The sequence below is a fragment of the Prevotella sp. khp7 genome, assembly GCF_900109055.1.
In the GTDB taxonomy this organism is placed as follows: Bacteria; Bacteroidota; Bacteroidia; order Bacteroidales; family Bacteroidaceae; genus Prevotella.
In genome coordinates this window covers 57,672-115,342 of record NZ_FOIV01000003.1, presented here as the reverse complement: position 1 = coordinate 115,342, position 57,671 = coordinate 57,672, and the positions used below count along the sequence as shown (strand labels likewise).

Annotated in this window: 45 protein-coding genes and 4 tRNA genes (2 of these 49 cut by a window edge); 26 read left to right on the top strand and 23 right to left on the bottom strand. The window is 47.9% G+C overall.

The window, feature by feature from the left end; all coding sequences use genetic code 11:
- Window positions 1–3,336, bottom strand: partial view of a DNA polymerase III subunit alpha gene (gene dnaE, locus BMX82_RS07390; protein ID WP_091767471.1) — the 5' portion only. Its footprint begins 387 nt before the window's first position; the window shows 3,336 of its 3,723 coding nt (coding positions 1–3,336); its start codon is at window positions 3,334–3,336; the stop codon falls past the left edge of the window.
- A 143-nt stretch (window positions 3,337–3,479) separates the two neighbouring features.
- Here dnaE and BMX82_RS07385 point away from each other — a divergent pair, with 143 nt between their 5' ends.
- From BMX82_RS07385 to BMX82_RS07375, 3 genes are read left to right on the top strand one after another with little or no spacing between them, the layout of a single operon-like run.
- A complete protein-coding gene (locus BMX82_RS07385; protein ID WP_036910215.1) occupies window positions 3,480–4,169 on the top strand; it encodes a phosphatidylserine decarboxylase family protein in 690 nt (229 codons plus the stop codon).
- A complete protein-coding gene (gene pssA, locus BMX82_RS07380; RefSeq protein ID WP_036910214.1) occupies window positions 4,170–4,856 on the top strand; it encodes a CDP-diacylglycerol--serine O-phosphatidyltransferase in 687 nt (228 codons plus the stop codon).
- 15 nt (window positions 4,857–4,871) lie between these two features.
- On the top strand, window positions 4,872–5,246 hold the full coding sequence (locus BMX82_RS07375; protein ID WP_036910213.1) for a DUF4834 family protein: 375 nt from the start codon (window positions 4,872–4,874) through the stop codon (window positions 5,244–5,246).
- On the opposite strand, the gene pyrH is transcribed toward BMX82_RS07375, so the two are convergent.
- Entirely contained in the window at window positions 5,243–5,953 is a 711-nt protein-coding gene (pyrH, locus tag BMX82_RS07370) for a UMP kinase (RefSeq protein WP_036910212.1), read from the bottom strand. The two genes, BMX82_RS07375 and pyrH, sit on opposite strands and share 4 nt — an antisense overlap.
- 13 nt (window positions 5,954–5,966) lie before the next feature.
- Window positions 5,967–6,671 (bottom strand): biotin--[acetyl-CoA-carboxylase] ligase, encoded by a 705-nt coding sequence (locus BMX82_RS07365; protein WP_091767468.1) that lies wholly within the window; start codon window positions 6,669–6,671, stop codon window positions 5,967–5,969.
- 43 nt (window positions 6,672–6,714) lie between these two features.
- Here BMX82_RS07365 and BMX82_RS07360 point away from each other — a divergent pair, with 43 nt between their 5' ends.
- Window positions 6,715–7,167: a nucleoside deaminase gene (locus BMX82_RS07360; protein ID WP_091767465.1), complete on the top strand. Its 453-nt coding sequence runs from the start codon at window positions 6,715–6,717 to the stop codon at window positions 7,165–7,167.
- Between the two features lie 16 nt (window positions 7,168–7,183).
- Window positions 7,184–9,313: a M6 family metalloprotease domain-containing protein gene (locus tag BMX82_RS07355; RefSeq protein WP_091767462.1), complete on the top strand. Its 2,130-nt coding sequence runs from the start codon at window positions 7,184–7,186 to the stop codon at window positions 9,311–9,313.
- Window positions 9,314–9,342: 29 nt separating this feature from the next.
- Here the strand turns inward: BMX82_RS07355 and BMX82_RS07350 are convergent, their stop codons facing one another.
- The 6 genes from BMX82_RS07350 to rsmI all read right to left on the bottom strand — a co-directional run bounded on the left by BMX82_RS07350 (window position 9,343) and on the right by rsmI (window position 18,688).
- Window positions 9,343–11,040 carry a C10 family peptidase gene (locus BMX82_RS07350; RefSeq protein ID WP_091767459.1) on the bottom strand — a complete coding sequence of 566 codons (1,698 nt, stop codon included), beginning with the start codon at window positions 11,038–11,040 and terminating at the stop codon, window positions 9,343–9,345.
- Window positions 11,040–11,849 (bottom strand): hypothetical protein, encoded by an 810-nt coding sequence (locus tag BMX82_RS07345; protein ID WP_051949662.1) that lies wholly within the window; start codon window positions 11,847–11,849, stop codon window positions 11,040–11,042. The genes BMX82_RS07350 and BMX82_RS07345 overlap by 1 nt, the downstream gene beginning before the upstream one ends.
- Before the next feature lie 31 nt (window positions 11,850–11,880).
- The gene (locus BMX82_RS07340; protein ID WP_036910207.1) at window positions 11,881–13,512 is read right to left on the bottom strand and encodes a RagB/SusD family nutrient uptake outer membrane protein; all 1,632 of its coding nucleotides are present in this window, start codon (window positions 13,510–13,512) and stop codon (window positions 11,881–11,883) included.
- 37 nt (window positions 13,513–13,549) lie between these two features.
- The gene (locus BMX82_RS07335) at window positions 13,550–16,780 is read right to left on the bottom strand and encodes a SusC/RagA family TonB-linked outer membrane protein (protein WP_091767455.1); all 3,231 of its coding nucleotides are present in this window, start codon (window positions 16,778–16,780) and stop codon (window positions 13,550–13,552) included.
- Window positions 16,781–17,134: 354 nt separating this feature from the next.
- Window positions 17,135–17,983, bottom strand: a complete 849-nt coding sequence (locus BMX82_RS07330; protein WP_091767452.1) for a Cbp1 family collagen-binding glycoprotein adhesin — start codon at window positions 17,981–17,983, stop codon at window positions 17,135–17,137.
- Between the two features lie 30 nt (window positions 17,984–18,013).
- Entirely contained in the window at window positions 18,014–18,688 is a 675-nt protein-coding gene (rsmI, locus tag BMX82_RS07325) for a 16S rRNA (cytidine(1402)-2'-O)-methyltransferase (RefSeq protein WP_036910204.1), read from the bottom strand.
- 171 nt (window positions 18,689–18,859) lie between these two features.
- Here rsmI and BMX82_RS07320 point away from each other — a divergent pair, with 171 nt between their 5' ends.
- The 8 genes from BMX82_RS07320 to BMX82_RS07285 all read left to right on the top strand — a co-directional run bounded on the left by BMX82_RS07320 (window position 18,860) and on the right by BMX82_RS07285 (window position 26,775).
- Window positions 18,860–19,462, top strand: a complete 603-nt coding sequence (locus BMX82_RS07320; RefSeq protein ID WP_036910203.1) for a thymidine kinase — start codon at window positions 18,860–18,862, stop codon at window positions 19,460–19,462.
- Entirely contained in the window at window positions 19,437–20,537 is a 1,101-nt protein-coding gene (locus BMX82_RS07315; protein WP_091767449.1) for an AI-2E family transporter, read from the top strand. The genes BMX82_RS07320 and BMX82_RS07315 overlap by 26 nt, the downstream gene beginning before the upstream one ends.
- 99 nt (window positions 20,538–20,636) lie before the next feature.
- Window positions 20,637–20,709: transfer RNA gene (locus BMX82_RS07310), tRNA-Lys, on the top strand.
- A 326-nt stretch (window positions 20,710–21,035) separates the two neighbouring features.
- Window positions 21,036–22,118, top strand: a complete 1,083-nt coding sequence (locus BMX82_RS07305) for a nucleotidyltransferase domain-containing protein (RefSeq protein ID WP_091767446.1) — start codon at window positions 21,036–21,038, stop codon at window positions 22,116–22,118.
- A gap of 253 nt (window positions 22,119–22,371) precedes the next feature.
- Entirely contained in the window at window positions 22,372–22,689 is a 318-nt protein-coding gene (locus BMX82_RS07300; RefSeq protein WP_091767443.1) for a DUF3467 domain-containing protein, read from the top strand.
- Between the two features lie 46 nt (window positions 22,690–22,735).
- Window positions 22,736–24,613: a hypothetical protein gene (locus BMX82_RS07295; protein WP_177172045.1), complete on the top strand. Its 1,878-nt coding sequence runs from the start codon at window positions 22,736–22,738 to the stop codon at window positions 24,611–24,613.
- A gap of 15 nt (window positions 24,614–24,628) precedes the next feature.
- Window positions 24,629–26,026 carry an MATE family efflux transporter gene (locus tag BMX82_RS07290; protein WP_036910199.1) on the top strand — a complete coding sequence of 466 codons (1,398 nt, stop codon included), beginning with the start codon at window positions 24,629–24,631 and terminating at the stop codon, window positions 26,024–26,026.
- A complete protein-coding gene (locus tag BMX82_RS07285; protein WP_091767437.1) occupies window positions 26,023–26,775 on the top strand; it encodes a peptidylprolyl isomerase in 753 nt (250 codons plus the stop codon). The genes BMX82_RS07290 and BMX82_RS07285 overlap by 4 nt, the downstream gene beginning before the upstream one ends.
- Before the next feature lie 412 nt (window positions 26,776–27,187).
- Here the strand turns inward: BMX82_RS07285 and rsmA are convergent, their stop codons facing one another.
- Window positions 27,188–27,994, bottom strand: a complete 807-nt coding sequence (gene rsmA / locus BMX82_RS07280) for a 16S rRNA (adenine(1518)-N(6)/adenine(1519)-N(6))-dimethyltransferase RsmA (protein WP_091767433.1) — start codon at window positions 27,992–27,994, stop codon at window positions 27,188–27,190.
- Window positions 27,995–28,438: 444 nt separating this feature from the next.
- Here rsmA and BMX82_RS07275 point away from each other — a divergent pair, with 444 nt between their 5' ends.
- The 8 genes from BMX82_RS07275 (at window position 28,439) to BMX82_RS07240 (ending at window position 37,601) form a co-directional block, all read left to right on the top strand.
- Window positions 28,439–29,434 (top strand): lysylphosphatidylglycerol synthase transmembrane domain-containing protein, encoded by a 996-nt coding sequence (locus BMX82_RS07275; protein ID WP_410524407.1) that lies wholly within the window; start codon window positions 28,439–28,441, stop codon window positions 29,432–29,434.
- Window positions 29,435–29,436: 2 nt separating this feature from the next.
- Complete coding sequence (locus tag BMX82_RS07270) at window positions 29,437–30,894, top strand: aminoacyl-histidine dipeptidase (protein ID WP_091767427.1); 1,458 nt, start codon at window positions 29,437–29,439, stop codon at window positions 30,892–30,894.
- Between the two features lie 198 nt (window positions 30,895–31,092).
- Window positions 31,093–32,019, top strand: coding sequence for a magnesium transporter CorA family protein (locus BMX82_RS07265; protein ID WP_036910195.1), 927 nt, complete (start codon window positions 31,093–31,095; stop codon window positions 32,017–32,019).
- A 183-nt stretch (window positions 32,020–32,202) separates the two neighbouring features.
- Window positions 32,203–34,011 carry a DUF349 domain-containing protein gene (locus tag BMX82_RS07260; RefSeq protein ID WP_036910441.1) on the top strand — a complete coding sequence of 603 codons (1,809 nt, stop codon included), beginning with the start codon at window positions 32,203–32,205 and terminating at the stop codon, window positions 34,009–34,011.
- A gap of 126 nt (window positions 34,012–34,137) precedes the next feature.
- A tRNA-Gln gene (locus BMX82_RS07255) sits at window positions 34,138–34,208 on the top strand.
- Between the two features lie 129 nt (window positions 34,209–34,337).
- The gene (gene rsfS / locus BMX82_RS07250; RefSeq protein WP_036910194.1) at window positions 34,338–34,688 is read left to right on the top strand and encodes a ribosome silencing factor; all 351 of its coding nucleotides are present in this window, start codon (window positions 34,338–34,340) and stop codon (window positions 34,686–34,688) included.
- Between the two features lie 13 nt (window positions 34,689–34,701).
- The gene (gene ftsH / locus BMX82_RS07245; protein WP_091767424.1) at window positions 34,702–36,747 is read left to right on the top strand and encodes an ATP-dependent zinc metalloprotease FtsH; all 2,046 of its coding nucleotides are present in this window, start codon (window positions 34,702–34,704) and stop codon (window positions 36,745–36,747) included.
- Between the two features lie 2 nt (window positions 36,748–36,749).
- A complete protein-coding gene (locus BMX82_RS07240) occupies window positions 36,750–37,601 on the top strand; it encodes a phosphatidate cytidylyltransferase (RefSeq protein ID WP_036910192.1) in 852 nt (283 codons plus the stop codon).
- 443 nt (window positions 37,602–38,044) lie between these two features.
- Here BMX82_RS07240 and BMX82_RS07235 read toward each other — a convergent pair whose 3' ends face one another.
- On the bottom strand, window positions 38,045–38,515 hold the full coding sequence (locus BMX82_RS07235) for a hypothetical protein (protein ID WP_036910191.1): 471 nt from the start codon (window positions 38,513–38,515) through the stop codon (window positions 38,045–38,047).
- Between the two features lie 148 nt (window positions 38,516–38,663).
- Here BMX82_RS07235 and BMX82_RS07230 point away from each other — a divergent pair, with 148 nt between their 5' ends.
- A complete protein-coding gene (locus tag BMX82_RS07230) occupies window positions 38,664–40,721 on the top strand; it encodes a TonB-dependent receptor plug domain-containing protein (protein ID WP_091767421.1) in 2,058 nt (685 codons plus the stop codon).
- A gap of 4 nt (window positions 40,722–40,725) precedes the next feature.
- Window positions 40,726–41,517: a DUF4249 domain-containing protein gene (locus BMX82_RS07225; RefSeq protein ID WP_036910189.1), complete on the top strand. Its 792-nt coding sequence runs from the start codon at window positions 40,726–40,728 to the stop codon at window positions 41,515–41,517.
- On the opposite strand, the gene BMX82_RS07220 is transcribed toward BMX82_RS07225, so the two are convergent.
- Together BMX82_RS07220 and BMX82_RS07215 are read right to left on the bottom strand one after the other, a co-directional pair.
- Window positions 41,487–41,972 carry a lipocalin-like domain-containing protein gene (locus BMX82_RS07220; RefSeq protein WP_036910188.1) on the bottom strand — a complete coding sequence of 162 codons (486 nt, stop codon included), beginning with the start codon at window positions 41,970–41,972 and terminating at the stop codon, window positions 41,487–41,489. The genes BMX82_RS07225 and BMX82_RS07220 overlap by 31 nt on opposite strands.
- On the bottom strand, window positions 41,962–42,975 hold the full coding sequence (locus BMX82_RS07215) for an aspartate-semialdehyde dehydrogenase (RefSeq protein WP_036910187.1): 1,014 nt from the start codon (window positions 42,973–42,975) through the stop codon (window positions 41,962–41,964). Before BMX82_RS07215 ends, BMX82_RS07220 begins: the two co-directional genes overlap by 11 nt.
- A 103-nt stretch (window positions 42,976–43,078) precedes the next feature.
- On the opposite strand from BMX82_RS07215, the gene BMX82_RS07210 reads away from it, so the two are divergent.
- Genes BMX82_RS07210 through BMX82_RS07200 form a run of 3 tightly spaced genes read left to right on the top strand, consistent with a single transcriptional unit; the run spans window position 43,079 to window position 46,740 of the window.
- Window positions 43,079–45,217: a cation:proton antiporter gene (locus BMX82_RS07210; RefSeq protein ID WP_091767418.1), complete on the top strand. Its 2,139-nt coding sequence runs from the start codon at window positions 43,079–43,081 to the stop codon at window positions 45,215–45,217.
- 6 nt (window positions 45,218–45,223) lie between these two features.
- On the top strand, window positions 45,224–45,931 hold the full coding sequence (locus tag BMX82_RS07205; protein ID WP_036910185.1) for an ABC transporter ATP-binding protein: 708 nt from the start codon (window positions 45,224–45,226) through the stop codon (window positions 45,929–45,931).
- Window positions 45,895–46,740: a CvfB family protein gene (locus BMX82_RS07200; protein WP_091767415.1), complete on the top strand. Its 846-nt coding sequence runs from the start codon at window positions 45,895–45,897 to the stop codon at window positions 46,738–46,740. Before BMX82_RS07205 ends, BMX82_RS07200 begins: the two co-directional genes overlap by 37 nt.
- Before the next feature lie 34 nt (window positions 46,741–46,774).
- Here BMX82_RS07200 and asnS read toward each other — a convergent pair whose 3' ends face one another.
- The 10 genes from asnS to BMX82_RS07150 all read right to left on the bottom strand — a co-directional run.
- Window positions 46,775–48,214 carry an asparagine--tRNA ligase gene (asnS, locus tag BMX82_RS07195; RefSeq protein WP_036910183.1) on the bottom strand — a complete coding sequence of 480 codons (1,440 nt, stop codon included), beginning with the start codon at window positions 48,212–48,214 and terminating at the stop codon, window positions 46,775–46,777.
- Between the two features lie 11 nt (window positions 48,215–48,225).
- Entirely contained in the window at window positions 48,226–49,617 is a 1,392-nt protein-coding gene (locus BMX82_RS07190) for a pseudouridine synthase (protein WP_091767412.1), read from the bottom strand.
- A 51-nt stretch (window positions 49,618–49,668) separates the two neighbouring features.
- On the bottom strand, window positions 49,669–51,015 hold the full coding sequence (purB, locus tag BMX82_RS07185; RefSeq protein WP_036909450.1) for an adenylosuccinate lyase: 1,347 nt from the start codon (window positions 51,013–51,015) through the stop codon (window positions 49,669–49,671).
- A 107-nt stretch (window positions 51,016–51,122) separates the two neighbouring features.
- Window positions 51,123–51,197: transfer RNA gene (locus BMX82_RS07180), tRNA-Val, on the bottom strand.
- Window positions 51,198–51,283: 86 nt separating this feature from the next.
- The gene (locus BMX82_RS07175; RefSeq protein ID WP_036909448.1) at window positions 51,284–51,709 is read right to left on the bottom strand and encodes an ACT domain-containing protein; all 426 of its coding nucleotides are present in this window, start codon (window positions 51,707–51,709) and stop codon (window positions 51,284–51,286) included.
- Between the two features lie 37 nt (window positions 51,710–51,746).
- The gene (locus BMX82_RS07170) at window positions 51,747–53,054 is read right to left on the bottom strand and encodes a phenylacetate--CoA ligase family protein (protein ID WP_091767410.1); all 1,308 of its coding nucleotides are present in this window, start codon (window positions 53,052–53,054) and stop codon (window positions 51,747–51,749) included.
- 265 nt (window positions 53,055–53,319) lie between these two features.
- Window positions 53,320–53,394: transfer RNA gene (locus BMX82_RS07165), tRNA-Val, on the bottom strand.
- A 94-nt stretch (window positions 53,395–53,488) separates the two neighbouring features.
- Entirely contained in the window at window positions 53,489–55,348 is a 1,860-nt protein-coding gene (gene mutL / locus BMX82_RS07160) for a DNA mismatch repair endonuclease MutL (protein WP_091767407.1), read from the bottom strand.
- The gene (locus tag BMX82_RS07155; protein WP_231622159.1) at window positions 55,345–56,919 is read right to left on the bottom strand and encodes an OstA-like protein; all 1,575 of its coding nucleotides are present in this window, start codon (window positions 56,917–56,919) and stop codon (window positions 55,345–55,347) included. Before BMX82_RS07155 ends, mutL begins: the two co-directional genes overlap by 4 nt.
- A protein-coding gene (locus tag BMX82_RS07150) for a peptidylprolyl isomerase (protein ID WP_255396591.1) crosses the window boundary here: on the bottom strand, window positions 56,919–57,671 show its 3' portion. 600 nt of this gene lie beyond the right edge of the window; the window shows 753 of its 1,353 coding nt (coding positions 601–1,353); the start codon falls outside the window, past its right edge — the gene reads right to left on this strand; its stop codon occupies window positions 56,919–56,921. The genes BMX82_RS07155 and BMX82_RS07150 overlap by 1 nt, the downstream gene beginning before the upstream one ends.

The window sequence follows — 57,671 nt, the reverse complement described above, 5'->3', positions numbered from 1 at the left end:
CAGAGCGATCTCACCACTTCCCTCAAAGTCTTCCAATGTAATGAAACCGCACGGGTTACCATTCTTAGTAAACTTCTGGCGCACGGCCGTCACAATGCCACCGATAATAACATCCTCACGGTCTGTCAGTTGTGAGACATCTGCCAAATCGGCACACCTTGTATTACACAGATTATCGAGAATAATCTTATATTCATCGAGCGGATGAGCCGATAGATAGATGCCCACGAGATCGCGTTCTTTGTTCAGTCGTTCAATGTCACTCCATCTCACATCGGTCTTCGGCAGAGGCGGTGTGGCAATCTCCAAATCGTCGAACCCTCCGAAGAGAGAGTTCTGAGCCTGAGCTTTCTCTGCCTGATACAACTGGCCATAACGTACCAAAGTATCAAGCCACTGCTCGCCTTTGGCATTTTCTGCAAAAAACTCCTCGCGGCGGATACCGAAGCTGTCGAAGCCACCACTCAGAGCAAGCGACTCGAAAGCCTTACGGTTCACATTACTCATATTGACACGCTGGGCAAAATCGAATATCGACTTATAAGGGCCATTCTTATCACGTTCGGCAATAATAGCCTGGGCAGCCGATTCACCCATACCCTTGATAGCCCCAAGCCCGAAACGAATCTCACCATGCTGGTTCACACCAAACTTCTCATACGACTCGTTCACATCAGGTCCCAAGGTATTAATGCCCATCTGCTTACACTCATCCATCAACTTTGTGATTTCAGTAATCTGGTCCCTTCGTCGGCTCATAATAGCCGCCATGAACTCTGCTGGATAATTTGCTTTCAGATAAGCAGTCTGGAAAGCGACCCAAGAGTAGCAGGCCGCATGCGACTTATTGAACGCATAAGAGGCGAATGCCTCCCAATCGCTCCAAATCTTCTCAAGCACTTTCGGGTCATGGCCGTTCTTCTTACCGCCTTCGATGAATTTAGGTTTCATCGCATCAACGATATCTTTTTTCTTCTTACCCATGGCCTTTCGCAGGGCATCGCTCTCGCCTCTGGTAAAGTCGGCCAACAAACGCGAGAGTAGCATCACCTGTTCCTGATACACCGTAATACCATAGGTATCCTTGAGATACTTCTCCATCACAGGTATATCATAGGTGATAGGTTCCTCACCATGCTTACGACGGATGAACTGTGGAATATACCCCATAGGACCTGGGCGATAAAGAGCGTTCATCGCAATCAAGTCTTCAAAGACGGTGGGCTTCAGTTCGCGCAGATATTTCTGCATACCTGCCGACTCAAACTGGAAGGTACCGATGGTGCGCCCCTGCTGATAAAGTTCGTAAGTTTTAGGGTCGTCTATAGGAATAGTATCCAGATCCACATCGATGCCTCTTGTTCGCTTAATATTTGCGCAAGCCTCCTTCAACTCCGACAACGTCTTCAGTCCAAGGAAGTCCATCTTAATCAGTCCTGTTGATTCAATCACATGACCGTCGTACTGGGTACAATTGGTTTTCACACCCTTGAAATCCGGGTCATCAGCCGTCGACACGGGCACATGGTCACTAATCGGATCGCGACAGATAATGAAGCCACAGGCATGGATACCCGTACCACGCACCGTACCCTCCAGCATCTTGGCATATTTGATGGTGTTAGCCAAATGCGGGTCACTGGAAGCCTCAGCCTCCTGTAATTCTGGCACAGCCTTGATGGCATTAGGGAGGTTCATCTTGGGCGTCTTACCATCCACATCGGGCAAACGATCTGGAATGGCTTTACAGAGCGCATTGGATATCGCAATGGGTACCTTCTCTACACGAGCCACATCCTTGATAGAGTTCTTCGTGGCCATGGTGGCATAGGTGATGATATGAGCACAGTTCTCGTGCCCGTACTTATCTTCTACCCACTTCAACACCTTACCTCGACCATCGTCATCGAAGTCGGTATCGATATCAGGCAGAGAGATACGGTCAGGATTCAGGAAACGTTCAAACAGCAGGTCGTACTTCAGCGGGTCGATCTTCGTGATTCCTAAGCAGTAAGCCACCACACTTCCCGCCGCAGAGCCACGACCAGGCCCCACCATCACACCAAGCTCGTCGCGAGCAGAATTGATGAAGTCCTGCACAATCAGGAAGTAACCAGGGAAACCCATCGTCTTCATAATGTGGAGTTCAAACTTCACACGGTCGGCCACATCTTGGGGTATCGGATCACCATAACGTTTCTTCGCTCCCGTATAAGCCAGTTCTGCCAGATAGTCAGCCTCGAACTTGATACGGTATATCTTATCATAGCCTCCCAGCTTTTTGATTTTCTTTTCGCCATCTTCAGGTGACAACTGATTCTCGCCATTTTCATCGCTGGTAAACTCATCGTAGAGTTGCTGTTCCGTGAACTTCTGTCGCCACTCATCTTCCGTTCCGAATGATTCTGGAATCGGAAAGAAGGGCATAATCGGGTCTGCATCCAGACTATAGGTTTCTACCTTGTCCAATATCTCTACCGTGTTCGCCATGGCCTCGGGCACATCGCTGAAGATATCGTTCATCTCCTGACGGGTCTTGAACCACTCCTGTTTCGAGTAGAGCATACGATCGGGATCATCAAGGTCCTTACCTGTAGCCAGACACAGCAGATGGTCATGAGCCTCGGCATTCTCACGATCCACAAAATGAGCATCGTTCGTACAGACAAGCTTCACGCCATACTCCTTAGCCAGTTCTATAAGCACCTTGTTAGCCTGCTGCTGCAAAGGGAACGTCTCACGATTGGCGCGGATATTCGGATCAGTCACTTCGTGGCGCTGAAGCTCCAGATAGTAGTCATCACCCCACAAACGTTTATGCCACTCTATAGCTTCGCGTGCACCGGCAATATCACCCTTTAATATCTTCGCCGGCACTTCGCCAGCAATACAGGCAGAACAAACGATCAAATCTTCATGATACTTCTCCAGTTCCATGCGGTCCGTACGCGGACGGTTGTAGAATCCGTCAACCCACGAATTGCTCACAAGTTTAATCAGATTCCTATAGCCATTATAGTTCTTGGCCAGCACGATGAGGTGATAACCACCCAAGTCTTCTCTGGTTTCCCTTAAGCTCTTATCACCACGACGAGCTACATACATCTCACAACCGAAGATGGGTTTAAAGGGTTCCAGACCATCTTTCTTGCGCTGTTTGTTCACGCCAATGCAGATGTCGTGAAATTCCTTAATGCCGAACATGTCGCCATGGTCGGTTATCGCCATGCCTTTCATGCCATCTCCGATAGCTTTATCCACAAGCTTCTTGATACTCGACTGACCATCAAGTATAGAGTAGTAGGTATGTACATGTAAATGTACGAAATCTTCCATTCTTTATCTAAAAATCTTTCTGTTTTGAGCCTCAAAGATACGTTGAAATCCTGAGATTACCAAAAGAAAAACAAGAAAAGTTTGTATCTTTAGTGAAATTTGTGTACCTTTGCAGCCAATTAAAGAACAATTGAATATTACTAATGGGAGAAAGAATTAAGAAACTTAAAAAGATAAGAATCCACCGTGAAGGAACCAACGAATTGACCATCAGCGCCTTAGCCATTATAGGCATTGGCGCTCTCATTTGGTATGGCCTCCACATAAATATACTCTTCTGGACCTTTATGATCATCTTCGGTGCCGCCTGGCTCATGGCTCTCAACTTCTACCGCTGTCCTATCCGCTATTTCAATGGCGATACCGACAAACTGGTCGTTGCTCCTGCCGATGGCAAGATCGTTGTGATTGAAGAGGTTGAAGAAACTGAATATTTCCACGATAAGCGACTGATGATCTCTATCTTCATGAGTCCGCTGAATGTACATGCCAACTGGTTTCCCGTTGACGGTAAGGTAAAATTCGTTCACCATCAGAACGGTAATTATCATAAGGCATGGCTTCCCAAAGCCAGTGAGGAGAATGAGCATGCCGACATCATGATTACCACCCCCGAAGGACAGGACGTACTGGTTCGTCAGATTGCAGGTGCCATGGCCCGCCGTATCGTAACCTATGCCAAGCCTGAAGAGGAGTGCTACATCGATGAGCACCTGGGATTCATTAAGTTGGGATCTCGTGTGGATGTGTATCTGCCCATTGGAACCGAGATACGTTGTCGTATGGATCAGCCAACCACAGGCGACCAGACCGTGATTGCAAAACTGAAGTAAATGAATATCAAGAAGCATATCCCTAACACCATCACCTGCTGCAACCTTGTCTCAGGCTGCATCGCCACCTATTTTGCTTTTCAGGGTGACTTTGGCATGGCTCTGCTCTTTATCATTATCGGTGCCGTGTTCGACTTCTTCGATGGCATGAGTGCCCGTCTGCTGAACGTTAGTTCTCCTATTGGTAAAGAACTAGACTCCCTAGCCGATGACATCACCTTCGGCTTTGCCCCATCAGCTATCATCTTCAGCTACCTGTGCACATTCCATATCCATCTGGTATACGTACCATTCCTGGCATTCGTAATGGCAGCATTCTCTGCCCTCCGACTAGCCAAGTTCAACCTAGACGAGCGTCAGGCTTTAGGCTTCATAGGTCTGCCTACACCAGCCAACGCACTCTTTTGGGGTTCGCTCATCGTCGGTTTGCAAGAACATGATATTGCCTTCAGTGGCATCGAGTGGATTATTCTGGCAGGCACCTTTATCAGCTGCTATCTTCTGATTGCAGAGATTCCCATGTTCGCCCTCAAGTTCAAGCACTGGGGGTGGAAGGGTAATGAGATAAAATATATCTTCGTTCTCTCTTGCATCCCCCTGTTGCTCCTTCTCGGAGTCAGCGGCTTTGCCGCTATCATCGCCTGGTATGTGGCGTTGTCGGTGGTTGCAAGCAAGAAGAACGACTAAAAACCGTTTTTGGGCATGAAGATTTTTTTTGCTATTGTCATCTTTGGCCTCATTGGCATAACCATCATTGTCATGATAGTTATCAACTTCATGTATCACAACATCAAGAAGCTCAGAGAGGAAGTAGAGGATCGCTATTATCGCAACCTGAAACGTAAGGAACAAAAAGAGAAGAACCCCTTTGGCGACGACTACTTCAAAAGCAGCAATAAGAAGCAGAGTGCGCGCGCCCAAAGACAATACGCCCAAAGAGAGCAGAAAGCAAACAGTAACACCACCACTCGCAGAACAACTACGAGCGATGGTGTCACTATTATCGACGATCGCAACGAGGAGAAGAAAATCTTCAACCAAGGCGACGGCGAATACGTTGAGTTCGAAGAGGTTTAGCTGTGCACAAGCGTACCGATCTGCTCGCCATCCATCACCTTTTTCAGATTACCCACAATATCCATGTTGAAGACATAGATAGGTAGATGGTTGTCGTTACACATACAGATGGCCGTCAGGTCCATCACCTTTAATCCACGTTCCAACACCTCCTGATACGTAATATCCTCAAACTTCGTAGCCGTAGGATCTTTTTCCGGGTCGGCTGTGTATACACCATCTACACGGGTGCCCTTCAGCATCACGTCGGCCTCAATCTCAATACCACGCAGACTTGAGCCCGTGTCGGTAGTGAAGTATGGCGAGCCAGTACCTGCAGAGAAGATACACACATCCCCCTGCTCCATTGCCTCAATGGCCTTCCACTTTGTGTAGAATTCACCGATAGGTTCCATGCGGATGGCCGTCATCACGCGGTTCTTCACTCCGATAGCGCCTAAGGCACTGCTCAAAGCCAGTGAGTTGATGACTGTGGCGCACATACCCATCTGATCGCCCTTCACACGGTCAAAGCCCTTCTGCGAACCTGAAAGACCACGAAAAATGTTACCACCGCCAATCACAATACCAATCTGAACACCCATCTCGCTAACCTCTTTTATCTGTTTAGCATAGTCGCTCAGACGTTCAGGGTCGATGCCGTAGCCCTGCTTTCCCATCAGACTCTCGCCCGAGAGTTTCAGTAGGATTCTCTTAAATCTTGCCATATACCTTATTATATTATATAATGAATTGTATTTCCTTAAAGGCGTAAGTACATTCTCGGCCTTCCTGATCCACAAGGAGCAGTCTCCCGTCTGGTAAGACATCCGTCAGTCTCGCAGTAAAACAAGTTGTTTTACTTCTATAAAGACTATCTTTTCCCCTCCTAAAGAGCATCTCTCTGTAGGTAAAACAAGTTGTTTTACTTTTAAGCTCACTATCGAAACAATCCAAGAATGCCATCAGCATCTCTTCGAGGTCCGTTTCCTGCCCTGTCAGCTGATAGAGTGATACCGGATTAGGTGCATCGCTCTTGAACTCTTTCTGATTCACATTCAGTCCGATTCCGATGATGCTGTCCTTGATTTCAGTGCCCTGTAGGCGGTTCTCTATCAGTATGCCGCAGATTTTCTTGTCGCCGACATATATATCGTTCGGCCACTTGATTTCCACCTTATTATATATATAGGACTGTAGCATTCTGCACATAGCTACTGATACCACCTCAGTAATCCTAAACTGTTCCTTAGCCAGAATGTTCTCAGGATGGATGAGCATCGAGAACGTCAGGTTTCTGCCTCGCTCACTCTCCCACGAGTTAGAGCCACATCCCCTACCCGCCGTCTGATAATCGGCCACGACAACCATGTTACCCTCACCATGCTCCTTCAGCCAGTGGTTGGTAGAGTCGGTCTCTTCGATATGAATAATCTTAAAATCCATAATCCGTTTGCAAAGTTACGAATATTTTTCGTAACTTTGCAACATGATAACAGAAGAACAACAAAAAAAAGACGAGCGTTACATGCAGATGGCCCTCGACGAGGCGCAAGCAGCCTACAAAGCCGGTGAAATTCCTATCGGCGCTATTGTCGTGTGCAAGGACCGAGTTATCTCACGTGCCCACAACCTCACCGAGACCCTCTGCGACGTTACCGCTCATGCTGAGATGCAGGCAATCACTGCCGCGGCAAACACCCTTGGAGGCAAATACCTCACTGACTGTACCCTCTACGTCACCGTAGAACCCTGCACCATGTGTGCTGGTGCCATCGGATGGGCACAAATTCCCCGTATCGTCTATGGCTGCACAGACGAAAAGCGCGGCTACCACGACCTGGCCCCACATGCTTTCCACCCCAAAGCCAGCGTTACCAGCGGAATACTGGAAGAAGAATGCCGTCAACTCATGAAATCTTTCTTCAAACAGAAGCGATAACTGCTCAATATAATTCATGAAAAAACAACGATTCCTAATTACTCTGTCAGCCTTTCTGCTTACAGTTGCAAGTTGGGCTGTCCCTGCCAAGCCAGGGCAATGGCGCATGCTGTTCCTAGCCGACGGTCGTCAAATCAAGGCAGAACTTAAAGGCGATGAGTTCACACACTTCTGGCAGACAGAAAGCGGTGACTGCTACATCTCAGAAGGAAAAGCATTCCATTTAATCGACAAATATACCCTTTCACAACAGGCGCAATCCATCAGAATGGAGCGTGAGCAGTTGCGCTCACGCCGAACCGCACATACCCGTGGTCTTGGCGATAATCACGCCCCATATACTGGAAAGAAGAAGGGATTGATTATACTTGTACAGTTTTGTGACCTCTCATTCAAGGTAACAGACCCTTTAACAACGTTCAACCATATTGCCAATGGTAAGAATTACATTGAAGGCAACTTCAAAGGCAGTGTACATGATTACTTCTTAGCCCAAAGCGGCGGTTTGTTTGAGCTTGACTTTGATGTAGTGGGGCCTGTCACTTTGAAGAATGGTTATGCCTACTATGGCCAGGACAATGGCGAGAAAGGATTAGACAAACATCCAGGCGAGATGGTGGTAGAGGCATGTAAGGCCATAGACGCCCAAGTGAATTTTGCCGACTATGATTGGGATGGCGACCATTATGCAGATCAGGTGTTTATCATCTATGCAGGCAAAGGACAGGCCGATGGCGGTTCTGATGATACAATCTGGCCTCATGAGTTTGAGCTCGAATATGCATACGGCAGCAAACCTATCTTCGACAATATTACCATAAACACCTATGCTTGCGGTCCTGAACAGAATGGTAAAGGAAATATAGATGGCATTGGCACCATCTGCCATGAATTCTCTCACTGCCTAGGCTTACCTGACACATATGATTTACTCCATGCCAACAACTACGGCATGGGGTCCTGGGATCTGATGTGCAATGGCTCCTACAACGGCAATGGCTATCTGCCCCCAAACTATACAGCCTTTGAACAGGCTTATATCGGTTGGAATGATCCTATTGTACTGATGGAGGATCAAGTGGTCAGCGGTATGAAGCCCATCGGTGATGGCGGCAACATCTATCAGTTAGTAAACGATGACTATCCCAATGAATATTTCCTATTGGAGAACCGTCAGCAAACGGGATGGGATGAGGCAATCGGCGGCAGTGGTCTGTTGGTGACACATATTGATTTTGATCTGGACGTATGGCATCATAACGCAGTAAACTCCGTAGGAAGCACCTTTATGAAAGGTAACAACATATTTAAAACCAACCATCAGTACCTGTCTATTGTGCCTGCTGATGGGATAACCAATCATAATGATGAATCGTCAGATACCTATCCTTATAACCTTAAGGATAGCATTAGCAATACTTCTTCACCAACCTTTACGTTGTATCATGCAAAAACTAACGGTTCCACATTACTGGGTAAGGCCATCACAGACATTCGCCAGAATAGTGATGGCTCTATTGATTTCAAGTTCCGTGCCGTTGATACAAATACCGAAGCACATATCGGTGGTGTTGTCTTTCATGAGACTTTCGACCAGTGTAATGGCGAAGGTGGCAACGATGGCAACTGGCGCGTTAGCTCTGGTTCTGCTGAGTATATTGCCGACAACAAGGGTTGGAAGCTGGCAGGAGAAGGTGGCGGATATAAATGCGCCAGATTTGGAAATGTTGTCACAAAGGGTATTGTGACTACACCAAAGTTCTGTGTGACGGGCAACACAAAGCTTACATTCCGTGCCGCTCCCTATGGGGAAGATGAAATTGAAATCGGCATAACGGTTATGGGCAGCAACGAGGTGATGCTATCGCAGATGTCGTATACACTATTACCTGAACAATGGACAGAATGCGAGTCTCTCATTAGCGGTACAGGTGAGATTGCCATCCAGTTCACCCCCTCAAAAAACCGTTTCTTCCTCGACGAAGTGAAGGCAGAGGTTATGTCGGAAACCTCTACTATCAAAACTGTCTGGAATAACAAAGCCGACGCCCGCATCTACGATATTCACGGCAGGTATGCAGGCACTGACATCGAATCTCTTGCTAAGGGCATTTATATCTTAGGGGGAAAGAAAATAATAAAATAAAGGCTTGCCGATTGGCAAGCCTTTATTTTTTATTTCATAACCTTCTTTCCGTCTTTAATATATACACCTTTTCCAAGTATATCCAGATTGTTACCAACACGACGACCATTGAGATCGTAGAAGGTTCTTGTGCCAACCTGTTTTGCTGTTGGAGAAGTTATTGCTGTAATCGGGGTTGAGGCAGGGCTCTCTGTGATACTGAGTTCACCATTAGCGCCCTTTACTAACTTATATTGGCAGATGAGGCCACCAATTTGGCGGATAGGAGAAGGCTCTGCTTCATGGATACCCTGTGTAACAAATGTAACAAGATATGTACCAGGTTTCACTGTATTATCCCTTAGATTAATACATTCCACTGTACCAAGCTGTTCATGATCTTCAGTATTAAATACAAAGCCATAATTGGGTTCAACAGGGCTTCCATCCTCGTCTTCAGTGTCATAGATGAGAATATTAACATTATCATCTTCTTTGCCGTTAGAATTCTCCATGGCGATAAAGATCTTACCACGGAAACTACGATAGTTCCGATTGTAGATTCCGCGGGCAGTGAGCATCAGATAATCCTGATCAATCGACAAAATACAGATTGAGTCAGTATACCATGAGGAGTAGTCTACCGCGCCCTCAGCAGGCGTCTTGCTGGGATTAAAACCAATGAGCATCTGGTTGTAGCTACTATAGTCACCTTTCTGTGCTGCCTCAGAGCCCGGCTGTAAGATATTCATATCATAGTAGCCATCGCAAGAGCCACTCCAACCCCAGTTTACATAGACTTTACCATCGGCATCAAGACCATGGAAAACGAATGCGTGACCAGAAGAACCGTCTTCCGGATTTCCTGCATAAAGTATCGGTCGCTTATTGGTCAGTTCATTATAGACAAGGCCCTGCCATTCCATATCCGTATATAAGGTACGATACAATATGCGAAGCGAAAGAGAGTCGTATTGGAAGTTATCAACCAGTGCTCTTGCACAATTGGATAGGCGGCTACCACCATAGCTAATCGTATAGTCCATACCTATAGCCGCACCGACATCAGACATGAGCGTTGCCACAGCTTCGGTCGTCGTTGTCAATGTGGTCTGGGTCTTAGCATAAGTATCAGACATATTGCTCCAATCATAGACCCCCTTGATTTCCTTGGTCTTGGGGACTCCATTCTTCGAATACGATCCTGTGCCTTGCCCCTGAGCAGGATATTGGTAATATTTCATAATCTGAGCTATAGCAGTAGCGCCACAACCTGTAGGACAATGCTCACTTGCTACACTTGGGCACAGAAGGTTATAAGGAGTACCTTGATTCCACTTGGTAGTCAGAAACGGCTCTACCGTCACACCGGTACGTGTTCGGACATACCAATTCCCGGTTTCCAGTCTGCGCTGCATAGAGTTGCTAGCTTCCCGCAACCACCAGCTGAAACCTTCTGGCAGGTTGTTCATGTCGATAACGGATGAGGATTTTCCAAGCACAGCAGGAAACACATCATCACGACTGACCACCACAAATCCACGGCCCTCGGCACTGTATACAGAGAGATAATCATTCTTCAGTTCCTGAGTCAGGTTCTTATTCACAAGACTCGCGTTTCTCGACATCGCACCGAGCAACTGCTGACTAGCTATTGCTTTCATCTCTGCATCGGTACGGTCAGAAGCATAAGTGGCTATCCCAAGGATAGCCACCAATGCCAATATAGACAATCTTTGTTTCTTCATTATTCTTCAACTACAAAATAGTCATAGGCAGAATTAGTGAAAGAAAGTCCGGCTTTAGGAAGTGCATACTTGAATCCGAAGATGTATGTCTTGTCACCATCAGATTCATCATAGAAAGACTCTTTATCATCAGCCTGCATAGCATAAACGCCACCATACTCATCAGAATAGTCCCAGCCCTGATAAATCTGCTTCTCGTTGATATGGATTTTGTTATTAGCGTCGATGGTGAAGGTGAAAGTGTGCTCCATAGCCTCATCTACCACCTTAACACGATAAGTCTTCTGCATTTCTGAGTATTCCAGAACATTATTATGCACCTCTGCATCATTAAACTGTGAGTAGTAGGTACCCTTCTGGAAAGGCTTATAATCCTCCTTCATGATGTTAACATTCATCTCAGGAACATAGCCCTTCTCATTCACCTTGTAAGGAGAAGTGTACTCCTCAGGGATTGCAAGACGCAACTGATAGTTGGTGAAAGGAACAGCCTCAGCGCTGATCTGGATGGTCACCTCTGTCTCTGTCTGACCGGCAGCGAACTCTGCTGTAGCAGGAACAGTAAACACTGGGTCAACCTGTACCTGAGTCAGGGGCACTGAAAGAGCACTACCGGCATCGGCACGACCCATAGTGATGGTGAAACTGGTAGCTGTCAACTCCAGCACCTGAGAAGCCTCATCTACGAAATATACGTTGTTGCTGCCTGCTGGCTTGCCGGGCTCAAAGTTATCGTCATCGCTACAAGAAGCGAAGCCCATACCCGTCAATGCCATAGCGGCCAACAGAAATATTTTATTGATCTTCATAACTCTTAATTCTTAATTGTTAATTCATTAATTAGTCTGTTACACCGTCACGGAGACCAGGGTTCTGATCCTGCTTAGGCTGAGAACCACCTGTGTTGTTAATGATAGCAGCATTAGCGTTAGTCTCACTATCGCTAAAGCGCATCAGCAGCCAAGGATCATCGGGATCGATGTTGAAGCGGAATGCATCAGGCTCATTGGTGCTGTCAGCATTGTCGTGGAAGCGAACAACGGGTTTGTGCAGACGGTTAGCGTCGGCCATAAAGAAACCTTCACCCCAGAGTTCTACACGACGCTGGTACCAGATTTCGTCAGCAAGAGAACGGCCACCCTTTGTGCTGTCATAAGCAGGATCACGATAGGTCTTCACGAAGTTCTCAAGAATCTGACGAGCCTGAGTCTCGTTGCCACTCTTAGCAAGACCCTCAGCCTGAATCAGAATCATCTCCTCAACACGCATCAGAGGGAAGTCGTTGCTGTTCATGGTGCTACCAATACCTTTCTTCATACCGAATTTAACATTGGTATATGGCTCGAATGGCTCTTTCACGTCACCAATATACAGAGTTGATATTGCATCACCTGTTGTACCATCCCAAGAGATAGTAGCAAGCAGCGGTGAGTGCAGATTCTCGTCAACCCACCAGCCCTTACGAACGTCGGTTGCAGAGATCTTATCGAAGAGCATCTTATTGATCATAGCATAACAAGCTGCACCTGCTGTATAGGCACTGGCAGAGAAACTTGACAGCCAAGAAGCACTGGTTGAATAATGATCCTTGGCCTGATCGTCTGTCAGGATGATGGCCCACATCCAGTTGTGCTCACTAGCGTCAACGAAGGTAGGAGTAGAGACCTCTGCGATTGATGCAGGGGTAAAGCCCTCCATAGCCTTAGCGGCATCAGCAGCAGCCCCAGCCCAATTACCCATATAAAGGTTTGCACGGGCACGAAGACCGTAAGCTACGTTGATATTAATACGTGACTTATTATCGCGGTCAGCACCAAGGACAGCGATAGCTGCATCGAGGTCGCTCAAGATCAGGTCATAAACCTCCTGTACAGTAGCACGGGGGTTGTTGGCAGGATCTGCGGTCTCAGGCGTCACGATGGGCACACAGGGATCATTCTGATGACCCTGATAGTTGAACTGGAAGTAAGGTACCAGGTTCAGGTAGTCGAAAGCACGAATTGCACGAGCCTGAGCTACCTTGTTCTGACTTTCAGCGTCCTCCACCTCACCGAGTGAACCGATGATGTCGTTGGCAATCTTAATCTGATTGTAAACGATGGCATAGCGGATATAGGGGTTAGCATAGTTCGGGGTGCGAGAGGTATACTCACCACATACAGAGAACCAGTTGTAACCACTGTTCGGATAAATATAGTCGGCGCCCTCAGCATCCTGTGAAAGGGCAGCCATAACAAAGCCAAAGTCGTCAGCACGGCCACGACCAGTACCAAATACGCCATAAGGCTCACCCATCATGCTGAACATACCTGAGAAAGTAGCATCAACACGAGAACTGATAGCGCTATAGGTATCAGTCAACTGACTCTGAGTGATCATGCCACCTGCTGGTTCCTGCTTGTTCACGTCATCGCAAGCCGTGAGTGTCAGCACTCCGGCAACTGCGAGAATTGATATTTTATTGAACTTCATATGTCTCTTAAATCTTAATTCTTAATTCTTAACTTCTTTAGAATGTCACCGTCAGACCGGCAGTGATGGTACGCATAGCAGAGTAAGAGTTCGTATTCAGACCTGAACCGCTGGTATAACCACCGATACCAAGTGAATAACGAGGATCAAGGCCCTTACGCTTTGACATTACGAACAAATTCTCGCCAGCCACATAAACACGCAGTGAACTGAGTGTCAACGGGGTGATAATGTTCTTCGGGAAGGTGTAACCCAGAGTCAGGTTGTTCAGACTCAGATAGTTTGAACTGATCTGGAAACGGTCAACAACTGACTGACCTACCTGAGTGTCGCCATCCAGACGAGGAACGTCAGTGTTAGGATTCTCAGGAGTCCAAGCTTTCAGGGCATCCTTATGCCATGCCTGACCAGCAGAAGACTGAGTATGCATCAGAGCCTGATAAGAACCGTCGTAGATCTTACCACCGAGCTGGAACTGGAACTGAGCAGTGAAGTCGAAACCGTAAGCATAGAGAGTTGTACCGAAACCACCATAGAGTTTAGGCAGAACACTACCACAGTTATACTTCTCGGCCTGTGAGAAGTTAGATGTCGTCAGGTCGCGACCTGTCTCCTTACCATTCTCATCTTTCTCCTTGTAGTAGTACAGAGCTTCACCAGTTTCCTTGTCGACACCAGCATACTTGAACATATAAGCGTCGTAGAGTGAACCACCCTCCTCATAGATATAGGTGCTACTCTTGATACCATTCTCACGTACAGACTCATCGAGCTTATCGATGACGTTCTTATAGTGAGTGAGGTTCAGGTTGGCAGTCCATGTGATGTCACGGGTCTTCAGGATAGTACCTGTTACGTTGAACTCAACACCCTTGTTGGTAATCTGACCAACGTTGGTAGGATACTCACCTGTGGGGTTACCAGCTGACAGGGGCACGGGTTTGTAGTACAGCAGGTCAGAGGTCTTACGGTTGAAGTACTCGAGAGTACCAGTCAGGCGACCCTTGAACAGTGAGAAGTCAACACCGATGTTGTAAGCCTTTGACTTTTCCCAAGTCAACTCATCATTACCCTTATATTTCAGAACGAGTGAGTAGCCATCAGAATAAGAGGCCTCATACTGGTCAGCATACGGTGTAAACCAACCTACAGTTGAAGAGGTACGAGCATCACCAGCGAGTGTACCGATGGCGTCGTTACCCTGCTCACCATAACTGGCCTTCAGTTTCAACATATCAATCCACTTCACATCCTTCAGGAACTTCTCTTTAGACATTTCCCAAGCGAGACCGAGGCTGTAGAAGTTACCCCAGCGATGACCAGGAGCGAAACGGCTTGAAGCATCACGACGATAAGAAGCGCTTACGAAATACTTCTCGAGATAGTCGTACTGTACACGGCCAAGGTAACCCTCGGTCATATATTTCTGAGTGAAAGAGTCCATCTTCTTGTTCTCAGAACCAGCAGCGTTACCAACTTCACCGATATATGGATTGAACAAGCGGTCGTTGCTAGCATAGAGATACTGATACTGATGCTTATACTGCTCATAACCAGCCAGCACATCCAGATGATGGGTATTGTTGGCGAAGTCAGTACGGTAGTTAGCCAGATACTGGTTGGTTACGTTGAAGAAACGGAAATGATAAACGTAAGCAGCACCATCCTGAGCAGATGCACTACCAAAAGTAGAACTCAGATCGTTCTCACGAGAGTTACGTGCAGAAACAGCGAGGTTAGCACTCAGTGTCAGACCTTCGATAGGAGTAACAACAGCAGAGAACTTTCCGTCGAAGTTGTCGTAGAAAGTCTTAGTACGGTTAACCTCATTGTCGCGAACGGCATTACCAACGAAGTTTGCACGCTTGAAGTTCGTATTGTTAGAATCGTAGACCGTACGGCCTGCCTCTGTCATGATATTACCCTGAGCGTCACGCACATAGAGCGGATAGATGGGAGCAATCATGTTACAGATATAGAAGATATTACCTGATGAACCCCATGAAGAAGTAGAATATGAAGGCTGATCAGCATTACGGTGTGAGAAGTTCATGTTAGTACCGACCTTCAACCACTTCTTCACCTGATAATCCACATTCAAGCGAGCAGTATAACGCTGCATATCAGAGTTGTTGACGATACCACCATCTTTCAGGTAACCAGCACTTGCATAGTAGTTCAGCTTATCGGTAACACCGCTGAAGCTGACATTATATTCCTGACGGAATGAATTGTGGAAAGCCTCGTCGTACCAGTTGTCGGGAGTGTAATAGTACTGACCATCGCTGTAACCCAACTTAGCATTGGGGTTCAGGCGCAGATTAGTACCAATCAGATTCTCACCCTCGGGAACAGTGAAAATCTGGTAACCCAGACCACCATTCTTTTCATCGTACAGGTTCTTGTTGGCAAAAGCATAAGCTTCAGCAGCGGTCTTACCATTATAGATCTGTGAGTTGTAGAGCTGCTTGAAGTAGGTCTCATAGTACTGACCGGGATCATCGATCACGTCATACTGCGGAATCAAACGGCTATTAGAACCCCACTTGGCGTCGAACTTAATCTCAGCCTCCTGGTTACGGCCCTTCTTAGTGGTGATGAGCACAACACCGTTGGCACCACGAGCACCATAGATGGCACTGGCAGAAGCATCCTTCAGTACGGTCATCGACTCCACGTCATTCGGGTTGATTGAGTTCAGGGCACCATCGAAAGGCATACCATCGAGCACAATCAGCGGGTTGTTACCGGCTGACATAGAGCCGATACCACGAACGCGAATCTTAGGAGAACTGCTGGTAGGGTCACCATTATCACTTACGATCTGCACACCAGGAGCAGCACCAGCCAAAGCATTGGCTACGTTAGAAGAAACGTGAGCCTCGATGGCCTTAGAGTCTACCTGAGCGGCAGAACCGGTAAAGGCTGACTTCTTCTGAGTACCGTAAGCCACAACAATAACCTCGTCGAGGGCGGCAGCGTCGCTCTTCAGGAACACGCGCATACCGTTCTTGGCTGTTACGGTCTTGGGCTCGTAACCCAAGTAAGAAATGGTCAGAGTCTTCGAACCCTCGGGAAGAGTCAGGTTGAAGCGACCATTCACGTCAGTCAACATACCTGTACTTGTACCGTCTACCTTAACAGCAGCACCGATGATGGGCTGACCGTCTTCCTGAGAAAGCACAGTACCGGAAACTTTCGTCTGAGCCAGCGCGCTACCTACGAACAGGAAGAGGCTGACAAAAAACAACGTTAGTCTTTTTTCCATAAATTCTCTCTCTTTTGATTAATTAATATTTAAATATGTATAATAAGTAACTAAACTATTAGCTCCACGATGGAAGCATCATACGTTTTTTAACTTTTTCAAGTTCAGGGTGCAAATTTAATGCATAAATTCGCCAAAAACGAATAATTTTATATAAAAATCACATTTTTACTGCATTTTTTTAACTTTAAAACCTATCAATTGACTTAAATCAATCATTTTGCGTCATTTTGCCCGATATTACAAAGTGTAAGCAAAAATCTGTTTCCGACGACATTATGACACAAAAAGAAAAAAAAGAAGGAAACTCTTCCTTGAGTTCCCTTCTTTATCATATTGTTAACAAGTCTGAACTTACTTTACCTGAACTACGAGATACTTACTAGTTGACCAGAAAGCCTGCGGGTTGGTAATGCGAAGGACATACTGCTTGTTGGCATCACGCTCTAGCGTGTAAGAACTTGCAGGGTGAGCCGTCAGAATAGCGGCAGACTTGCTATAGAGTTTGATTTCCTTATCGATGCGGATATCAATCTTTGTGAAGTAGCTCTTGTCGAAGTCGCCCTGAAGCACCTTACCCTTTACGAGCACGTTGTGTTCCTTGAGTTCCTTGCTTGTGCCGAATACGAACCAAGCGGTGTTAAGTTGCTTGTCCTGAGTAGAGATAGTCTGCGACTTCTCAGTATTTTCAGCCGTAAGGTTGCTGACATTAGTATTCAGGTCGGCCACCTGCTCATCGAGCTCTGCGATATGGATGTCCTTCCTGTCGAGTTCCTCACGAAGAGCCTGCAACTGCTGGTCTTTCTTCTCCATCTGTTCAGTAAGGTTATCGATGATCTTTTTCAGCTGACCACCCTTCACACTACTCTCACGAACCTGCTGTTTCAGTTTATTGATAAGCTCCTTGTTCTGCTTCATTACACTCTGGATGAACTGGAAGTTCTCCTTAATGCGCTGAGTGGTATTGGTACCCTCGCCTTGCTTGGCAAGCGTAACACGATTCTGCGCCTCGGTAATCTCGCGGAAGCCTTCCTCGATGTCGCTCAGCGTAGTCATCATGTCGTTGATCTCATTGTCCTTCTGGGCAATAATCTGATTCAGCGAGTCACGCTGCTGCTGGGCAGCCTGCTCGGCTTTCTTCACGCCTTCATTACAGCTAGCCAGTGCAAAAACGCACATGGTTAAGATAAATAGTTTTTTCATAACTTATAAAATTAATATGTTATTCTATCATTAACTGCTGGCTCCTGCCAGAACTATCACAATCTCTCCCTTGGGTTCTTTTTCCTTGAAATGGGCTATCACCTCATCGAGCGATCCACGTACACTCTCTTCGTGAATCTTGGATATCTCGCGACATACGCTGACCTGACGGTCACCACCATAGGCCTCAGCAAATTGTTGGAGGGTCTTCAACAGACGATAGGGCGACTCGTAGAAAATCATGGTGCGCTGTTCTTCCTTCAGCGACTCTATCTTAGTCTGGCGCCCCTTTTTCTGAGGCAGAAAACCTTCGAAGGCAAAACGGTCGCAAGGCAGTCCGCTCGACACCAGAGCAGGAACAAAGGCCGTAGCTCCAGGCAGACACTGAACCTCGACACCAGCCCTGACAGCCTCACGAACAAGGAAGAAGCCCGGGTCGCTGATGCCAGGAGTTCCCGCATCACTAATCAATGCCACATTCTCGCCCGCCAACAATCGGCTGACGACTCCAGCGCTGGTACCATGTTCATTGAATTTATGATGCGACATCAGCTGGTTGCGAATGTCATAATGCTTAAGCAGGATACCCGAAGTACGGGTGTCCTCCGCCAGCACGAGGTCTGCCTCTTTCAAAATACGGACGGCACGGAATGTCATGTCCTCCATATTGCCTACTGGGGTCGGTACTATGTACAATATACCCATAACAGGGGGCAAATTTAAGGTAAAATCTCAGAATTGACAAAAAAACAGGTAAAATCTTTGCAATTTTTAAAAGGTATTTTGTTATTTTGAGCCACGCTCGAAGGTACTTTCGCTCAAAAATACTCAAATTAATTTGGTATTTTATGCGCTTATTCGTACCTTTGCACCATTATGACAGACAACTTAACAGGAGAGGCTCACCGTCCTGGAAGAATTGAAGTGGTGTGCGGCTCGATGTTCTCGGGCAAGACGGAAGAACTGATCCGTAGGTTACGGCGTGCGCAGTTTGCCAAGCAGAAAGTGGAGATATTCAAACCCGCCATCGACGTGAGATACTCCGAGGAAGACGTGGTGAGCCACGACCAGAACCACATACTCTCTACGCCCATCGACTCGTCGGCAAGTATATTGCTGCTCACAAGCGACATTGACGTGGTAGGTATCGACGAGGCCCAATTTTTCGATATGGGCATTGTAGAAGTGTGTAATGAGTTGGCCAACCGCGGAGTACGCGTTATCGTGGCAGGACTCGACATGGACTTCAAAGGCGTTCCGTTCGGCCCAATGCCTGCTCTCTGCGCCATTGCCGACGATGTGACAAAGGTGCATGCCATCTGTGTACGTTGTGGCAATCTGGCCTATGTAAGTCATCGCAAGGTTGACTCAGAGCAACGAGTACTGCTTGGCGAGACTACCGAGTACGAGCCTCTGTGCCGTGAATGTTACCAAAAAGCCATAAAAGAAGAAAATGAAAGAAAAGACAATCACTCTTGACCGTCTGGTACGTTGGGTAGGAGGAGGTCTGCTCGTTGTGGCCATCCTGCTGCTTATCAACTATCTGAGCAGCGTGCTGTTACCATTTGCTATCGCATGGTTCTTCGCCTATCTGCTCTACCCTATTGTGAAATTCGTGGAGCGCCACATGCGTCTGCCTCGTGCATTGAGCATCATCGTGACGCTTATCGTCGTAATAGCCGTTGTGAGTGGCATCATCTATCTGATTATCCCTCCAATGATTGAACAGTTCGAGAAACTGGGACAGTTGGTAAGCGACTATATCCACAAGTCCGCACATATCACCTCGATACCAGCTGCCATCAGCCAATGGTGGGTCGACAATCAGGGAGAGATAGAGAAATTCTTCCGCAGCGACACCTTTACCGATAGCATCAAGCAGATTATGCCAGGTATCTTCAATGTTCTCGGGCAGACCTACAGTGTCATTGTGAGCGTCGTGGCTTCGTTCATCACCTTATTATATATGTTCTTCATTCTGCTCGACTACGAGTATCTGACAAACAACTGGATACGCATCTTCCCCAAGAAGGCACGTCCGTTCTGGCAGGAACTGATGCTCGACGTAGAGCGTGAGCTGAACAACTACGTGCGTGGGCAGGGACTTGTCGCCCTTATCATGGGTATACTTTTCTGTATTGGTTTCACCATCATCGACTTTCCGATGGCTATCGGCCTCGGCATCATGATCGGTATTATGGACCTCGTGCCCTATCTGCATACTTTCGCCCTGATACCCACGGTATTGCTGGCGTTACTGAAATCGGCCGACACGGGACAGAATTTCTGGATTATCCTAGCGATGGCCCTATTGGTATTTATCGTAGTACAGCTGATTTGTGACATGATAGTGACACCGAAGATAATGGGTAAGGCTATGGGGCTGAACCCCGCCATCCTGCTGCTTTCGCTCTCTGTCTGGGGTGCGTTGCTCGGCTTTATCGGCCTGATTATCGCCTTGCCGCTCACCACACTGCTTATTGCATATTATCAACGTTACGTAACGAAGGAAGGCGAGGCAGAAGAGGTGGAACAAGGCACTCCGCCCGACTAAATTGGCAAAAAAAGCAAAAATTCTCCCAATAAATTTGGCAGATTCGAAAAATATGCATACCTTTGCAGCCGCTTTCGAAAGATTGCAAAAATCAAGGTTGATCCGTTAGCTCAGTTGGTAGAGCACAACACTTTTAATGTTGGGGTCTTGGGTTCGAGCCCCAAACGGATCACAAAAAGAGAGGTTTTGACGACCTCTCTTTTTATTTATTAACGTTATTTAATAAGGGAAGGCATACTCTTTAACAGATATCTTCGTATCTTTGCAGGCATATTTAAATCATAAACTCGAGCTTACCATTATGAAAACAAAAAACGCTAAACAAGATGCTTATGAGAAGCCTGCAATGCGGGTGATCCCGATGAGAGAGAACCTGCTATTACTAAAACAAACTAGCTATCATTACATGGGAGGTCCCGATGATTAGCTTCCACAGTGGCGGCTGACCTTGAGTATTATTATTTGTGAGAGCGTCCAATATATATATCTACCGCTACAATGGGAAAATACGAAAAGAAACTATATGCGCTGCTGAGGACTGCGATGACGGGCAACACCTTTGAAGAGGTGCTGACAGACGATGAGTGGCGGTGGGTGTACAAGGCTGCCGCAAAGCAGTCGTTGCTTGGCGTATGCTTCCAGAACAGGGCCGATATGCCGACAGATATGGCAATGAAGTGGGCAGCTGAGACGGAAATAATACGTGGATTGAATAAACTGTTGAATGAGGAGGCAGCAAGATTGACGAAGTTGTTCGCTGAACAAGGACGCAAGTCGGCGATACTGAAAGGACAGGCGAACGCACGGCTGTACACGAATCCGTTTTCTAGGCAGCCTGGCGACATTGACATCTGGGTAGAAGGAGGGCGTGACAGCGTGGTAGCCTTACTCAAAGACATGCAGATTCTATCAGATGATATGATTCACTATCATCATGCTCACATAAAGACCGAAGGTTCTATCAAGGTTGACGTGCACTTCCGACCGTCGTCTGGAAATTTCAATCCTATTACAAATCGCAGACTGCAAAAGTGGCTGGAGCAGGAAATCAATCAGACAACGTATGTCGACATCGGGTTTAATGTGCCGACAATCAGTTTCGCACTTGTGATGCAGCTGGCCCATATACAGCATCATTTTCTTGCAAGCGGCATCGGACTGCGGCAAGTCTGCGACTACTATTGCCTGCTGAAGAATGCGACAGAGGACGATCGTATGCAAGTAGCGTCATTGCTGAAGCGCTTTGGACTATGGAATATCGCTGGCGCCCTGATGTGGGTGTTGGATGAGGTGCTGAATCTTGACGAAAGCCTGATGCTCTGTCCTCCAGACAATAAATTCGGAAAGTGCCTGTTGCGCGGGATTATGACGGGGGGAAACTTCGGCAGGTATGACAAAAGGAAGAAAAAAGGTCTGTTCTCTCGTACGATAGCAACCAGGTTATGGCATCTGAAACTAGTAAGATTCAACTTCTGGGAGATATTCTGGTTGGAAATCAGTTTCCTGAAGATTCTTGTGAGAACACCACTACTACTTATCAAGTATCGGACGCTGTCATTAAAAGACGTCATAAATAAATGATGGAAGTTGTAAGTGGGATTAGGGTATGTCGAACCTGCTGACAAAGACCTCTTCGCCCATTCTATAGGTTTACTCGGAGTAAACTGCCATTTTACTCGGAGTAAAGTTTGCTTTTACTCGGAGTAAAGTCATCGTAAGCTACTTTACAGGTAACAGTCGTCATATATATTAAATAATGTATATTTTCAGCTAAGCCAGCATGATATTTGGGAAATCTTTTGTAAATTTGCAATCTGAATAATATAAAAACGATATGAACGAAAAGAATAATGAGCAGCAGGGTCTGCAATTAGAGTTGCCACAGGAAGTGGCGCAGGGAGAGTATGCTAATTTCGCCATCATCACGCACTCGAGTAGCGATTTCATCGTAGACTTTGCACGTGTGCTGCCCGGCCTGCCTAAGGCTCAAGTGAAGAGCCGTGTGATACTGGCTCCTGAGCACGCAAAGCGCTTGCTGGCCGCACTTCAGGAGAATATCATGCGCTACGAGAAAGAGTTCGGCGCCATCCGAATCCCCAGTCAGGATCCCAGTCCTATTGCTCCCTTCGACCTGCCTAAAGGCGAAGCGTAGAATCGACACAGTATCTGATTAGTTACCAACCAAAATAAACATTGATATGACAAAGCATTCATTACTCAGGAATACGCTCTGCATGGCAATATGCCTGCTGGCAACATTATCCACATCAGCCAAACACAACCATTTCAAGGTCTCAGTCTACGTACGTGCCAACGAGGTACAGAAAATGAAAGATACCCAGTGGCTCGAAACCTCATGGGCCACCATCTCCAACCAGTTGGATGTAGACAAGATATTCTTGGAGACACATCGCGACCTGTTGCTTGTCGACGATGCGACCATAGAGAAAGCCAAGCAGTTCTTCCTGAAACAGGGAATAGAGGTGGCTGGTGGCATCACTTATACCATTAACGAGAGTAATGACTTCGAGACTTTCTGCTACTCGGATCCTGAGCATCGCAAGATGGTGCAGAAGATAGCAGAGACAACAGCCCGCCATTTCGATGAGTTTCTGCTCGACGACTTCTTCTTCACCAGTTGCAAGAGTCCTGTTGAAGTGGCTGCGAAAGGTAAGAAGACCTGGACGGAGTATCGTCTGCAGCTAATGAACAATGCAGCCAGAAACCTGGTCCTCGGGCCCGCCAAGGCTGTGAATCCTAAGGTGAAGGTCATCATCAAGTATCCTAACTGGTACGACCATTTTCAAGGACTCGGCTTCAATCTTGAAGACGGACCAAGACTCTTTGACGGCATCTGGACGGGTACTGAGACGCGCGACCCTGCAAGCGCCCAGCACCTTCAGAACTATCTGAGCTACAACATTATACGTTATTTCGAGAACCTACGTCCAGGGTACAACGGAGGAGGATGGGTTGACGCTGGCGGCATTCAGATGAGCATGGACCGTTATGCAGAGCAACTCCATCTTACGGCTATTGCTAAGGCGCGCGACGTGATGCTCTTTGCCTACAATCAGTTGCTCGACGTCCCCCTGAACGACAGTTTCCGTGCCTCATGGCAGGGTACAGACACCAGCTGGGACTACGACGAGATGAGAGCCCCCTTCAAGAAAGGCAACAAAACGATAACTCCCACCACGATGGCCCGTATTGCCGACATCACCCTGCGCAAGGCCGACAATCTGGTGGGAAAACTGGGCAATCCCATAGGCATCAAGTCATATAAGCCCTTCCATGCATTGGGCGAGGACTTCCTGCAGAACTATCTGGGGATGATTGGTCTGCCTATGGACATGTATCCGGCTTTTGCCAACGATCAGAAGATCATTCTGCTGACAGAGCAGGCTGCGGGCGACCCAGACATCATGGAAAAGATAAAAGGGCAGCTGACAAGCGGCAGAGACGTCATTATCACCAGCGGGCTGTTGAAGGCTATCCCAGAGAAGATCGCGGAAGTGTGCGAACTGCGCTGTTCTGACCTGAAAGCGCTCGTCAGCGACTTTGGCAGATATGGCAAAAGCTCGCGCGACATTCTGATTCCACAAGTGCGATATCAGACGAATGACAGTTGGGAGGTGGTCAGCGCCGGACGTCCATTGACAGGCGGTGTCTCAGGCTTCCCCATTCTTCACAAAGCCAAATATACCGACGGCTATCTCTACGTGCTCACAATCCCTGACGACATGGGAAACCTCTACGACTACCCAGCTCCAGCGCTGACAGAGATCCGTCGCACAATGAGTCAGGACTTGGATTTCTATCTTGAGGGGCCTGCCAAGGTAAGTCTTTTCCTATACGACAATCACACGTTGATTGTTGAGAACTTCAACGATGACCCCATAGACATCAAGCTGGCGTGCGAACCAGAGCGGTTCAAACGTCTGGCGAATCTCGAAGACGGCACTTCCATCCAAGGCAAACAAGAGGACTACTGGGTGGGCTGGAACAAAAAGAGAGCCACTAAGTTTGCCGTTTCGCTGAAACCTCATTCTTATATGGCGTTCAGCTATGAGTAAGATATAAACTAAAGAATGAAGAAAGTAAAGAATAGCGAACTGCTGCTATCCTATATCCGCGAGGGTCGTACGATGACACAGAGGGAGAAGCTCTGGCTCATCGTCAGCCTGAGTATTCCCTCTATTCTGGCGCAGATTTCTGCGACAGTGATGTTTTTCATCGACGCCTCGATGGTGGGACACCTGGGTGCCAAAGCTTCTGCAGCCATCGGACTAGTGGAATCGACTGGCTGGCTTTTGGGGGGACTAGCCCACGCAGCCTCGTTGGGATTCTCCGTACAAGTAGCCCATTTCATTGGCGCCAACGATTTTGAAGCCGCACGCAAAGTGCTCCGTCAGTCGTTGGTGTGCTGTTTCCTTTGGGCTCTGATTATCTCCACAACCTCTCTTGTCATTGCGCCTTATCTGCCATATTGGCTGGGTGGAACAGAGGAGATAGCCCGTGATGCGTCGCTCTATTTCGCCATCTTCGGTGTCTGTGGCATCTTCTTCCAGATGGAAGGTCTGGCAGGCTCGATGCTGAAATGCTCGGGCAACATGAAAATACCCTCAATGCTGAACATCGGTATGTGTGTGATGGATGTCATCTTCAACTACCTGTTTATTTATGTGCTCAACATGGGAGTTGTAGGTGCTGCGATAGGAACAGGCATGGCAATGTTTGTCACAGCCTGCCTGATGATGTACTTCCTGCTGGTAAAGTCGAAAATGCTCGCATTAGTTGGGCATCCAGGGTCATTTAAGCCCAGAGAAGAGACCATCAAAACGGCCTTTAAGATTGGTGCTCCAATGGGATTACAGCATCTACTAATGGGGTCTGCCCAGATAGTAAGTACCTTAATTGTAGCTCCATTGGGAACGATATCCATTGCGGCCCATTCGCTAGCCATCACAGTAGAGAGCCTCTGCTACATGCCCGGCTACGGTATCGCCGAGGCGGCAACAACCCTTGTAGGACAAGGTATCGGCGCAGGTCAGAGAATTCTCACTCGTTCATTCGCCTATCTGTCCGTAGGACTGGGTATTACGGTGATGACGGTGATGGGTGTCTTGATGTGGATATTCGCTCCAGAACTGATGGGTATCATGTCGCCTGTTGAAGAGGTGATCAGTCTGGGTACAGAGGTATTAAGGATTGAAGCATGGGCAGAACCGATGTTTGCTGCAGCTATCGTAGCTAATGGTGTGTTTATTGGGGCTGGAGACACGATCATCCCAGCTATCATGAGCCTTTCATCCATGTGGGCGGTTCGACTCACACTTGCAGCTACACTTGCCCCGAAGTATGGTCTGAAAGGCGTTTGGACAGCTATGGCCATCGAACTGACTTTCCGTGGTAGTATTTTCCTGGCAAGGCTTTTTAAAGGCGGTTGGGCCGAGAAGTTAAAACTAAAAAAAGAAGAAGAAAGATGAAGAAATTTATCCTATTACTAATCACTATTCAGTGTTCTCTATCTGTTGTAACAGCTCAAACAAAAAATACAGAGGTCCTTTTCGAGACCACCGCTGGTAATATCCGTATCGCGCTCTATGACGAGACTCCTCTAACGCGTGACAACTTCCTGAAAATAACGAAACTGGGAATTTATGACTCCCTACTTTTCCACCGCGTCATCAAGGACTTTATGATTCAGAGTGGCGACACAAACAGTAAACACGCAAAACCCGGTGAGCTACTTGGCACTGGCGATTTTGACTATACCACAGAAGCGGAATTCCGTCTGCCACAGATTTTCCACCGTCGTGGTGTGGTGGCTATGGCCAGAGAAGGCGACAATGTAAATCCAGAACGTCGGAGTTCGGCCTGTCAATTCTATATCGTATGGGGAAAAATCTTTGATGATAAACGGATTGACAAATTACAGGAGAAACTGGACTCAACCACTCAGGGGAAAGTGAAACTCACACCCGAGATGATTGATACTTATAAAACAATAGGCGGCACACCTCATCTTGACGGCCAATATACCGTTTTCGGCGAAGTTATTGAGGGCATGGATGTTGTAGAGAAGATCCAACAAGTTGAGACCGATAAGAATGACCGTCCCATAGAGGATATCCGTATTCTAAAGGGTACAGTTACAAAAGACCTACCCAAATCCAAAATCGAGAAAAAAACTGTGACGAAGAAAGTTGTGGGGAAACCCCTCAGAAAGAAATAGACACAAAAAAAGCCGCTCAAGGGTCATCAACGACTCGAGGGCGGCGCCAACAATCTATGAATAACTAAAAACCTTTTTTCTTGAGAAGAAACGGAGTGTCACCACTGCGTCTGTTATCCTTACTAACAAATCTTTCTAACACCTTAGAAAATACCTATCTCAAATCAAATTTAATAAACCTAAAACCAAAATTCTAACTAACTATTAACTCTAACTAAAACCTAAATCAATCTATATTTACCTTAAACTAATACCTCTGTATTATCATCACTTCTATTGAAGATTGTCAATTGTTTCCTTTTGACGATGCAAAGGTACGACGATTTTTGTAATCCGCAATGGATTATGCCCCACTTTCCTCAAAAAAGTGGCTTTCTTTTGATATAAATCAACCAATTGTGTGCGAACACACCTATTTTGTGTTCGTAAACAGTTCTTTTTCAACCTTGTTTGTCAATTCCACAAACTCAGCAATAGACAACTGTTCGGGTCGGCGCGTCATCATTGAATCCTCTAAGAAGGCTTGAGACGCAGGATGATCACCATTGAAGATTTGACGCAGCGACACGCGCAACATCTTACGGCGCTGGTTAAACACCGTTTTAACAACACGACGGAAGAGCTGTTCATCACAGCCAAGATCGGTCACATCGTTACGCGTCATGCGAATCACCGCACTCTGCACCTTAGGAGGCGGATTGAACACTCCTGGTTCAACAGTAAAGAGATATTCTACATGATACCAAGCCTGAATCAATACAGACAATATACCATACTGCTTATTGCCAGGCTGTGAAGCCATGCGCAGGGCCACCTCGCGTTGTATCATACCCGTGCAACAAGGTATCAGATCCTTATTATCAAGCATCTTAAAAAATATCTGCGAAGAAATGTCATAGGGATAATTACCCGTCAACACAAACTGCTGACCATCGAAGATTTCCTGAAGATCCATACGCAGGAAATCGCCACCTATTATATTATTATGTAGGCGTGGAAAGTGTTCCTGTAAATATGCCACCGACTCACGGTCTATTTCTACGACCTTAAAGGGTCTTGGTTTTTCTACAAGATACTGGGTCATCACTCCCATACCCGGCCCCACCTCCAAAACAGGGATTTCAGGACATGCATCTACCGTATCGGCTATCTGCTTGGCGATATTCAGATCGGTCAGAAAGTGCTGACCGAGATTCTTCTTGGGTCTAACTTGTTTCATGAGTGCAAAGATAGTATTTTTTACGTGAAATGCAAAACAAAAACAGGAAAAAACAGGCAAGATTCACATCCTGCCTGCTTCTTCTATGCTTTCTTCTCTCATTTTTCAGTTTCTACTTCGTTTTCAGATCCATGCCGTTATCAGCTTTCATTGCCTCAGCAGCACATACTGCAACGATAAATGTTATCATAAATAATACTACCATATTCTTATTCTAATCTTTCAATTAGGTTATCCTGTGTTCTTTTTGATGCTGCAAAGGTACTTCTGTTTGCGTACACAGACAAGAAAAAACACATAAAAGGGTAAAAAACAGTCGATTCATTGACCCGTATCAATTTATTTCAGTACCTTGAGCTTCGCTCGAAAGTATATTGCATCTCAGAAATATCCAAATAAAATTTGGTATTTCAATCGATTTGTAGTACCTTTGTCCCCATGGAAATGAAAAATATCATGACCAACGCTGCAAAAATCATCTTTCCTATTCTGTTAGGTGGAGCGATTTTGTATTGGATGTATCGGGGGGAAGACTTCGGACGTATCAGTCATGTACTGACCAATGAGATGAACTGGACATGGATGCTATTGTCATTTCCCTTCGGTATTCTTGCACAGATGTTCCGTGGCTGGCGATGGAAACAGACGCTGGAACCTATAGATGAGCATCCGCGCACATCTACAAGTCTGTATGCCGTCTTTCTGTCTTATGCTGTCAGCCTCATGATTCCCCGCATCGGTGAGTTCACACGTTGTGGCGTTCTAAAACGCTATGATGGCGTATCATTTTCCAAGGCATTAGGCACAGTTGTTACAGAGCGAGCCATCGACGCTCTAGTCGTAGGTGGCATTACGGGCCTCACCCTGTTATTCGAACTGAGCGTCTTCGGTACGTTCTTCGACAAGACCGGCACAAGTCTTGATACCATCTTCAACAAGTTCTCAGCCACAGGTTATCTTGTGACCGCAGTCTGTGTGATTGCCATCCTTATTCTAGTACATGTGCTTTTCCAGAGCCTCAATATATATAGTAAGGTGAAAGCCACTATCGGGAGCATCTGGCAGGGTATCATTTCATTGAAGGGAGTCAAGAACCAGCCCCTCTTCATTTTCTTCACCCTTGGTATCTGGGTAAGCTATTTCCTGCACTACTATCTCACGTTCTTCTGTTTCGACTTTACAGAACATCTTGGACTAGGATGTGCAATGGTGACATTCGTCGTAGGCTCTATCGCAGTTATCGTACCTACGCCTAATGGCGCAGGCCCTTGGCATTTCGCTGTAAAAACGATGCTTATTCTCTATGGCGTGATTGACGAGCATGCCCTCTATTTCGTACTGATTGTACATACTGTTCAGACTCTACTTGTCGTAGCACTTGGCGTATGGGCTTGGGCAGCACTCTCTTTTACAAAGCGTATAAACTCTAAAACGATATAACTATGAGTGAAATTAAAAATCTGAACCCAGCGTGCATCTGGAAAAACTTTTATGCACTGACCCAGGTACCACGCCCTAGTGGACATTTGGAGAAAATACAGCAGTTCCTGCTCGATTTCGGTAAGAAGGCAGGCGTCGAGGTTTTCAAAGATTCTGCCGACAATATTGTGATGCGCAAACCCGCTTCTCCTGGCATGGAAAACAAGAAGGGGGTCATTCTGCAGGCCCATATGGATATGGTACCCCAGAAGACGCCAGAGTCGACCCATAATTTCGAGACCGATCCCATCCAGCCATGGATTGACGGCGAGTGGGTGAAAGCAAAAGGGACCACTCTTGGAGCCGACAATGGCTTGGGTGTTGCAGCTATCATGGCTGTGATGGAAGACAAGACCTTGAAGCACGGCCCCATCGAAGCACTGATTACAGCCGACGAAGAGACGGGGATGTTTGGTGCCAACGCACTGCCAGAAGGCGAACTGAATGGCGATATTCTGATGAATCTCGACTCTGAGACATGGGGTAAGTTCGTCATTGGTTCTGCTGGCGGCATTGACATTACTGCCACACTTGACTATAAAGAAGTAGAGACCGATGCTGACGATGCAGCAGTCAAGGTCACCATTAAAGGACTTCGTGGCGGACACTCCGGACTTGAGATTCACGAGGGACGTGGTAATGCCAACAAGTTGCTCGTTCGGCTGGTTCGTGAAGCCATTGAGGAATGTGAGGCCCGTCTGGCAGGATGGCAGGGCGGCAACATGCGCAACGCTATTCCTTTCAAGGCCGAAGCGGTGCTGACACTTCCTAAAGAAAACGTTACAGCCTTGAAAGAACTGGCAGCCGATTGGCTTGAGGACTTCCAAGACGAGTTTAAGGGCATTGAGAGCGGCATCGAGGTTATATGCGAAGATGTGGAGACTCCAAAAAGAGAGGTCCCCGTAGAGATTCAAGACAATTTGATTGATGCCATCTACGCATGTCACGACGGCGTGGTTCGCATGATACCAAGCTATCCCGACGTAGTAGAGACATCCAGCAACCTGGCTATCATCAATATTGGCGATGGCAAGGCTTCCCTGAAGATTCTGGCCCGTAGTAGCCGTGAGGATATGAAAGACTATATTGTCAAAACCCTCGAGAGTTGCTTCAATATGGCTGGTATGAAAGTTGAGACCGCAGGCAGCTATGGCGGTTGGGATCCAAACCCCGACTCAGAGATTCTGCATCTGCTGCTCAAGGAGTATAAAGACTTATTTGATAAAGATGGTATCATTCAGGTAGACCATGCAGGCCTGGAGTGTTCTATTATTCTTGGCAAGTACCCCCATCTCGATGTGGTAAGCCTTGGACCAACCATGAAGTCGCCTCACACAACAACAGAGCGCGCCCTTATCGAGACAGTGGCTCCATTCTGGCAACTTCTCAAGAAAACCCTTGAAGATATTCCTGAGAAATAAAAAAAACAAAAAATCGCGGATTTGCTTGGCAAGTCCGCGATTTTTAATTATCTTTGCACCCGATAATTAAAATATTAATAAAATTATGGACGATTACCCGGCGGACAATTACAATTCGTAATGGCGGGGGATGGCGAGCAAGGCTGCTAATCCCTTTGCCGCTAAAACCATTTCATAAACGAAAAAAGGATTAGCAAAATGAAGACTTTCTGGAACACCCAAGGCGGACTGACCCAGCTCCCAGAGTGGCAGCCCAATTGCTGGATACAGGTGACATGCCCCACCGAAGAAGACCAGCATGAACTCGAAGAAAAGTTCAACATCCCTGACTATTTCATGTCGGATATCAGCGATACCGACGAGCGTGCCCGTTATGAGTACGACGATGGTTGGATGCTCATTATCTTACGTATTCCTTATGTCAAGGAAATACGCTCAAGAACACCATACACCACAGTGCCTCTCGGTATTATTCATAAGCGCGACGTCACCATCACCGTTTGTTTCTATGAGACCAACATGATGATTGATTTTGTATCGTTCCAGCAGAGACGCAACGTGGGCTTTACCGACCATGTCGACATGATATTCCGCCTGTTCCTCAGCAGTGCCGTTTGGTATCTGAAACGTCTGAAGCAGATATCTATGCTGGTAGACAAGGCCAAGCGTAATCTCGACAAAGAAGTGAATAATGAGAGTCTGATTGGTCTGAGCCGACTGCAAGACTCACTTACATACTTCCAGACTTCTATCCGAGGTAATGAGAACCTTCTGCAGAAACTGAAGTTCAAACTACAGATCGACGAACTTGACGCCGACCTGATTGAAGACGTCAACATTGAGATGACACAGGCTCGCGAGACAACCAGCATCTATTCCAACATCCTTGAGTCGACAATGGACACCTATCAGAGTATCATCAACAATAATATGAACACAGTGATGCGTACGCTCACCTCTGTTACAATTCTAATGATGATTCCGACACTCGTCACCTCGATGTTTGGTATGAATCTTGTCAACGGCATGGAGGCCAAACCATGGGGATTTATTTTTGCCATCGTTGTTTCTGTCGCTATCTCAGGAATAGCATGGTGGGTTTTCCGTCATAAACGATTGGTATAAAAAGTAAAAAGGTAAAAGGGTAAAAAGGTAAAACAGCAGCGAAATATGTTAAATAATTTAAATTGGAGCCGCTTTACCTTCTTACTTTTTTACTTTTTTAATTATTTTATGTAATTTTGACCCCAAATGCAGTGGTGCAATGCACCATACTATTCTCAAATCATAAACTAAAATAGTTAAATGATGGACTCTCAAGACAACATCCTCGAGCAGGAGGTAAAACAAGAAGTTATCCAGGAAGCTGAAGCTCCTGAAGTCACAAATGAAGCTGAAGCACAGCCCCGCAAGGTCTATGAGACCAAAGCTGAGGTTCTGCGCCGTGTGCAGGATATTGCCCATGGCGAGGAAACCCCTCAGAAGGAGGAAGTGGAAAACCTGAAGACTGCGTTCTATAAACTCCATGTTGCAGAGCGCGAAGCTCAGCTGAAGGCTTACCTTGATGCAGGCGGAGACCCTGAGAAGTATCAGATCACCCCCGACGAGGAAGAAGAGAAATTCAAGGCGGAGATGGGTATCATCAAGGAGCGCCGTGCCAAACTCTTCAAAGAGCAGGAGGCAGAAAAACAAGAAAACCTCACCAAAAAGCTCGACATCATTGAGAAGATTAAGGCAATGGTCACCACCCCTGAGGATGCGAACAAGAACTACCAGGAGTTTAAGGCTCTGCAACAGCAATGGCGCGAGATTAAAAACGTACCAGCAGAGAAGGCCAATGAATTGTGGCGCAACTACCAACTCTATGTTGAGCAGTTCTACGATATGCTCCGTCTGAATAGCGAAGCTCGTGAGTATGACTTCAAGAAGAACAAGGAACAGAAGGAGCGTCTTTGCGAAGCTGCTGAGAATCTCGCTAACGAAGAGGACATCATCAGTGCTTTCCATCAGCTCCAGAAGCTCCATCAGGAATATCGCGAGATCGGTCCTGTTGCCAAGGAACTCCGTGAAGAGATATGGAATCGCTTCAAGGCCGCGTCAACAGTCATTAACAAGCGCCATCAACAGCACTTCGAGGGTATTCGTGCCAAGGAAGAAGACAATCTGGCACGTAAGACTGTGCTCTGCGAGAAGGTTGAGGCCATTGCAGCTGAAGAGAATAAGGGAAGCGGTGACTGGGAGAAGCATACCAAACAGATTATCGATATCCAGACAGAATGGAAAACCATCGGTTTTGCCCCTCAGAAGATGAACGTGAAGATTTTCGAGCGTTTCCGTGCAGCCTGTGACGACTTCTTTGGGCGCAAGGCAGAATATTTCAAAGGACTCAAAGACACCTTTAAAGAGAACGCCGACAAGAAGCGTGCCCTTATTGAGAAAGCGAAGGCTCTTCAGGATTCAACAGATTGGAAATCCACAGGCGACAAGATGATTGCCTTACAAAAGGAATGGAAGACCATCGGCATGGTACCTAAGAAGCTGGGTGACCAACTATGGGAAGAGTTCCTGGGAGCATGCAACAAATTCTTTGAAGCCCGTAATGCCGCAGGTGCCGGACAGCGCAGTGAGGAGCATGCAAACCTGGACAAGAAACGTGATGTCATCGAGAAACTCAAGGCAGTGGCAGAAGAGGCCGGTGAGAATGTTCAGGACAAGGTTCAGCAACTCGTTGAGGAATACAATGCCATCGGTCATGTACCTTTCAAAGAGAAGGATAAGATCTATGAAGAGTATCACGCCGTGCTTGATAAACTTTATAAGGACTTGAACATCAGTGTGGCCAAGCGCCGTCTGAACAACTTCAAGCAAAGCCTTAAACAGGTAGCAGAACGCGGAGAGAATGCACTTGACAATGAGCGTGCCCGCCTGTTCCGCCAATACGAGGCAATCAAGCAGGAGGTTCAGACCTACGAGAATAATCTTGGTTTCCTGAATGCCAGTTCAAAGAAGGGCAACAGTCTTATCGACGAAATGAATCGTAAGGTTCAGAAACTAAAAGACGACATGAACCTGGTTCGTGAGAAAATCAAGGCTATCGACGCCGAAAACAAGGAATAACAGATAAGGAAATCCCGCCAATTGGCGGGATTTTTATCTTTTTTATAAATTTTCCTCCAAAAAGTTTTGGTAATTCAAGAAAAAGCAGTACCTTTGCACCCGCAATTCAAAATTGCAACCTTCCATTGGGGTATGGTGTAATGGTAACACTGCAGATTCTGGTCCTGCCTTTCCTGGTTCGAGTCCGGGTACCCCAACAGAGAATAAGAGGTTTCCAAGAAGGAGGCCTCTTTATTTTTTTCCCAAATCAAAATAAACTCTAATTTATTTTGCATTTCACCCGATTTACTGTACCTTTGCACCATTATTCACCTATTTATATATTAATGAAGGAATTAGTACGAACAATTACAGAAGCAATTCAAGAAAAAAAAGGTAGTAACATCGTCATAGCCGACCTGACGAAAATTGAGGGCACTATCTGCCAATATTTCATCATCTGTACAGGCAACTCACCTGCACAGGTTGATGCCATTACCGAGTCTGTCAGCGACATGGCTCGTGAGCGTCTGCATGAGAAGCCCGTCCATGTCGTTGGTCAGGAGAATGCCCAGTGGGTGGCTATGGACTATAGCGACGTGCTGGTACATATTTTCCTGCCTGATGTTCGTGAGTATTACGACCTCGAGCATCTTTGGGAGGATGCCCCTTTAACACAAATACCCGATTTGGATTAAACATTAATAACTTATGGATAATAAGAAACTGAATAATAGTGGCAATGGGCCGAAGATGAATATGCCCCGGTTCAACATGAGTTGGATCTACCTCATCGCCATCCTTGCCCTCGGACTGCTCTACTTCTCAAGTGGGGGGGCCACCAACAGCAGTGTAAGCAAGACAGCCACATATAGTGAATTTAAGTCAATGGTCTCTCGGGGGTATGCTTCGAAGATTATTGTCAACAAGTCGCAGAGCATCCTCAAGATGTACGTCAAACCAGAACACATCCGTGACGTTTTCCATCAGGGCAGTCAGCAGACTGGTACCGACCCCTATGTAGAGGTAGAATTCGGTTCTATTGACCAGGTTGAGGGCTTTATCGAGAAATCAAAGGAAGATAAGACCTTTACTGGAAGCTACTCGTTTGAGAATAAACGGGAGAACGAGTTCTTTACCACTATTTTCTATAATCTGTTACCCTTTCTGGTACTTATTGGCCTGTGGATGTTCTTCTTCCGCCGCATGGGCGGCGGCGGTATCGGCGGTGGAGGCGGTGTCTTCAGCGTCGGCAAGTCAAAAGCCAAGATGTATGAGAAGGGAGGCGACCTGGGTATCACATTTAAGGACGTTGCGGGTCAGGCCGGTGCTAAGCAGGAGATTCAGGAGATTGTAGACTTCCTGAAGAACCCACAGAAATATACAGATCTGGGAGGTAAGATACCCAAGGGAGCTCTGTTGGTAGGTCCTCCAGGAACAGGTAAAACACTGCTTGCAAAGGCAGTAGCTGGTGAGGCTGGAGTACCATTCTTCTCGATGAGTGGTTCCGACTTCGTTGAGATGTTTGTGGGTGTTGGTGCCAGCCGTGTGCGCGACCTGTTCCAGCAGGCCAAGCAGAAAAGTCCATGTATCATCTTCATCGATGAGATTGATGCCGTGGGGCGTGCCCGTTCAAAGAACCCTGCTATGGGTGGTAATGATGAGCGCGAGAACACGCTGAACGCCCTGCTCACCGAGATGGATGGCTTTGGAACTAACAGCGGTATCATTATCCTTGCAGCCACCAACCGTGCCGACATGCTTGACTCCGCCCTGTTGCGTGCAGGACGTTTCGACCGTCAGATACACGTCGACCTGCCCGACTTGAATGAACGTAAAGAGGTCTTTCAGGTTCATCTCAAGCCCGTTAAGACCGACGACAGCGTCGATATCGACTTCCTGGCTCGCCAGACACCTGGTTTCTCTGGTGCCGATATTGCCAACGTATGTAATGAGGCTGCCTTGATTGCCGCCCGACACAATAGTCCGACAGTAAGCAAACAGGACTTCCTCGATGCCGTAGACCGTATCATCGGTGGATTGGAAAAGAAGACCAAGGTGATGACACAGTCCGAAAAGCGTTCTATCGCCATCCATGAGGCAGGCCATGCCACGATCTCTTGGTTCACCGAGTTTGCCAATCCATTGGTCAAAGTGTCTATCGTGCCACGTGGCCAGGCCCTTGGTGCTGCCTGGTATCTGCCCGAAGAGCGTGTGCTCCAGACGAAGGAGGCCATGCTCGACGAGATGTGTTCTCTCTTGGGAGGTCGTGCTGCCGAGGAGTTGTTCGTAGGTCATATCTCTACAGGCGCCATGAACGACTTAGAGCGCACCACCAAGCAGGCTTATGGCATGGTTGCCTATGCAGGTATGAGCGACAAGCTGCCCAATGTATGTTATTATAACAACGCAGAATATCAGTTCCAGAAGCCATATTCAGAGACCACCGCGAAAGTGATGGACGACGAGGTGCTGAAAATGATCAACGAGCAGTATGAACGCGCTAAGAAGATACTGACAGATCACAAAGAGGGCCACGCCCAGCTGGCTCAGTTACTGATTGACCGTGAGGTGATCTTTGCCGAGGATGTAGAAAAGATATTCGGCAAGCGCCCCTGGGTCAGTCGTGCCGACGAGCTTCTTGAGGCTCAGATGAAAGCTGACGCAGAGCGCATGGCCGAAGAGCGTGCCAAGGAACTCGAGGCAGAAGCCAAAGAACTTGAGAACAAAGAAGAAACAAATAAAGTAGAGGAGTGACAATGAACAACTTTTTTGTAAGAGCCTTGACAGGTATTCTGTTTGTGGCTGTCATCGTGGCCAGCTTCCTTCACCCCGAGGCGATGGTGTTGCTGTTTGCCTTGATTACAGGTCTCACCATCTGGGAGTTCACCGGCTTGGTGAACCAGCGCGAGGCCATTACCACCAACCGCATGATCTCTACCGTGGCAGGTGTATACTTCTTCCTCGCCGTAGCAGGCTACAGCAGCGACCTGACCCCCTCAGCCGTGTTCATCCCCTATCTGGTTACGCTCATCTATCTGCTGGTGGCCGAGCTCTACCTGAAGCACGAGGACCCCATCCACGACTGGGCCTACACGATGATGAGCCAGCTCTACATCGCCCTGCCCTTCTCGTTGCTCAACGTCCTCGCTTTCCACTTAACGCCACAGGGCTACGTAACCTACGACCCCATTCTACCCCTATCGGTGTTCGTGTTCCTTTGGCTCAACGACACGGGAGCCTACCTCTGCGGTTCGCTCCTTGGGCGTCATAAGCTCTTCCCCCGTGTCTCCCCAGGCAAGTCATGGGAAGGCAGCATTGGCGGAGGCATCATCGTGATGGCTATTGCCCTGCTTGTAGGCCATCTCACGGAACAGTACGGCGTCAATCAGTTCCAGCTCTCAGCCTTCCAATGGGCGGGACTCGGTCTCACGGTTGTCGTCTTCGGCACATGGGGCGACCTGATAGAGAGCCTTTTCAAGCGCACTCTCGGCATCAAGGACAGCGGCAACATCCTTCCAGGCCATGGCGGTATGCTCGACCGTTTCGACTCCTCGCTTCTAGCCATCCCCGCCGCCACCGTCTATCTCTACACGCTGATTGTATTCTAGGCGGCAACAGACCCTGACCGAATTGTAAAGAAAACATGCATAAAAAAGCGCCTGCAGGTTTGCTCAATCTAGAGCAGCGGTAGGCGCTTTTTAGGTTCATACCGACCGAAAACGGGTTTGTCGTAAGGAAACTACGGGTTATATTACGACAAACTTAGGGTTTCCTTACGGCAAACCCAAGGTTTTTTCAGGTAAAACAAGTTGTTTTTCCTTTGTGGAGATAGCTTCCAAAGATGGAAAAGATAGACTCTTCGAGTACAAAACAAGTTGTTTTGTTCCGATAGATGACGTCTTTACGAGGGCGAAAGACTATCCGTTTTCGTAACAGTCACGTTCTCAATAGCTTACAAAAACGCCTCAAAACTCGCGTATTTGCAGTCAACAGACCGGCTGCTGACTAATTCGCGAGTTTTGAGAGGCTGTTTGTCAAGAAATATTAGATATTATTTCCTGTCGTAGCGAACGGCGAGGGTGGGTCTGTAGGTATTCTCGAGGGTAAGTGTGATGAATCCGCCTTCGCCTTCAAACTTAGCCACCTTATGGTCGTCGCCATGCTTCGGCATGTTAGGCCATGCGCCAAGCTCCTTTTCAAACTCGTCGCGCATCTGCTGCCACAACTTGCGCGTGCTGTCGTTGGAGTGGAGATTCCAGTTCTCCTGCAGAGCAGCCACCTGTCCGTCCTTCTGGGCAATCACCAGGCGATAGCGCACAGCATCGCTTCCCATCACCACCATCTGGAAGGCAGAATCGGTCTTGGCAGAGTCGATGGCAAAGCCACGAGCCGCGAGTGAGTCGATAAATGTCTGAAAAGGCAGTCCCATCGACAGGCCGCGATAAGACAGGTCTTTCTTCTCTCCACTGTTACAAGCGCAAAGCGCCACTAACGCCATGACGGCTACAAGAATCTTCTTCATACGTTATTGTTTTATAGATGATGTTGGGTGCAAAGATAAGTAAAATATGAAACACTAAGACACAGAGATACAGAGTTTTTTGTTTTTTTATCAAAAATCTCAACGACACAGCATCCTTGTATTGGAAAAATATCGTACCTTTGCAACCATGTTTGCACTTAACACCCTGCTTGCGACCCTGTTGGCCATACCTGTGGCAGAGAGCGACACCATCCGAACGGAGCGTCTGGATGAGGTGGTGGTAACCTCTAACTCTGCCAGTCTGCGTATCGGACAGGTACAGACAGGAGCCGAACAGCTAAAGCTGAAGGAGCTCACTGCCTCGCCTCAGCTTTTTGGCAATCGCGACATTATGCGCAGCATCCAGCTGCTGCCTGGTGTAAAGGCAGAGAGCGACGCCTCCAGCGGATTCCAGGTGAGAGGCGGAACGGCCGCTCAGAATCTGATACTCCTGGACTTGGCGCCTGTATACAACGTGGGCCATTTGGGCGGACTCTTCTCTGCCTTCAACGACGATGCCTTGGCTGCCGCCACCTTATATAAAGGCATGCTGCCCGCTCAGTATGGCGATGCCTCGTCGGCTGTGCTCGACGTAACGAGCCGCACAGGCCATAAGCAAGAGTACCATGGAGGATTGAGCATCGGGCTGTTGGCAGCTAAAGCCACCATCGAGGGCCCCATCGTAAAAGACAAGGCCTCGTTGCTCGTCACAGCCCGAAGGTCGTATATGGACATGTTTCTGAAGTTGACGGACAACTTCCGTAACAACACGCTCTACTTCTACGACGTGAATGCCAAGGCCGACTGGACCATCAACCGCCGCAACCAGCTCTTCCTGAATTTCTTCACAGGCCGCGACCGCACAGCTATCAACGATATGGCCGACATCCGATGGAGCAACCTGTCGGCCAGTCTGAAGTGGCTGCACCACTTCACTGACGACTCACACGCTCAATCCACCTTATATTATAGCGGCTATGGTACTGACAACGGTATAGACATCCTCGACATGAATATCTGGTTCTCAGGGCATATCCGTCAGACGGGCTTCCGTCAGGACTTCCATCTGGCTCTGGGTAAGAACGTGATAGACGCCGGACTGCAGTCAGTATTGATGAACGTGAAGTCGGCAGAGTGGCAGCAAGTGACACTCCACGAGAAGGAGCAGCGCAGAGCCTGGGAGAATGCCGCCTGGGTGAACATGACCTTCCCCATAGGCTCCAAGGTAAACATATCAGCAGGCTTACGCCTCAACGCTTTCTCTCCACTGGGCGGCTCACTCTACTATGACATCGCTCCCGATGGCACCATCGACTGGTATTACAACTATGATAAGAACGAAATCGTGAAGACCCACCTCACGCTGGAGCCTCGCCTGAGCATGAACCTGAAGACGTCGGAGCTGACAAGCGTAAAACTGGGCTACGCACGCACATCGCAGAACCTGCACGCCATCAGGAACCAGAGCACCTCTACCCCCTTCGACCGCTACACCATGAGCAGTAACATCGTGAAGCCCGAGGTGGCCGACCAGGTGAGCGCGGGTTTCTATATGATGACGCCCTCGCAGATGTACGACTTCTCTTTAGAGACTTACTACCGCCACATCGACAACGTGCTCGACTATCGTGACGGCAAGTCGTTTGGCAGTGAGATAGAGATTGAACGCCTGGTGCTGCCTGGCCAGGGCAAGAGCTACGGCTTCGAGCTGAGTGCCCGCAAGAACAGTGGTCGGCTGACGGGCTGGGCCAGCTACACCCTCGCATGGTCGAAGACGCAGATTGACGGAGTGAACAACGGGAAATGGTATGACGCCAGCAACGACCGCCGTCACGACATAAACATCGTGGCCTTGTATCGACTTAACAAACGATGGTCGATGAGCGCCTCATGGGTATTCAACAGCGGACAGGCATTCACGGCGCCCAGCGGAAAATACCAGATAGAGGACAACTGGATTTACTACTACACCGAGCGTAACGGCTATCGCGCCCCCGACTATCACCACCTCGACGTGAGTGCCGTGTGGAGCAAGCACTACAGACGTCACACAAAAGAGTGGGCTTTCAGCATCTACAATCTCTATAACCACTACAATCCGTATCTCATCAACTTCGAGGACAGCGAGAACGGGGCCCGTACAAGAGCTGTGCAATATTCGCTCTTCGGCATTGTACCAAGTGTATCATTTAACATCAAATTCTGAAAATATGAAGTGGCTGAAATATGTTCTTATGCTCCTATGTCTGACCTCCTGCGAAAAGGACATTGACATTGACTATCACAAGGCAGAGAAGCGCTATGTGGTTGAGGCATCGGTCACCAATACAGGTACCACGGTACGCATCAGCCAAACCAATGCCATGGATGACAACTCTACCGTGAGCAACATCAACGACGCCACAGTAGTCATTACAGGCGACGACGGGACCAACGAGAGCATACCCTTTAGCAAAAACGGTTACTACACCTCAGCGCTCACGGGCAAACCTGGCATCACTTATCATATAGATGTACGTGTAGGCGGCGAGCACTTCACCTCCTCATCAACCATGCAACGACTGCCAGTGATGAACAGCTTCCGTATTGTCAGAAAGAAGATCCTTTCAGAGAACTACATCCTCGGCGACATCCGCCTACAAGATATTCCCAACGAGGCCAACTGGTATTTCGTACACATCTACCGTAATAAGACAGGTTATCGCTGGTCGGTTTTGAAAGATGACACCAATCCCAACAAGGAACTGCAACAGTTGTTCGGTTTATTCCAAGAAGGCAGCAATGACGAGGACGTGCTCCACGAGGGAGAGGTCCTGCACATCGTGGTACGTGCCATCGACCAACGGGCATACGACTATCTATACTCCATGGAGCAGATGGACGAGACGGGCACTAACCCTATTAACAATTTTGCAGGGGGATGCTTAGGCTATTTCTCAGCCCATAGCGAGTTTTCCTTCGAAAGAGTTTATCACAAAGACGAGGTGGAAGATGAGGAATAACCTTTGCGAATGACAAAGGTCACCGTCACGTGATACTCCCCATTCTCATAGCGTAACCATATAGTATCATCCGTAAACGTGACGACTTGGGCCAGGACTTTCTGTTCTGTCCCGTTCTCATCGAGATATTCCAGTTTCAGATTGTTATTGTCGCACTGATAAGTACCTTCATAAACAAGATGGCCAAACTGGTTCCACGAAGAGAACGTCCCCTTCCGCATCATACCATTATAGGAACCATCAGCACGAAACATAAACTTGTCATAGGCAAGGTTTTCCGGTTCCAGGTCTGTGTTTCCTTCGATGACCACATCGCCTTCACCCCAGCCCCTTTGCCAAGTACCAACAATGAAATCGCCCAAACGACGACCATCATCATCACCTGTGCCGCAGCCAAGAAGAAAAAACAAGGTAGCCAAACAGGCTACCTTGTTTATAAGTTGTTTACTTAACATTACCTACTTTTACAAGATATTCAGCAATCTGTACGGCATTCAGGGCTGCACCCTTACGAATCTGGTCGCCAGAGAGCCAGAAGGTAAGTCCGTTTTCATCACTGATATCCTTACGAATACGACCTACATATACATCATCCTTGCCAGCAGTCTCGAGCGGCATGGGATATGTCAACGTCGTAGGATCATCCTTCAGAGTACAACCAGGCGCAGCGGCAATTGCTTTCTGAGCCTCCTCGACGCTGATGGGCTTCTCGGTCTCAATCCATACACTCTCAGAATGTGAGCGCAGTGACGACACACGCACACACATAGCCGAGCACTTGGCATCGGTATGCATGATTTTACGAGTCTCGTTGTACATCTTCATTTCCTCCTTCGTATAGCCATTGGGCTGGAACACGTCAATCTGAGGAATAACGTTATAGGCCAACTGATGGGCAAACTTCTTGACGGTCTTCACCTCGCCCTCTTCAACCATCTCCTTATACTGCTGCTGCAACTCAGCCATGGCTGCCGCACCAGCACCCGAAGCACTCTGATAAGAAGCAACATGGATGCGCTTGATATGAGAGATCTTTTCCAGCGGCTGGAGAACTACAACCATCATGATTGTGGTACAGTTAGGATTGGCAATGATGCCACGGGGGCGATTCAGTGCATCCTCAGCATTGCACTCAGGCACTACCAAGGGAACATCATCCTCCATACGGAATGCACTTGAGTTGTCAATCATCACAGCACCATACTTGGTGATGGTCTCTGCAAACTCCTTCGACGTACCAGCACCAGCACTGGTAAAGGCGATATCAACATCCTTGAAGTCATCGTTATGCTGAAGTAACTTCACCTCAATCTCCTTACCCTTGAAGGTGTATTTCTTACCTGCGCTACGCTCAGAGCCAAACAACACCAGTTCATCCATCGGAAAATTACGCTCAGCGAGAATGCGAAGGAACTCTTGTCCTACCGCACCGCTTGCACCAACAATTGCTACTTTCATCTTGCCTTATTCTTTTAATGATTTACATTTTGGCTGCAAAATTACAAAAAATCCATGTAATCCATGTCATTCTGGCAAAAAAATTCGTACCTTTGCACACAGAATGACAATATTAACTGCATATCTGCCAATAACCGACCCCACATTAATCTTCTTTGTGGTGTTGCTGATTATCCTCTTTGCGCCTATCGTGATGAGTAAGTTGCGCATTCCCCACATCATCGGTATGGTGCTGGCAGGTGTGGTTATCGGGCAATATGGCTTCAACATTCTGGAGCGCGACAACTCTTTTGAACTCTTCGGCCGTGTAGGTCTGTATTATATCATGTTCCTGGCTGGACTGGAGATGGATATGGAAGGTGTGAAGAAACACTCCCGCAGGTTTTTCTTCTTTGGACTACTGACATGTCTCATACCCCTGATTCTCACCTACATCATGGCCATCACCATGCTGGGATACTCTAGTACTGCCTCTTTCCTGTTGGGATGTATCATGGCTTCAAACACTCTGATAGCCTACCCCATCATCGGACGCTATGGCCTGCAACGCCACTCTAGCGTAGCCCTCAGCGTAGGGTCGTCCATGATCTCGCTGTTCATGGCTTTGGTGATGCTGGCCGCTCTCTCTGGCTCGTTCAGTCGCGACAGCGGCATCATGTTCTGGATGCTCTTTGTGCTCAAGTTCGCGGCTTTCTGTGTAGGTAGTATCATTCTCATCCCAAAGGTCACACGTTATTTCCTTCGCCGATATAGTGATGCGGTGATGCAGTACATCTTTGTAATGGCCATCATGTTCCTCAGTGCCGCTCTGACCTCGCTCATCGGTCTCGAAGGCATCTTCGGAGCATTCTTCTCCGGTTTGATACTCAACAGATATATTCCCCATGTATCCCCTTTGATGAACCGCATCGAATTTATCGGTAACGCCATCTTCATTCCCTATTTTCTGATCGGTGTAGGCATGCTTATCAATGTGCGCACGCTCTTTACGGGCATCGACGTGCTGTGGGTAGTATTTCTGATTGTATTCTTCGGTACATTCGGTAAGGCTGTGGCTGCCTACATCTCAAGCCTCATCTTCCGTCTGACAAAAGCCGATGGGAACATGATGTTCGGCCTCACTTCTGCTCATGCAGCAGGCGCTATCGCTATGGTGATGGTTGGCATGCGTCTCGAAGTAGCCCCCGGACAGTATCTTGTCAACAACGATATGCTTAACGGTGTCGTCATCATGATTCTCTGCACATGCATCATCAGTACCATCATGACCGAACATGCATCCAAGCAGATTATCATTCAGGAGAAGAGTCATTTACAGGCCGAGATGCCAAAAGATGACGATGAGAAGATACTGCTCTGTGTAAAATATCCGGAGATAGCCCCGCATCTGCTCTATTTGTCGATGTTTATGCGAAATCAGCGATTGAACCGTGAACTAGTGGCTCTCAACGTAGTTTACGACGACCAGAATAGCAACAAGGCACGTGAACAGGGTTTGCGACTGCTCGAGAAGTTACAACAGACGGCCAGTGCTTCTGAGGTAAAAGTTCAGACACAGGTGCGATTGGCCACCAACATCGCCAACGGCATTAAGCATGCTTTCCGTGAGTTTGCCTGCTCCGAAATTATCATGGGTATGCATGTGCATACTGATATCAGCCCCCGCTTCTGGGGTGATTTCATACAGAGTCTTTATAATGGTCTGAACCGTCAGATTATCCTCACGCGTTTCGTTCAACCGATGTCCACTCTGCGTCGCATTCAGGTTGCCGTACCATCTAGAGCAGAGTTTGAACCAGGATTCCACCGATGGTTGGAGCGTCTGAGCCGACTGGCTGGACAACTCGACTGCCGCATCCAGTTCCATGGGCGTAATGAATCACTCATACTCATCAAAGAATATATCAACAACCGCCATCCCAATGTCAGGGCAGAGTACACATCCATGGCCCATTGGAATGAGCTTCCCCAATTGGCTTCAGGTATTGCATCCGACCACCTCTTTGTAGTCATCACTGCACGTAAAGGCACCATTTCCTATAAAAATGCGCTCGAACGATTGCCTGATGAACTTCAAAAGCATTTCTCAGGTAAGAACCTGATGATTATTTTCCCCGATCAGTATGGAAATACCAAGGATGAACGAATGAGTTTCACTGAAGCTCAGCACCATGAAGAAAAGAGTATCTATGATGCTATCCTGCGTTGGATTCATTCGCGACGCATTGCAAATAACAAATAAAGAATTATGATTGATATTAAGAATATTACGAAGAGTTTCGGAGCGTTGCAAGTGCTGAAAGGCATCGACCTCCATATCGATAAGGGCGAAGTGGTGAGCATCGTAGGTCCTTCCGGTGCTGGTAAAACCACCCTTCTGCAGATTATCGGTACCCTCGATCGCCCTGACACTGGATCCATTCTCATCGACAACATCGATATAACCAACCTCTCGCAAAAAAAGCTGGCCGACTTCCGTAACCAGCACTTGGGGTTCGTGTTCCAGTTCCATCAGCTTCTCCCTGAGTTCTCTGCCATTGAAAACATCATGATTCCAGCTTATATCGCTGGGCTATCTCAGAAACAGGCACGTCAGCGTGCCAAGGACCTGTTGGCTTTTATGGGACTCAGCGACCGTGCGTCACATAAACCCAACGAGCTCTCTGGTGGTGAGAAACAGCGTGTGGCAGTGGCTCGTGCCCTGGTGAACAATCCTGCAGTGATTCTGGCCGATGAACCTTCTGGTTCACTCGACACCAAGAATAAAGAGGAACTCCATCAACTCTTCTTCGATTTGCGTAACCAGTTTGGCCAGACCTTCGTCATCGTCACCCACGACGAGGGGCTCGCCTCCATCACAGACCGTACTATCCATCTGCGCGATGGTCTAATAGAAACTCCTATAATACCCCAAGAAACATGCTTAAACTCGGAGATTACAACACCCTCAGAATAGTAAAGGCCGTTGATTTCGGTCTTTATCTAGACGGTGGTGAAGAAGGTGAGATACTTCTTCCCCAGCGTTACGTGACTAAGGACATGCACATCGGCGATGAGATTGAAGTATTCATCTACCTCGATCAGGAAGAGCGTCCTGTGGCTACCACCGAGCACCCCTACGCCAAAGTGGGCGAGTTTGCGAGTCTGGAGGTTGCATGGGTCAACCAGTTTGGCGCCTTTCTGAACTGGGGACTGATGAAGGATATCTTCTGTCCTTTCCGCGAACAGAAAAAGCGCATGGAACAAGGTCAGCGTCATATCGTATATATTAAGGTAGACGAGGACTCTTATCGCCTCATGGCTACGGCTAAGGTTGAGAAATACCTCACCACACCTATCATTACCGATCTGCCCTCACTGCAGCATGGTACCGAGGTGGATATCTTAGTGTGGCAGAAGACCGACCTGGGCTTCAAGGTCATCGTAAACAATAAGTTCCAGGGATTGATTTTCGATAACCAGATTTTCCAGCCACTGCATAGCGGCATGCGGCTCAAGGCCTACGTAGACCATGTGCGTCAGGATGGTAAGATCGACATTGTACTTCAGCAAAGCGGTCGTCAACAGACCCTCGACTTTGCCGAGGTGCTATTGCGCTATCTCTACGAGAACGATGGTTACTGTAACCTCGGCGACAAATCCCCCGCCGAACTCATTTACGACCGTTTCCAGGTATCGAAGAAAGCCTACAAGAAAGCCATCGGCGATCTCTATAAGCGACGCCTGATTACGATTGAAGAAGAAGGCATCCGTTTAGCGAAATAAATAAAAGCCCCGCCAATCGGCGGGGCTTTTATATTTAGAACTCTGCTGATTTCGGTGTTCTTGGGAATGGGATTACATCACGGATGTTCTGCATTCCTGTTACGAACAGTATCAGGCGTTCGAAGCCCAGACCGAAGCCTGCGTGGGGGCAAGTACCCCAGCGACGTGTATCCAGATACCACCACAGATGGGTTGTATCCATCTTGCGGCGTTCTACCTCGCCCATCAGCTTGTCATAGCTCTCTTCACGCACTGAGCCACCGATAATCTCACCAATCTGTGGGAACAACACGTCAGTACCCTGCATGGTAGGACCAGGAGCCACAGCACCCTTATAACCTACAGAGCCGCCATCGGCAGTATCCTGATTCTGCTTCATGTAGAACGATTTGAACTCACGTGGGTAGTCGGTCATGATGACTGGCTTCTTGAAGTGCTCCTCTACGAGGTAGCGCTCGTGTTCAGAAGCAAGATCGTCGCCCCAGTTGCATGGGAACTCGAACTTCTTACCATTCTTAATAGCCTCCTGCAGAATGTTGATACCCTCGGTGTAAGGCAGACGGATGAAGGTCTCCTTCAGCACACCCTCCAGACGCTCAATCAGGGTCTTGTCAATCATCTTATTGAGGAACTCGAGATCGTCCTTACAGTTGTCAAGTGCCCAACGGACACAATACTTGATGAAATCCTCTTCAAGGTCCATCAACTCTTCCTGATCCAGGAAAGCAACCTCAGGCTCAACCATCCAGAATTCAGCCAGGTGGCGAGGTGTGTTACTGTTCTCTGCACGGAAGGTAGGACCGAAGGTGTAGATTGAGCCAAGTGCGGTGGCACCCAACTCACCCTCCAGTTGTCCGCTCACGGTCAGCGAAGTCTGCTCGCCGAAGAAATCGTCATCGTAGATAATCTTGCCGTTTTCGTCCTTCTTCAGGTCGTACAGGTTCTTGGTTGTAACCTGGAACATGTTACCTGCTCCCTCACAGTCTGATGCAGTGATCAGAGGGGTGTGGAAGTAGAAGAAACCATGCTCGTGGAAGTAGGTGTGGATAGCCATCGCCATGTTGTGGCGAATGCGCATCACAGCTCCGAATGTATTGGTACGCAAACGCATGTGAGCGTTCTTACGCATCACCTCGAAACTCTGGCCCTTCTTCTGCATAGGATAGTCGTTACCGCACAGACCATAAACCTCCAGCTTGGTAGCCTGGATTTCGCTGCTCTGACCGGCACCCTGACTCTCAACCAATGTACCCTCGGCGCTAATGCAGGCACCAGTGGTGATATCCTTCAATACCTGCTCGTCGAACTTAGTGGGATCAACAACAATCTGCACATTCTTGATGGTAGAACCGTCGTTGAGGGCAATGAAGTCAACTGCTTTAGAGCTGCGGTGCGTGCGCACCCAACCCTTTACGCAAACTTCCTTGCCATATTCTGTGCTTTTCAGCACATCAATAATCTTTGTACGTTTCATATAATCTATTTTTACTCGTAAGCGCCCATGCGCAGACGATCAACCTCTTCCTCTGTCAGATAACGCCAGTCACCGCGCTTCAGGTTCTTCTTTGTCAGACCAGCAAACTGCACACGGTCGAGCTTCTGTACACGATAGCCCAGACTCTCGAAGATACGACGCACAATACGATTCTTACCGCTGTGGATCTCAATACCTACCTGTTTCTTATCTGTAGGATGAGCATACTGTACATCGTCGGCCTTGATCTCGCCGTCCTCCAGCTGTACACCCTCTGCAATCTGCTGCAAATCGTGGGCTGTAGCGTTCTTATCAAGATATACGTGGTAGATCTTCTTTTTAAGATACTTCGGATGAGTAAGCTTAGAAGCCAGATCACCATCGTTGGTCAGCAGGAGCACACCTGTAGTGTTGCGGTCCAGACGACCTACAGGATAAATACGCTCAGGACAAGCATTCTTCACGAGATCCATCACAGTCTTGCGCTGCTGAGGATCATCGCTGGTAGTCACATAGTCCTTGGGTTTGTTCAGCAACACGTAAACCTTCTTCTCAATGTTTACAGGCTGATCGTGGAACTTCACCTCATCAGTACGAAGAATCTTTGTACCCAGTTCAGTAACCACCTGACCATTAACGGTAACTACACCTGCCTGGATGAACTCATCGGCCTCGCGACGACTGCAGATACCTGCATTAGCAAGGAATTTGTTCAAGCGCAGGGGCTCGTTGGGATCATAGTTAATCTCCTTATACTCGATACGTTTCTTCATTGAGTACTTTGCATTGGGATCGTAGTCGGCTGTACGCTGACGGGGACCCTTCTTGTATGGAGCACCATAGGGCTTTCCATATCCACCCTGCTGAGGACGACCGTAACCACCCTGAGGACGCTGACCGTAACCGCCCTGAGGACGCTGACCATAACCCCCCTGAGGACGCTGACCATAACCACCCTGAGGACGCTGACCATAGCCACCCTGAGGACGCTGACCATAGCCGCCCTGAGGACGCTGACCATAACCACCCTGAGGACGCTGACCATAGCCACCCTGAGGACGCTGACCATAGCCACCCTGAGGACGCTGACCATAACCACCCTGAGGACGCTGACCATAGCCACCCTGAGGACGCTGACCATAGCCACCCTGAGGACGCTGACCATACTCACCCTGAGGACGATAGCTACGCTGAGGCGCGTTGCTCTGAAGACCTGCGCCAAAACCTTCTGGGCGGAAACCGCCTTCATCGTGGCTAGGACGATAGCTTGAGCGCTGTTGATCATATGCAGGGCGCTGTGCTGTATGAATACGTGGACGTGGTGAACGTCCCGGACGATACTCTTTCTGGAAACCTTCGTTCTGTGTTTCTTCCTGTTTCTTCTCGTTGTTCTCGAAATCCATTGTCTTGTTCTTTTTAAATGAAATACTAAAAATAATTGTTTATGGCTTTTTTTAGATACCAGTATAGGTGCTCGGCGTGATGGCTCTGAGCTCCTGCTTCACCTCTTCGCTCACCTCGAGCGTCTCAATGAAGTTCTGTATCTTTTCACCGGTTAGTTTCTCGTTAGTTCTTGTGAGGGCCTTCAATGTCTCATAAGGATTGGGGTAAGCCTCACGACGCAGAATGGTCTGGATAGCCTCGGCTACTACAGCCCATGTATTGTCAAGATCCTCCTGCAGTTTCTCTTCATTGAGGATAAGTTTACGCAGGCCCTTAAGAGTACTCTGGAATGCAATCAGAGCGTGTCCCATAGGTACGCCGACATTGCGCAATACGGTTGAGTCAGTCAAGTCGCGCTGCAATCGGCTTACTGGCAACTTAGCTGCCAAGAACTGCAGGATTGCGTTAGCAATGCCCAAGTTGCCTTCAGAATTCTCATAGTCAATGGGGTTCACCTTGTGAGGCATCGCACTTGAGCCTACTTCGCCGGCCTTAATCTTCTGCTTGAAGTAGTCCATCGAGATATACATCCAGAAGTCGCGGTCCAAATCGATGACGATAGTGTTAATACGGCGCATAGCATCAAAGATGGCACCCATCCAGTCGTAATTTGAAATCTGAGTGGTATACTGCTCACGCTCCAATCCCAGTTTCTCACTTACGAAGCTGTTGCCGAACTCGCGCCAGTCATACTGGGGATAGGCCACATGATGAGCGTTGTAGTTACCCGTAGCACCACCGAACTTTGCGGTGATAGGTGTCTCTTTCAAACCGCGCAACTGCTCCTCCAGACGATACACGTAGACCATCACCTCCTTACCCAAACGGGTAGGTGATGCAGGCTGTCCGTGAGTCTTAGCCAGCATAGGAATATTCTTCCACTGCTCAGCATAATCGTGCAGCTGCTCTATCAGTTCCTCCACCAGAGGATAGTATACCTGCTCCAGCGCCTCCTTAATCGAGAGGGGCACACTGGTATTGTTGATATCCTGCGAAGTCAATCCGAAATGAATAAATTCCTTGAATTGTTCAAAGCCGCCCATAGCGTCAAGCTTCTCCTTGATAAAATACTCAACGGCTTTCACGTCGTGGTTGGTTACCTTCTCAATATCCTTCACCCGCTGGGCATCAGCAGGTGTAAACTTACGGTAGATGTCACGAAGCTGATCGAATAATGAGTGGTTGATTCCCTGAAGTTGAGGTAATGGCAGTTCACACAAGGCAATAAAATACTCTATCTCAACGCGTACCCTGTAACGTATCAAGGCATACTCTGAAAAGTATTCTGCCAATGGCTCGGTCTTACTTCTGTAACGGCCATCAATAGGCGAGATGGCTGTCAATAAACTTAAATCCATGTTAAAAACTAAATCCTGTAAATTATCGATAATTTCTATTCTTTTCTATCCTTTCTTAACCCAAAACCGCAACCTCTACGGCTGCGGAAAGGAGTTCTTTTGTGTCGTGGGCGTTGACGGATTCGAACCGCCGACCCTCTGCTTGTAAGGCAGATGCTCTAAACCAGCTGAGCTAAACGCCCGAATGTCTCAATTGCGGGTGCAAAATTACAAAGAAAAAATGAATCTGCAAAATTTCCGAGGGGAAATTTTGCAGATTCCACTCATTTTATAACTGATAGAGGTCGTTAGCAGCCATCAGCTCCACTTTCTTCTCTGCCAGAATCTTCTCGCAGGCATCAAGATCCGTAGGACGGATTACCACCGTAGCCACATCACCATTGGCAAACGAGTACATATATTCTATGAATACGCCGTTATCAGAAAGATGCTTCAGCACCACAGCCAGCGAGCCATGCACATTCGGACATACGAAACCTATCACATCGGTAATCTTGACGGCGAAGTGCTGCTCTTTCAGCACCTTATAGGCCTTGTCAGGGTCCGATACGATACAACGCAGAATACCGAAGTCGCTATTGTCTGCGATACTCATAGCGGAAAGGTTAATACCAGCAGCCCCCAGGGCCTCAGTCACCTCGGTCAGTCGCCCGGACTTGTTCTCGAGGAAAATGGATAATTGCTTAGTCTTCATAAATTATAGTTTATCTCTAAATACTTTTGGTTGCCAATCAGTCGTTCGACAAGTTACGCTTGTCAATCACTCTCTTTGCCTTACCTTCTGAGCGTTCAATACCCTTTGGTTCTACGAGCTTCACCTTAAAGCCCAGACCAATCACACTACGCAACTCTGCCTCCAGCTTTTTCTGCAGTCCGACCATCGTAGCCATATCGTCGGTAAAGTACTCCTCCTTCACCTCGACCTTCAGTTCTGAGGTATCCGTGTTATTCACACGATCCACAGTCAACAGGAAGTGCGGTTCATATTCAGGCAGTTTCAGTATCACATCCTCTATCTGTGACGGGAACACATTCACGCCACGGATTATCAGCATATCGTCGCAACGTCCCAAGATGCGGTCCATTCTTACTAAGGTACGTCCGCACGCGCACTTATCATAGTGCAGGGCAGTCAGGTCGTGAGTACGATAGCGAAGCAAAGGCATGCCCTCCTTCGTCAGATGAGTGAAGGTCAGTTCTCCAAACGAACCCTCAGGCAAAGGCTCCCCTGTCTTCGGATCCAGAATCTCCGGATAGAAATAGTCCTCGTTCAGATGTGTTCCACACTGGTGCTCACACTCATAGCCCACACCGGGACCAGCCACCTCTGAGAGGCCGTAGATATCATAAGCCTTAATGCCAAGGCTCTGCTCCAGCTTAACACGCATCTTCTCCGTCCACGGCTCAGCACCAAACACACCGATCTTCAGTTTAAACTCATCCCTTGGCCACTCACATTCCTGCATAGCCTCACCCAGAAACATGGCATACGAGGGGGTACAACACAGAATCGTAGTACCGAAGTCGTGCATCAGCGTCATCTGCTTCTGAGTGTTACCTGAAGAGATTGGTATCACGCTGGCACCGATGTTCGTAGCGCCATCGTGAGCACCCAGGCCTCCAGTAAACAGTCCATAGCCGTATGCCACCTGGAAGATATCATCCTTTTCTGCACCATAAGCAGTAAAAGCACGACTGATCGCCTCGGCCCACATTGCCAGGTCTTTTCTTGTATAAAGCACCACTACAGGCTTACCCGTCGTACCACTCGAAGCATGAATTCTCACAATCTGACTCATGGGCACAGCAGCCAGTCCGAAGGGATAGTTGTCTCTCAAGTCGAGCTTATTGGTAAACGGCAGCTTCACAATGTCGTCGATACTCTTAATATCACCAGGCTCCAGTCCCATCTCCTGGAACTTCTTACGGTAGAACGGCGTGTTGTGATACACGTACTCTGCCATTTTCACCAGCCTGCGGCTCTGTATCTCGCGAAGCTGCTCGCGATCCATACACTCAATCGTTTGATTCCAAATCATTGTCTTTTATTTAGTATTATCGTTGATATTCTCGTATCGTCTTCACTCCTTTCAAGGCGCAAAGGTAATGCAAATCGGGCAGAATACAAAATAAAAGCCCATTTATTTTTATCGTTCCATATTATTACATTTTTTATGCAGCAGAAGAAGAGCTCTCCTGCATGTCGTAGGGACGTCATCGAACACAAAATCTTTTTCCATATTTCATAGTCTTTGGTTTATCAAAAAAGCGCTTCACCTTTTTAAGTGAAGCGCTTCGTTTTAGTGGGCGTTGACGGATTCGAACCGCCGACCCTCTGCTTGTAAGGCAGATGCTCTAAACCAGCTGAGCTAAACGCCCTTGCTTTGTAAGCGGGTGCAAAGGTAGGGAGTTTTTTTGAGAACAAAGAAGGAATAGGAAAGAAAATACACTCCTATAACATTCTTTAACCTTTTCAACCCAAAAGCTGCTCTATTTCCATTTGAGGAAGAATGCAAAGGATGGCTTTTCCTTCAGGGGTATAGTTGACATTCGAACATGAGAAAAGCTCGTTAATCAGGCTTTCCATCTCTTCATTGCCAAGAATCTGACCATAAGGAATAGCGGCATTCTTTGCCAGTGTCAGAGCCACATTCGAAGTCTGCGGTAGAACAGAAGCGTTCAAAGAAGTATCGGCGTCTGCCACCATCTGCTGTAGGAGCGTTACAGGGTTCAATCCTTCAGTGCCGGCAGGAACGCCATTCACGGCAAAGGTATTACCACCGAGATCGCTAAGGTCGAAACCGATATCAGTCAGTTCGGGTAGCAACTGCTGCATCGTGACGGCCTCAGCCGGAGAGAACTGAACAGTCTCAGGGAACAGAAGTTTCTGTGTGCTGGCCGTATGGCTGCTCAACTGATTGACATAGCGCTCATACAGAATACGGATATCGGCCCTATACTGATCGATAATCATCAGTCCTGACTTCACAGCGGTCATAATATACTTACCTTTATACTGATAGTGGGCAGGAGAACGGTCAGAGAAGGCCGACGACTGCACTATATCGTTAGACACCTTAGAGGGGGGAGTAGACTCGGGAAGCATATCCATAGACTGAGAGCCGAAGAGGTCGGAGGATTCCTGCCTGGGCTCAGCAATGCCCTCATAGAGCGACTGCCAGTCGCGCGGCGGACGGGGCGTCGACGATGAAGAAGCTCCAGATGTAAAGGGGTTGTAGTTGGGATTGTACGTAACCTTAGGAGCAACAATAGAGTCATTGACGGGGTCGAACACGGGAATCTCAGGACTCCCCTGGGTATCGAAGTCGATAGAAGGAATCTCACAGAACTTGCCAATGGCATCGCGTACCGAGGCAGAGAGTATCTGCCAGATGGCCTGCTCATTTTCGAACTTAATCTCTGTCTTCGTGGGATGGATATTCACGTCGATCTCTGAAGGTTCTACCTCGAAATAGAGGAAATAAGGAATCTGCATGCCCTCTGGAATCATACGGTCGTAGGCTGTGATAACGGCCTTATGGAAATAGGCATGTTTCATATAACGGCCATTAACGAAGAAGTAGTCGAACCCACCCTTCTTACGGGCGGCCTCTGGTTTACCCACAAAACCCTTGACCGTGGCCATAGCTGTGTGAACCTCCACAGGCAACAGGTCTTGGTTGTATTGTTTGCCAAAGACATCGGCAATACGCTGGCGCAGACTGGCTGCACGCAGGTTGAGCATCTCTACCCCATTGTGATGAAGGGTGAAATGGATACCGGGATATACGAGCACGATGCGCTCGAAAGCCGTCATGATATTAGCAAGTTCCGTAGCATTTGTCTTCAGGAACTTGCGACGGGCAGGCACGTTAAAGAACAGGTTCTCGACTTTGAAATTACTGCCCACAGGACAAGAGACTGGTTCCTGAGCCGTAACCTTAGACCCGGCAATAAGCAAACGGGTACCAATCTCATCGTCAGCGCGACGTGTCTGGAGCTCAACTTGTGCCACGGCGGCAATAGAAGCCAGAGCCTCACCACGGAAGCCCATCGTATGAAGGGCAAAAAGATCAGAAGCGTTCTGAATCTTCGAGGTGGCATGGCGCTCGAAAGAAAGTCGGGCGTCGGTCTCAGACATACCCTTGCCGTCGTCGATAACCTGAATAGAGGTTCTACCCGCATCAACCACAATGACGTTGATAGTCTTAGCACCAGCATCGACAGCATTCTCAACCAGCTCCTTAATAACAGAAGCAGGACGCTGGATCACTTCACCAGCGGCAATCTGGTTAGCAACGCTATCTGGCAAAAGATGTATGACGTCTTTCATTTCTTGGGTCTCCAATTAAAGATATCGTCACGACTGACAGGACGCACAGCGTCATACCAGGCAAAGCCCTGAAGGCGCTTACGCTCTGCAGGAATCTGATTCAGAGGATACATGGTACCAGAAGTCTTCGGTGTCCATACACGCTGGAGTTTACGCTCCTTGAGGAACATGCGAAGTTCGGATGTCTCCTGATAATTATATATAAGGGGAATACTGTCACCCTCTTCAAAGTAATAGCCAATGAGCACATTACCCACAGCACGGGTCTCATGGATCTGGCCATCGGTGAAGAAAGCAAACATCTCCTTCGACGACACCTGATTATAACAGGTAGTATCACTACGCAACTGTTGGATAGAGAAGCAGTTGCCAGTCACATGGGCCCGGTCGATGACAGAATCTTTGAGGTAGACATCAATCCGGTCGCCCACCAGTTGCTGATTGATATTCCACACAATAGGATCGTGATACATCGTCATACATGAATCCAAGGAGTTATAAACCAGCGAGTCGCAGATGGCCTGCACATCGGTACGGTACGCCCGCACCTTATTATATGCATGGATTTTACGATAAACGGAATCAGTCTCGATATTAAACGTCACCACCTTGAAGGTGTCGGCATGCATGAAGAGCGAGTCGCCCTGAGAGTAGTCGATGGCAACAGCACTATCGGTACACATGGCATAGCCGGTGTGCTCATAGTACTCACCATAATTACCCGTTAGCTTATTGCGATTCACGGAGTCGACATAAACCACATTACGGAAAGCCTGACTTACTCCCTGCTGACTATCATACCACACGCTGTCGCCCACCATCATCTTACCCTGATTTGACAGCACAGAGCGGTTCATGAGGCGAGCTTGCTCTTTCTTCGTATCGTAGTAGCCCTGCTCTGAATAGATATGGCTATCACCAGAATAGATATCAGATGGGCCCACGATATGAGCCATTGACGTACGGGTGTCGTAATACAGAGTATCGGTAGTGAGATAGAACTTCGGCGACTTCATCTTTACATCGTAGTTGAAGACCGACATCTTACTTTTGGTATTATACTCACCCCAGTCGGAAGTCAGCGTGGTCTGGCCGTCAATCATCTTACCACCTTCGAAGAAGTAGGCATTATCATAGAGACGATCGAAATCAAGACTATCGGTATAAAGCGTAGTCTTACGATTCTTCAACACCACATTATAACGGGCTCTAGCCATCTGTTCGTTGCCGTCGTAATAGGCATAATCGCTCACCAGCGAGAGGGTATCACCCTGAAGCATCCTGACGTGACCGAAAGCTTCGAAAGAGTTGCTGGCCTCATAGAAGTAAGCACTATCGCAATAGAGGCGGGCCCCCTGATGGGTGAAATGAACCTTACCATTGAGAATCGTTGCGTCGGGGTTCTGCATCTGGTCGAAATGAAGCACGTCGGCATGAACCAGATACACACGGGTATCCTGTGCCTTAGCCTTTCGGGCCGGGCGCTTCTGCCTTTGCTTCTGGGCAAAACCTGAAGCAACGCCCATCAACAGCACTGCTGCCAGGAAATAGAGAAACCCTCGCTTATTCATTATTTTATATTACCCCAGCCTTCGTACTCGAAGTTACAGTCTTTATAATTATCGTTCAGACGGGTGTAGACGTTTTTGATCTTATCGACCACCCACTGGTGGATGCGCTCGTCACGACGTTTGTTGAGCACAACCTCTTTCAGGGTCTGGAAGTCTTCTGTCACTGTAGCCTTATGACCATCAATACGATTCTTCAGCTTAGCGATGACGCACACCGTCTTACCGCGCTGATTGATCATAGTAAAGGCCTGAGATATCTGACCCACCTGCATAGTATCAACAACCTTTGCAACCTCGGGAGGAAGGTCCTGCATCTTGAAACGAGAGGTGATATGACCCGTCTGCGGATCGTTGTTCGACATCTGACCTTTATTATTGCGGGTATCCTTATCGTCAGAGAGCATAGGAGCAGCATCCTCCAATGTAAACTTTCCGCTGCGGATATCAACAGCAATAGAGTCAAGACGACCCAGAGTCTTCGTAATCGCATCGTCAGAGACAACAGGCTTACGAAGGATATGGCGCACATTCACCTTATCACCGCGTTTCTCTATCAGCTGAATGATGTGATAGCCGAACTCAGACTCAACAATCTTCGATACCTTCTTGGGGTCGGTAAGGTTGAAAGCCACAGCGGCAAAAGCAGGGTCAAGAGTGCCTCGGCCTACCAGGCCAAGCTCACCGCCACGACGTGCCGTACCAGGGTCCTCGGAATAGAGTCGTGCCAATGTCTGGAACGTGGCCTCACCCTT

Coding starts and splice junctions, on each gene's coding strand:
- BMX82_RS07335 (WP_091767455.1), bottom strand. CDS start 16,780: ATGGAAAAAAGACTAACGTTGTTTTTTGTCAGCCTCTTCCTGTTCGTA.
- BMX82_RS07330 (WP_091767452.1), bottom strand. CDS start 17,983: ATGAAAAAACTATTTATCTTAACCATGTGCGTTTTTGCACTGGCTAGC.
- mutL (WP_091767407.1), bottom strand. CDS start 55,348: ATGAAAGACGTCATACATCTTTTGCCAGATAGCGTTGCTAACCAGATT.
- BMX82_RS07225 (WP_036910189.1), top strand. CDS start 40,726: ATGAAGTGGCTGAAATATGTTCTTATGCTCCTATGTCTGACCTCCTGC.
- ftsH (WP_091767424.1), top strand. CDS start 34,702: ATGGATAATAAGAAACTGAATAATAGTGGCAATGGGCCGAAGATGAAT.
- BMX82_RS07340 (WP_036910207.1), bottom strand. CDS start 13,512: ATGAAGTTCAATAAAATATCAATTCTCGCAGTTGCCGGAGTGCTGACA.
- BMX82_RS07220 (WP_036910188.1), bottom strand. CDS start 41,972: ATGTTAAGTAAACAACTTATAAACAAGGTAGCCTGTTTGGCTACCTTG.
- pyrH (WP_036910212.1), bottom strand. CDS start 5,953: ATGGCAAGATTTAAGAGAATCCTACTGAAACTCTCGGGCGAGAGTCTG.
- BMX82_RS07295 (WP_177172045.1), top strand. CDS start 22,736: ATGACAAAGCATTCATTACTCAGGAATACGCTCTGCATGGCAATATGC.
- BMX82_RS07300 (WP_091767443.1), top strand. CDS start 22,372: ATGAACGAAAAGAATAATGAGCAGCAGGGTCTGCAATTAGAGTTGCCA.
- rsmI (WP_036910204.1), bottom strand. CDS start 18,688: ATGGGTATATTGTACATAGTACCGACCCCAGTAGGCAATATGGAGGAC.
- BMX82_RS07265 (WP_036910195.1), top strand. CDS start 31,093: ATGAAGACTTTCTGGAACACCCAAGGCGGACTGACCCAGCTCCCAGAG.
- rsmA (WP_091767433.1), bottom strand. CDS start 27,994: ATGAAACAAGTTAGACCCAAGAAGAATCTCGGTCAGCACTTTCTGACC.
- BMX82_RS07210 (WP_091767418.1), top strand. CDS start 43,079: ATGACAATATTAACTGCATATCTGCCAATAACCGACCCCACATTAATC.
- BMX82_RS07200 (WP_091767415.1), top strand. CDS start 45,895: ATGCTTAAACTCGGAGATTACAACACCCTCAGAATAGTAAAGGCCGTT.
- BMX82_RS07305 (WP_091767446.1), top strand. CDS start 21,036: ATGGGAAAATACGAAAAGAAACTATATGCGCTGCTGAGGACTGCGATG.
- BMX82_RS07275 (WP_410524407.1), top strand. CDS start 28,439: ATGAAAAATATCATGACCAACGCTGCAAAAATCATCTTTCCTATTCTG.
- BMX82_RS07375 (WP_036910213.1), top strand. CDS start 4,872: ATGAAGATTTTTTTTGCTATTGTCATCTTTGGCCTCATTGGCATAACC.
- BMX82_RS07205 (WP_036910185.1), top strand. CDS start 45,224: ATGATTGATATTAAGAATATTACGAAGAGTTTCGGAGCGTTGCAAGTG.
- BMX82_RS07385 (WP_036910215.1), top strand. CDS start 3,480: ATGGGAGAAAGAATTAAGAAACTTAAAAAGATAAGAATCCACCGTGAA.
- BMX82_RS07215 (WP_036910187.1), bottom strand. CDS start 42,975: ATGAAAGTAGCAATTGTTGGTGCAAGCGGTGCGGTAGGACAAGAGTTC.
- BMX82_RS07285 (WP_091767437.1), top strand. CDS start 26,023: ATGAAGAAATTTATCCTATTACTAATCACTATTCAGTGTTCTCTATCT.
- BMX82_RS07315 (WP_091767449.1), top strand. CDS start 19,437: ATGAAAGAAAAGACAATCACTCTTGACCGTCTGGTACGTTGGGTAGGA.
- BMX82_RS07365 (WP_091767468.1), bottom strand. CDS start 6,671: ATGGATTTTAAGATTATTCATATCGAAGAGACCGACTCTACCAACCAC.
- BMX82_RS07360 (WP_091767465.1), top strand. CDS start 6,715: ATGATAACAGAAGAACAACAAAAAAAAGACGAGCGTTACATGCAGATG.
- purB (WP_036909450.1), bottom strand. CDS start 51,015: ATGGATTTAAGTTTATTGACAGCCATCTCGCCTATTGATGGCCGTTAC.
- BMX82_RS07235 (WP_036910191.1), bottom strand. CDS start 38,515: ATGAAGAAGATTCTTGTAGCCGTCATGGCGTTAGTGGCGCTTTGCGCT.
- BMX82_RS07190 (WP_091767412.1), bottom strand. CDS start 49,617: ATGGATTTCGAGAACAACGAGAAGAAACAGGAAGAAACACAGAACGAA.
- BMX82_RS07355 (WP_091767462.1), top strand. CDS start 7,184: ATGAAAAAACAACGATTCCTAATTACTCTGTCAGCCTTTCTGCTTACA.
- BMX82_RS07345 (WP_051949662.1), bottom strand. CDS start 11,849: ATGAAGATCAATAAAATATTTCTGTTGGCCGCTATGGCATTGACGGGT.
- asnS (WP_036910183.1), bottom strand. CDS start 48,214: ATGAAACGTACAAAGATTATTGATGTGCTGAAAAGCACAGAATATGGC.
- pssA (WP_036910214.1), top strand. CDS start 4,170: ATGAATATCAAGAAGCATATCCCTAACACCATCACCTGCTGCAACCTT.
- BMX82_RS07175 (WP_036909448.1), bottom strand. CDS start 51,709: ATGAAGACTAAGCAATTATCCATTTTCCTCGAGAACAAGTCCGGGCGA.
- BMX82_RS07170 (WP_091767410.1), bottom strand. CDS start 53,054: ATGATTTGGAATCAAACGATTGAGTGTATGGATCGCGAGCAGCTTCGC.
- BMX82_RS07320 (WP_036910203.1), top strand. CDS start 18,860: ATGACAGACAACTTAACAGGAGAGGCTCACCGTCCTGGAAGAATTGAA.
- BMX82_RS07270 (WP_091767427.1), top strand. CDS start 29,437: ATGAGTGAAATTAAAAATCTGAACCCAGCGTGCATCTGGAAAAACTTT.
- BMX82_RS07155 (WP_231622159.1), bottom strand. CDS start 56,919: ATGAATAAGCGAGGGTTTCTCTATTTCCTGGCAGCAGTGCTGTTGATG.
- BMX82_RS07260 (WP_036910441.1), top strand. CDS start 32,203: ATGGACTCTCAAGACAACATCCTCGAGCAGGAGGTAAAACAAGAAGTT.
- BMX82_RS07240 (WP_036910192.1), top strand. CDS start 36,750: ATGAACAACTTTTTTGTAAGAGCCTTGACAGGTATTCTGTTTGTGGCT.
- BMX82_RS07230 (WP_091767421.1), top strand. CDS start 38,664: ATGTTTGCACTTAACACCCTGCTTGCGACCCTGTTGGCCATACCTGTG.
- BMX82_RS07290 (WP_036910199.1), top strand. CDS start 24,629: ATGAAGAAAGTAAAGAATAGCGAACTGCTGCTATCCTATATCCGCGAG.
- rsfS (WP_036910194.1), top strand. CDS start 34,338: ATGAAGGAATTAGTACGAACAATTACAGAAGCAATTCAAGAAAAAAAA.
- BMX82_RS07350 (WP_091767459.1), bottom strand. CDS start 11,040: ATGAAGAAACAAAGATTGTCTATATTGGCATTGGTGGCTATCCTTGGG.